Origin of the sequence: Amycolatopsis vancoresmycina (assembly GCF_000716785.1) — a bacterium.
Classification (GTDB): Bacteria; Actinomycetota; Actinomycetes; order Mycobacteriales; family Pseudonocardiaceae; genus Amycolatopsis; species Amycolatopsis vancoresmycina.
Map to the genome: position 1 here is coordinate 338,986 of NZ_JNYY01000008.1, position 57,076 is coordinate 396,061.

Annotated in this window: 49 protein-coding genes and 1 pseudogene (2 of these 50 running past the window's edge); 20 read left to right on the top strand and 30 right to left on the bottom strand. The window is 71.5% G+C overall.

The window, feature by feature from the left end; genetic code table 11:
- Window positions 1-532 carry the 3' portion of an acyl-CoA dehydrogenase family protein gene (locus OO60_RS21405; protein ID WP_003090763.1) on the top strand. The gene continues 497 nt to the left of window position 1, outside the view, so the window shows 532 of its 1,029 coding nt (coding positions 498-1,029); its start codon lies beyond the left edge, outside the window; it ends in the stop codon at window positions 530-532.
- 32 nt (window positions 533-564) lie between these two features.
- Here OO60_RS21405 and OO60_RS21410 read toward each other — a convergent pair whose 3' ends face one another.
- The 4 genes and pseudogenes from OO60_RS21410 to OO60_RS47190 all read right to left on the bottom strand — a co-directional run.
- A complete protein-coding gene (locus tag OO60_RS21410) occupies window positions 565-1,707 on the bottom strand; it encodes a serine hydrolase domain-containing protein (RefSeq protein ID WP_003090765.1) in 1,143 nt (380 codons plus the stop codon).
- A 78-nt stretch (window positions 1,708-1,785) separates the two neighbouring features.
- Complete coding sequence (locus tag OO60_RS21415) at window positions 1,786-4,467, bottom strand: bifunctional acetate--CoA ligase family protein/GNAT family N-acetyltransferase (protein WP_003090766.1); 2,682 nt, start codon at window positions 4,465-4,467, stop codon at window positions 1,786-1,788.
- 2 nt (window positions 4,468-4,469) lie between these two features.
- Window positions 4,470-5,639, bottom strand: a complete 1,170-nt coding sequence (locus tag OO60_RS47185; RefSeq protein WP_033262022.1) for an acetoin utilization protein AcuC — start codon at window positions 5,637-5,639, stop codon at window positions 4,470-4,472.
- A gap of 336 nt (window positions 5,640-5,975) precedes the next feature.
- Window positions 5,976-6,608: pseudogene (locus OO60_RS47190) on the bottom strand (sulfurtransferase); the annotation flags it as partial.
- A 193-nt stretch (window positions 6,609-6,801) separates the two neighbouring features.
- Between OO60_RS47190 and OO60_RS21425 the strand changes: the two are divergent.
- From OO60_RS21425 to galE, 3 genes are all read left to right on the top strand, one after another.
- Entirely contained in the window at window positions 6,802-7,518 is a 717-nt protein-coding gene (locus OO60_RS21425; protein ID WP_081911239.1) for an iron-dependent transcriptional repressor DtxR, read from the top strand.
- Window positions 7,515-8,699 carry a galactokinase gene (galK, locus tag OO60_RS21430; protein WP_004560489.1) on the top strand — a complete coding sequence of 395 codons (1,185 nt, stop codon included), beginning with the start codon at window positions 7,515-7,517 and terminating at the stop codon, window positions 8,697-8,699. Before OO60_RS21425 ends, galK begins: the two co-directional genes overlap by 4 nt.
- A gap of 99 nt (window positions 8,700-8,798) precedes the next feature.
- A complete protein-coding gene (galE, locus tag OO60_RS21435; protein WP_033261935.1) occupies window positions 8,799-9,779 on the top strand; it encodes a UDP-glucose 4-epimerase GalE in 981 nt (326 codons plus the stop codon).
- A 142-nt stretch (window positions 9,780-9,921) separates the two neighbouring features.
- Here galE and OO60_RS21440 read toward each other — a convergent pair whose 3' ends face one another.
- Together OO60_RS21440 and OO60_RS21445 are read right to left on the bottom strand one after the other, a co-directional pair.
- Complete coding sequence (locus OO60_RS21440) at window positions 9,922-10,971, bottom strand: DUF4192 domain-containing protein (RefSeq protein ID WP_033261936.1); 1,050 nt, start codon at window positions 10,969-10,971, stop codon at window positions 9,922-9,924.
- Window positions 10,972-11,309: 338 nt separating this feature from the next.
- On the bottom strand, window positions 11,310-12,164 hold the full coding sequence (locus OO60_RS21445; RefSeq protein ID WP_033261937.1) for a M23 family metallopeptidase: 855 nt from the start codon (window positions 12,162-12,164) through the stop codon (window positions 11,310-11,312).
- Between the two features lie 103 nt (window positions 12,165-12,267).
- Here OO60_RS21445 and OO60_RS21450 point away from each other — a divergent pair, with 103 nt between their 5' ends.
- Both OO60_RS21450 and OO60_RS21455 read left to right on the top strand, forming a co-directional pair.
- Window positions 12,268-13,365, top strand: coding sequence for a sensor histidine kinase (locus OO60_RS21450; protein ID WP_081911245.1), 1,098 nt, complete (start codon window positions 12,268-12,270; stop codon window positions 13,363-13,365).
- Complete coding sequence (locus OO60_RS21455) at window positions 13,362-14,003, top strand: response regulator (RefSeq protein ID WP_004560948.1); 642 nt, start codon at window positions 13,362-13,364, stop codon at window positions 14,001-14,003. Before OO60_RS21450 ends, OO60_RS21455 begins: the two co-directional genes overlap by 4 nt.
- Window position 14,004: 1 nt before the next feature.
- Here OO60_RS21455 and OO60_RS21460 read toward each other — a convergent pair whose 3' ends face one another.
- From OO60_RS21460 to OO60_RS21470, 3 genes are all read right to left on the bottom strand, one after another.
- Window positions 14,005-15,402 carry an FAD-binding oxidoreductase gene (locus OO60_RS21460; RefSeq protein WP_004560949.1) on the bottom strand — a complete coding sequence of 466 codons (1,398 nt, stop codon included), beginning with the start codon at window positions 15,400-15,402 and terminating at the stop codon, window positions 14,005-14,007.
- 63 nt (window positions 15,403-15,465) lie between these two features.
- Window positions 15,466-16,119, bottom strand: a complete 654-nt coding sequence (locus tag OO60_RS21465) for a YdcF family protein (RefSeq protein WP_004560950.1) — start codon at window positions 16,117-16,119, stop codon at window positions 15,466-15,468.
- Window positions 16,119-17,915: a Xaa-Pro dipeptidyl-peptidase gene (locus OO60_RS21470; RefSeq protein WP_004560951.1), complete on the bottom strand. Its 1,797-nt coding sequence runs from the start codon at window positions 17,913-17,915 to the stop codon at window positions 16,119-16,121. The genes OO60_RS21465 and OO60_RS21470 overlap by 1 nt, the downstream gene beginning before the upstream one ends.
- An 84-nt stretch (window positions 17,916-17,999) precedes the next feature.
- Between OO60_RS21470 and OO60_RS21475 the strand changes: the two genes are divergently transcribed.
- Together OO60_RS21475 and OO60_RS21480 are read left to right on the top strand one after the other, a co-directional pair.
- Window positions 18,000-19,562, top strand: a complete 1,563-nt coding sequence (locus tag OO60_RS21475; RefSeq protein WP_004560952.1) for a DUF4139 domain-containing protein — start codon at window positions 18,000-18,002, stop codon at window positions 19,560-19,562.
- A gap of 2 nt (window positions 19,563-19,564) precedes the next feature.
- Complete coding sequence (locus OO60_RS21480) at window positions 19,565-20,122, top strand: hypothetical protein (protein ID WP_004560953.1); 558 nt, start codon at window positions 19,565-19,567, stop codon at window positions 20,120-20,122.
- Here OO60_RS21480 and OO60_RS21485 read toward each other — a convergent pair.
- The 3 genes from OO60_RS21485 to pdxR all read right to left on the bottom strand — a co-directional run bounded on the left by OO60_RS21485 (window position 20,119) and on the right by pdxR (window position 22,505).
- Window positions 20,119-20,550 carry a CBS domain-containing protein gene (locus OO60_RS21485; protein ID WP_004560954.1) on the bottom strand — a complete coding sequence of 144 codons (432 nt, stop codon included), beginning with the start codon at window positions 20,548-20,550 and terminating at the stop codon, window positions 20,119-20,121. The genes OO60_RS21480 and OO60_RS21485 overlap by 4 nt on opposite strands.
- A gap of 102 nt (window positions 20,551-20,652) precedes the next feature.
- Window positions 20,653-21,099, bottom strand: coding sequence for a hypothetical protein (locus OO60_RS21490; protein WP_004560955.1), 447 nt, complete (start codon window positions 21,097-21,099; stop codon window positions 20,653-20,655).
- Window positions 21,096-22,505 (bottom strand): MocR-like pyridoxine biosynthesis transcription factor PdxR, encoded by a 1,410-nt coding sequence (gene pdxR, locus OO60_RS21495; protein WP_004560956.1) that lies wholly within the window; start codon window positions 22,503-22,505, stop codon window positions 21,096-21,098. Before pdxR ends, OO60_RS21490 begins: the two co-directional genes overlap by 4 nt.
- Window positions 22,506-22,588: 83 nt before the next feature.
- Between pdxR and OO60_RS21500 the strand changes: the two genes are divergently transcribed.
- A complete protein-coding gene (locus OO60_RS21500) occupies window positions 22,589-23,164 on the top strand; it encodes a TIGR03086 family metal-binding protein (RefSeq protein WP_004560957.1) in 576 nt (191 codons plus the stop codon).
- On the opposite strand, the gene OO60_RS21505 is transcribed toward OO60_RS21500, so the two are convergent.
- Window positions 23,157-24,134, bottom strand: coding sequence for a neutral zinc metallopeptidase (locus OO60_RS21505; RefSeq protein WP_004560958.1), 978 nt, complete (start codon window positions 24,132-24,134; stop codon window positions 23,157-23,159). The genes OO60_RS21500 and OO60_RS21505 overlap by 8 nt on opposite strands.
- Window positions 24,135-24,247: 113 nt before the next feature.
- Between OO60_RS21505 and OO60_RS21510 the strand changes: the two genes are divergently transcribed.
- Window positions 24,248-26,260, top strand: coding sequence for a prolyl oligopeptidase family serine peptidase (locus tag OO60_RS21510; protein WP_004560959.1), 2,013 nt, complete (start codon window positions 24,248-24,250; stop codon window positions 26,258-26,260).
- Here the strand turns inward: OO60_RS21510 and OO60_RS21515 are convergent.
- Both OO60_RS21515 and OO60_RS21520 read right to left on the bottom strand, forming a co-directional pair.
- The gene (locus OO60_RS21515; protein ID WP_004560960.1) at window positions 26,250-26,564 is read right to left on the bottom strand and encodes a DMT family transporter; all 315 of its coding nucleotides are present in this window, start codon (window positions 26,562-26,564) and stop codon (window positions 26,250-26,252) included. The two genes, OO60_RS21510 and OO60_RS21515, sit on opposite strands and share 11 nt — an antisense overlap.
- A complete protein-coding gene (locus tag OO60_RS21520) occupies window positions 26,564-27,175 on the bottom strand; it encodes an FMN-dependent NADH-azoreductase (protein ID WP_004560961.1) in 612 nt (203 codons plus the stop codon). Before OO60_RS21520 ends, OO60_RS21515 begins: the two co-directional genes overlap by 1 nt.
- A 77-nt stretch (window positions 27,176-27,252) precedes the next feature.
- On the opposite strand from OO60_RS21520, the gene OO60_RS21525 reads away from it, so the two are divergent.
- Window positions 27,253-27,804: a TetR/AcrR family transcriptional regulator gene (locus OO60_RS21525; RefSeq protein WP_004560962.1), complete on the top strand. Its 552-nt coding sequence runs from the start codon at window positions 27,253-27,255 to the stop codon at window positions 27,802-27,804.
- Between the two features lie 105 nt (window positions 27,805-27,909).
- Complete coding sequence (locus OO60_RS21530) at window positions 27,910-29,010, top strand: Shedu anti-phage system protein SduA domain-containing protein (RefSeq protein WP_156081313.1); 1,101 nt, start codon at window positions 27,910-27,912, stop codon at window positions 29,008-29,010.
- Here the strand turns inward: OO60_RS21530 and OO60_RS21535 are convergent.
- The 6 genes from OO60_RS21535 to OO60_RS21560 form a co-directional block, all read right to left on the bottom strand.
- Window positions 29,007-29,753, bottom strand: coding sequence for a ferritin-like domain-containing protein (locus tag OO60_RS21535; protein WP_004560964.1), 747 nt, complete (start codon window positions 29,751-29,753; stop codon window positions 29,007-29,009). The genes OO60_RS21530 and OO60_RS21535 overlap by 4 nt on opposite strands.
- Before the next feature lie 144 nt (window positions 29,754-29,897).
- Complete coding sequence (locus OO60_RS21540; RefSeq protein WP_033261939.1) at window positions 29,898-30,740, bottom strand: hypothetical protein; 843 nt, start codon at window positions 30,738-30,740, stop codon at window positions 29,898-29,900.
- Window positions 30,737-34,783: an ATP-binding protein gene (locus OO60_RS21545; protein ID WP_033261940.1), complete on the bottom strand. Its 4,047-nt coding sequence runs from the start codon at window positions 34,781-34,783 to the stop codon at window positions 30,737-30,739. Before OO60_RS21545 ends, OO60_RS21540 begins: the two co-directional genes overlap by 4 nt.
- A gap of 247 nt (window positions 34,784-35,030) precedes the next feature.
- Window positions 35,031-37,832, bottom strand: a complete 2,802-nt coding sequence (locus OO60_RS21550; protein WP_004560967.1) for a vitamin B12-dependent ribonucleotide reductase — start codon at window positions 37,830-37,832, stop codon at window positions 35,031-35,033.
- Window positions 37,833-37,862: 30 nt separating this feature from the next.
- Entirely contained in the window at window positions 37,863-38,357 is a 495-nt protein-coding gene (nrdR, locus tag OO60_RS21555; RefSeq protein WP_033261941.1) for a transcriptional regulator NrdR, read from the bottom strand.
- Between the two features lie 349 nt (window positions 38,358-38,706).
- Window positions 38,707-39,171 carry a LysM peptidoglycan-binding domain-containing protein gene (locus OO60_RS21560; protein ID WP_033261942.1) on the bottom strand — a complete coding sequence of 155 codons (465 nt, stop codon included), beginning with the start codon at window positions 39,169-39,171 and terminating at the stop codon, window positions 38,707-38,709.
- 360 nt (window positions 39,172-39,531) lie between these two features.
- Here OO60_RS21560 and lexA point away from each other — a divergent pair, with 360 nt between their 5' ends.
- A complete protein-coding gene (gene lexA / locus OO60_RS21565; RefSeq protein ID WP_051767737.1) occupies window positions 39,532-40,191 on the top strand; it encodes a transcriptional repressor LexA in 660 nt (219 codons plus the stop codon).
- Between the two features lie 77 nt (window positions 40,192-40,268).
- Here the strand turns inward: lexA and OO60_RS21570 are convergent, their stop codons facing one another.
- The 3 genes from OO60_RS21570 to OO60_RS21580 are packed head-to-tail and all read right to left on the bottom strand — an operon-like array spanning window position 40,269 to window position 43,344.
- Complete coding sequence (locus OO60_RS21570) at window positions 40,269-41,297, bottom strand: SdiA-regulated/phytase-like domain-containing protein (RefSeq protein WP_033261944.1); 1,029 nt, start codon at window positions 41,295-41,297, stop codon at window positions 40,269-40,271.
- 52 nt (window positions 41,298-41,349) lie between these two features.
- Entirely contained in the window at window positions 41,350-42,798 is a 1,449-nt protein-coding gene (hflX, locus tag OO60_RS21575; protein ID WP_033261945.1) for a GTPase HflX, read from the bottom strand.
- 42 nt (window positions 42,799-42,840) lie between these two features.
- Window positions 42,841-43,344, bottom strand: coding sequence for an ArsR/SmtB family transcription factor (locus tag OO60_RS21580; protein ID WP_033262026.1), 504 nt, complete (start codon window positions 43,342-43,344; stop codon window positions 42,841-42,843).
- Between the two features lie 63 nt (window positions 43,345-43,407).
- Here OO60_RS21580 and OO60_RS21585 point away from each other — a divergent pair, with 63 nt between their 5' ends.
- The 5 genes from OO60_RS21585 (at window position 43,408) to OO60_RS21605 (ending at window position 50,375) form a co-directional block, all read left to right on the top strand.
- On the top strand, window positions 43,408-44,661 hold the full coding sequence (locus OO60_RS21585; RefSeq protein ID WP_033261946.1) for an MFS transporter: 1,254 nt from the start codon (window positions 43,408-43,410) through the stop codon (window positions 44,659-44,661).
- 9 nt (window positions 44,662-44,670) lie between these two features.
- A complete protein-coding gene (gene valS, locus OO60_RS21590; RefSeq protein ID WP_033261947.1) occupies window positions 44,671-47,196 on the top strand; it encodes a valine--tRNA ligase in 2,526 nt (841 codons plus the stop codon).
- 132 nt (window positions 47,197-47,328) lie between these two features.
- The gene (locus tag OO60_RS21595) at window positions 47,329-48,678 is read left to right on the top strand and encodes a chymotrypsin family serine protease (protein ID WP_156081314.1); all 1,350 of its coding nucleotides are present in this window, start codon (window positions 47,329-47,331) and stop codon (window positions 48,676-48,678) included.
- An 18-nt stretch (window positions 48,679-48,696) separates the two neighbouring features.
- On the top strand, window positions 48,697-49,452 hold the full coding sequence (locus OO60_RS21600; RefSeq protein WP_033261948.1) for a hypothetical protein: 756 nt from the start codon (window positions 48,697-48,699) through the stop codon (window positions 49,450-49,452).
- On the top strand, window positions 49,449-50,375 hold the full coding sequence (locus OO60_RS21605; protein ID WP_003054388.1) for an ATP-grasp domain-containing protein: 927 nt from the start codon (window positions 49,449-49,451) through the stop codon (window positions 50,373-50,375). Before OO60_RS21600 ends, OO60_RS21605 begins: the two co-directional genes overlap by 4 nt.
- Here OO60_RS21605 and dapF read toward each other — a convergent pair.
- A complete protein-coding gene (gene dapF / locus OO60_RS21610; protein ID WP_003054391.1) occupies window positions 50,370-51,197 on the bottom strand; it encodes a diaminopimelate epimerase in 828 nt (275 codons plus the stop codon). The two genes, OO60_RS21605 and dapF, sit on opposite strands and share 6 nt — an antisense overlap.
- A 10-nt stretch (window positions 51,198-51,207) precedes the next feature.
- Window positions 51,208-52,119, bottom strand: a complete 912-nt coding sequence (miaA, locus tag OO60_RS21615; protein ID WP_003054393.1) for a tRNA (adenosine(37)-N6)-dimethylallyltransferase MiaA — start codon at window positions 52,117-52,119, stop codon at window positions 51,208-51,210.
- A 216-nt stretch (window positions 52,120-52,335) separates the two neighbouring features.
- Between miaA and OO60_RS21620 the strand changes: the two genes are divergently transcribed.
- Both OO60_RS21620 and OO60_RS21625 read left to right on the top strand, forming a co-directional pair.
- Entirely contained in the window at window positions 52,336-53,649 is a 1,314-nt protein-coding gene (locus OO60_RS21620; RefSeq protein ID WP_003054397.1) for a DUF349 domain-containing protein, read from the top strand.
- A gap of 160 nt (window positions 53,650-53,809) precedes the next feature.
- Entirely contained in the window at window positions 53,810-54,247 is a 438-nt protein-coding gene (locus OO60_RS21625) for a hypothetical protein (protein ID WP_003054400.1), read from the top strand.
- Between the two features lie 19 nt (window positions 54,248-54,266).
- On the opposite strand, the gene OO60_RS21630 is transcribed toward OO60_RS21625, so the two are convergent.
- The 4 genes in view from OO60_RS21630 to OO60_RS21645 are tightly spaced (at most 57 nt apart) and all read right to left on the bottom strand, a layout consistent with a single transcriptional unit that may run on beyond the window.
- Complete coding sequence (locus tag OO60_RS21630) at window positions 54,267-54,740, bottom strand: Rv2732c family membrane protein (protein ID WP_003054403.1); 474 nt, start codon at window positions 54,738-54,740, stop codon at window positions 54,267-54,269.
- Window positions 54,737-56,230, bottom strand: a complete 1,494-nt coding sequence (gene miaB, locus OO60_RS21635; RefSeq protein WP_003054405.1) for a tRNA (N6-isopentenyl adenosine(37)-C2)-methylthiotransferase MiaB — start codon at window positions 56,228-56,230, stop codon at window positions 54,737-54,739. The genes OO60_RS21630 and miaB overlap by 4 nt, the downstream gene beginning before the upstream one ends.
- A gap of 57 nt (window positions 56,231-56,287) precedes the next feature.
- Window positions 56,288-56,872, bottom strand: coding sequence for a hypothetical protein (locus OO60_RS21640; protein ID WP_003054407.1), 585 nt, complete (start codon window positions 56,870-56,872; stop codon window positions 56,288-56,290).
- A 29-nt stretch (window positions 56,873-56,901) separates the two neighbouring features.
- Window positions 56,902-57,076, bottom strand: the final stretch of a protein-coding gene (locus OO60_RS21645; protein WP_003054410.1) for a hypothetical protein. 248 nt of this gene lie beyond the right edge of the window; only the last 175 of its 423 coding nucleotides appear in the window; its start codon lies beyond the right edge, outside the window; the stop codon is at window positions 56,902-56,904.

Consider the following 57,076-nt stretch of genomic DNA (forward strand, 5'->3'; position numbering starts at 1 on the left):
GCAGCCGCAGCAGACGATCGACCACGCGGACGCCGGCCTGCTCACGCTGTCGGACGTGCCGGGCGTGCCGCTGGGCGACATCGGCGAGTGGCTGCGGCTGCGCGGGACGGCCGGGGTGTGCGCGCAGCAGCTGGGCGTGGTCGAACGGGCACTGGAGCTGACGGCGGCGTACGCGGCCGAGCGGAAGCAGTTCGACCACGTCATCGGCGGGTTCCAGGCGGTCCGCCAGCGGCTCGCGGACGCCTACCTCGACGTCGAAGCGGTCCGGCTGACGACGGTGCAGGCGGTCTGGCAGCTGACCTCGGACGTCCCGGCCGCCGAAGCGGTGGCGACGGCGAAGTTCTGGGCGGCGGAAGCGGGCCACCGGGTGGCCCACACGGCGGTGCACGTCCACGGCGGCGTCGGCATCGACGTCGACCACGTGGTGCACCGGTACTTCGCGGCGGCGAAACGCCTGGAGTTCGAGCTCGGCCCGGCCACCCCCCAGCTCCTCGCCCTGGGCGACCTCCTGGCCGGCCCAACCCCGTCGTGAGTGTTTAGGCGAGTTAGAACTCGCCTAAACACTCACGACCGGCCGGGGGTTGCGTAGGTCCAGAGCTCCTTCATCAGCGGTGTGGGCGCGGGGCTGGTCAGCTCGACCTGGGTCAGCAGCACCGAAATCGTGCCCGTCGCCGGAACCAGGTGCAGGGCCGTGCCCGCGCCGCCGACCCAGCCGTAGCGGCCCGGGACCTCCCAGGGTTCCGTCGGGTCGACGTCGACCGAACCGCCGAAGCCCCAGCCCTGGCCGTGTAGGAACAGCCGGGCGGCCTGCCGCTGGGCCAGCGTCAGGTGGTCGGTCGTCATCCGGTGCACCGACTCGCGAGCCAGCAGGCGGTGGCCGCCCACCGTGCCTTCGTCGCGCAGGAACCGCGCGAACGCCAGCAGGTCGTCGGCCGTCGAGACGAGCCCGCCTGCCCCGGACGGGAACGGCGGCGGCGCGCTCCACCGGCCTTCCGGCGAATCGATCAGCCGCAGCCCCTCCTCGCCGCGGCGGTAGGCGCTGGTGAACCGGCCCAGCGCCGCGGTCGGCACGGTGAACCCGGTGTCGGCCATGCCGAGCGGCTCGAACAACCGCTCGGCCAGGAACTCCGGCAGCGGGCGGCCGGACACCCGCGCGATCAGCACGCCCTGGATGTCGGAGGCGGTGTCGTAGAGCCACGCCGCGCCCGGCTGGTACAGCAGCGGCACCTGCGCCAGCGCCGCCAGCCACGCGTCCGGCGCCAGCGCGCGCGGCGACGCGGCCGGGTGGCCGAGGACCTGGAGCAGCAGGTCGACCGCGGGCAGCGTCATGTCGGCGGCGAGACCGTAGCCGCAGCGGAAGGTGAGCAGGTCGGCCACCGTGATCGGGCGGACGGCCGGCACGACGTCGTCGACCGGGCCCGCCGGCGTCCGGACGACCACCGGCGACGCCAGCTCCGGCAGCCACCGCGCGATCGGGGCGTCCAGGGCGAGTTCGCCGTCGTCGACGAGCAGCAGCACCGCGGCGGCGGTGATCGGCTTGGTCAGCGACGCGATGCGGAACAGCGAGTCCCGCGCCATCGGCACGGTGCCGCCGGCGTCGGCCGAACCGGCCGCCGCGGCTTCGACGTGGTCCCCGTGCGCCACGAGCGCCACCGCGCCCGGGAGGTCGCCGGTGTGCCGGGTCAGCAGCTCGGACAGTTCGGACATGCTCAAAACCTTATTCTGCCGTTCGCCTCGTGCGAGCGGGTTGCGTTCCGTGGCGCCGTCCTGACCGGACCACGGTTCTCAGTCCAGGGGGTTGATCGCGCGCAGCCGGCGCGGGCCGGTGTCGGGCCGCGACGGCGGCGGCCCCAGCACCAGGCGGGCGTTGGCGACGAAGGCCCCGTCCGGCGACGCCAGGATCGGGTCCAGCACCAGCGACCGCACCTCCGGGTTGTCCTCGGCCAGCGCCGCCACGCGCAGCACCATGTCCTGCAACGCGGCGAGGTCGGCGGGCTCGTCGCCGCGGTAGCCGGTGAGCAGCGGCGCCGTCCGCGGCTCGCGCAGCAGGGTCGCGGCGTCGACGTCGGTCAGCGGCACGGCCCGGTAGGCCCGGTCGCCCAGGAGCGTGCTGACCAAACCGGACAGCCCGAACGAGACGAGCGTGCCGAACGACGGGTCGTCCTGCAGCCCGATCACGCACGACAGGCCCTTGGGCGCCATCCGCTGGACGTACACGTCGTCGTCGCCGGAGATCTCGCGGAGCGTCTCGTAGGCGGTGCGGACCGCGTCTTCGGAAGCCAGGTCGAGCCGGACGCCCGCCAGGTCCGGCCGGCCGCGCAGCCGCTCGTCGACGGCCTTGAGCGTCACCGGGTAGCCCAGCTCGGCCGCCGCCGCGACCGCTTCGTCCACAGTGGACACTATGCGGAAGGGCACCACGCCGATGCCGTAGCAGTCCAGCAGCCGCACGACTTCGGCGTCGGAGAGCAGCGTCGTCTTGCCGCTGTCGGCTTCGAGGAGCTCGCGCACGATCACCTGCGCCTGCTCGGTGTGGATCCCCGCGGGCCGTACCAGCGCGCCTTGCGGACGCTGCCGCCACGCCGCGTACCGCACGACCCTGGCGAGGGCGTTCACCGCGCGTTCGGGGCTCGGGTACGACGGGATCGACCCGCGGGTCGGCACGCCGTCGCCGGACAGCACGGCCAATTCGTCCGGGACGCCTTCGGCGGCGAGGAACGTCGAGACGATCGGCTTGCGCTCCCCCAGTTCGACGACGGTCTCCCGCAGAGCCCGCGCGTAGGCGGTGCCGGGGATCGCCACCGGCGGCGCGAACACGACGACCAGCGCGTCGGTCTCCGGGGAGGTGAGGGCCTCGCGGACGGCCTTGGCGAACTCCTCCGGGCCGGCCTGCGGGCCGACGTCCACCGGGTCCGACGCCAGCCGCAGGCCCTGCATCCGCGCGGTGTCGGCGGCGAGCAGGCCGATCGCGCTGGAGTTGCCGACGATGGCCACCCGCGGCCCGGCGGGCAGCGGCTGGTGGGCGAACACGAGCGCGGTGTCGAACAGCTGCGCCAGCGACTCCACCCGCACCACACCGGCTTGCTCGAACAGCGTCTGGACGCTGGCCTCGTCGATCTCCGTCGACGTCGCCGCCAGCTGCGGCCGGACCGCGTGCCGCCCGGACTTGACCGCGACGATCGGCTTCGTCCTGGCGAGCCGCCGGGCCAGCCGCGCGAACTTGCGCGGGTTGCCGAAGGACTCGAGGTACAGCAGCACGAGGTCGGTGTCCGGGTCGGTCTCCCAGTACTGCAGCAGGTCGTTGCCCGAGACGTCGGCGCGGTTGCCCGCCGAGACGAACGTCGACAGGCCGAGGCCGCGGGACTCGGCGTCGGCGAGGATCGCGGTGCCCAGCGCGCCGGACTGGCAGAAGAAGCCGGTGCGCCCGCGGCCGGGCAGCCGCGGTGCGAGGGTGGCGTTCAGCCGGATCCCGGGCGCGGTGTTGAGGACGCCGAGCGCGTTCGGGCCGACCACGCGCATGCCGTGCGCCCGCGCCTCCCCGACCAGCCGCAGCTCGGCGTGCAGGCCGTGCGGGCCGGCTTCGGCGAACCCGCTGGACAGGATCAGCAGCGTCTTCACGCCCTTGGCCAGGCAAGCGTCCAAAACGGACTCGACGGCCTCGGCGGGCACCGCGACGACGGCCAGGTCGACCGGGTCCGGGATGTCCAGCACCGACGGGTACGCGCGGACACCGCGGATCGCGCGGTGCTCCGGGTTGACCGGGTAGACGGTGCCGGTGAAGGCGGCGGCCAGGAGGTTCACGAAGGCGACGTGGCCGACCTTGCCCGGCTCGGCGGAGGCGCCGATCACCGCGACCGAGGCGGGGTGCAGCAGGTTGTGCACGCTGCGTGCCTCGGCGGCCTGCTCGCGCGAGCGCGCGACGGCGAGGGACTCCTCGGTCGGGTCGATGTCGAACTCCAGGTGCAGCACGCCCTCCTCGATCTCGCGGCTGACCTGGTAGCCGGCGTCGCGGAAGACCCGCACCATGGCGGCGTTTTCGGCGAGCACCTCGGCGACGAACCGGCGCAGCCCGCATTCGGAGGCGGCCGCGGCGAGGTGTTCCAGGAGGATCGAGCCGAGCCCGCGCCCCTGGTGCGCGTCGCTGACGACGAAGGCGACCTCCGCCGACGGCCCGTGGTCGAGCCGTTCGTACCGCCCGACCGCGACGATGTCGTCACCGAGGAAGGCGGCGAACGCGACCCGGTCGTGGTGGTCGACCGTGGAGAAGCGCTTCAGGTCCTTCTCGGGGATCCGCGGGTAGGCGCCGAAGTAGCGGAAGTAGCGGGTGCGCTCGGAGAGTTTCGCGTGGAAGGCGACGAGGCCGTCGGCATCGGTGGGGACGATCGGGCGCAGGTGGACGGTGCCGCCGTCGGACAGGACGACGTCGGCCTCCCAGTCGCGGGGGTAGTCGAAGGGATCCCGGACGGCCATGGTCAGTCCCTGGGGTCGTCCGGGTCGAGGCCGTGCAGCGGGAGGACGGCCCGGCGGGTGTCCCGGACGGCGATGTCGACCGGGTCGTCCTCGCCGTCGCCCCACGGCTTGAATTCGGTGTCGCGGTCGTCGGACATGGTGCGCGGCAGCTCGGCGTGCGGCGCGGCCTTGGTGACGGTTTCCACCCAGCCGGGCGGCAGCGGCGTCGCCGGGTCGACGTCCCGGTCGAGGACGGTGGCGATCAGGTGCGTCCACGACCGGGGGACAACCCGGATCAGCTGGTAGCCCCCACCGCCGACGGCGATCCACTTGCCACCGGCGTAGGTCTCGGCGAGGTCGCGGAGGGTGGCGTAGATGGTGCGGTGGCCGTCGACGGACAGCGAGAGGTCGGCGAGGGGGTCTTCTTCGTGGGAGTCGACACCGCACTGGGTGAAGAGCAGCTGCGGTTCGAAGTCGGCGAGGAGCGAGGGGACGACGGCATTGAAGGCGCGCAGCCAGCCGGGGTCCTTGGTGCGCGGCGGCAGCGGGACGTTGACGGAGGTGCCGTCGGCCTTCCCCCGGCCGGTCTCGGCGGAGTAGCCGGTGCCGGGCCAGAGCGTGAAGGGATGCTGGTGCAGGGAGATGGTGAGGACGCGGGGGTCGTCGTAGAAGGCGGCCTGGACGCCGTCGCCGTGGTGGACGTCGGTGTCGAGGTAGGCGATGCGCTCGAAGCCGTGGTCGAGCAGCCACGAGATGGCGACGGCGCAGTCGTTGTAGACGCAGAACCCGGCGGCCTGGTCCCGCATGGCGTGGTGCAGCCCCCCGGCGATGTTGACGGCCCGCTTGGCCTCCCCTTCGGCGACCTTCCGAGCGGCGAGCAGGGTGGAGCCGACGACGAGCGCGGAGGCATCGTGCATGTCGGGGAAGACGGGATTGTCGGAGGTCCCGAGCCCATGCCCGACATCCCACCCGACCAGCGGAGCCTCCCGCACGGCGGCGAGGTATTCGGGGGCGTGGATCCGGAGGAGTTCTGCATCCCCGGCGGTGGTCGGAACGAGGAGTTCGACGTCGTCGAGCACGCCGAGTTCGGTGGCCAGCCGGACGGTGAGCTCCAGCCGGACGGGATTGAAGGGGTGCTCCCCACCGAGGTCATAACCCAGCAGAGCACGGTCCCAAACGACGGCCGGCGACATACCACCCGACTGTAGTGCGGATGGGGGCGATCCGTGGAGTGGAGGAGGCCGGGCTGGGTGGTTCGGGTCGGCGGAGCAAGCACCGCTCAGCGCCCGCGGCCCAGCTCGGCGAGGCAGGCGTGGCTCGGTGGGGCGGTGCTTGGTCGGCTCGGCGGCCCGATGCTTGCCCGGCTCAGCTCGGTGAGGCGGGGGGGGGGCGGCGGGGGGGGGGGGCCGGCCCACCCCCCCCCCCCCCCCCCCCCCCCCCGGGGCCCCCCCCCCCCCCCCCCCCCCCGGGCCCCGGCGGCCCCGGGCGCCCCCCGCCACGCGTTCGCCGTCCACACCGACCGCGTCACCACGCCAGCGGCCGTTGTCGTCCGTGTGGGCCGGGAACGGGGCGTTGACCGCGCCCGGGATGTGGCCGGGGCGGGGGTCCACCGGTTCCGTCTCGCCCGTGTAGCGCTGGGAGGCGCGGGCGTCGAGCAGCAGGCCGTCGCGGGCCAGGGCGGCCGCCTCGTCCGCGTCGAGGACCGGCATTGCTCCCGGGCGGACCGTGAGGTCGCCCGGCTCCGGGTTCGGCTCCTCCGTGCTCACCGGGCGGCCCTCGGCCGTCCACGCCGCGTAACCGCCGTCGAGGACCGCGACCTCGTCGTGGCCGGCCCAGCGCAGGAGCCACCACGCGCGGGCCGCCACCGAACCGTCCGCGTCGTCGTAGGCCACCACCGGTGCGCCCGCGCGGACGCCGGCCGCGCGCAGGTCGCGCTGCAGGTCCGCCGGGTCGGGCAGCGGGTGGCGGCCGCCCTCGCCCGGCTCGGCCGCGAGCATGCGGTCGAGGTCGGCGAACACCGCGCCGGGCACGTGCCCCTCGCGGTAGGAGTCGGCGCCGGGCGGGCCGGCGAGCCGCCAGCGGACGTCGAGGACCACGGGCCGGTCCCCGGCCGGGCCGGCCAGCGCGGCGGCGAGGTCGGTGGTGCTGATCAGCGGACGCATGCCTCCCATCTTCCAGCGGCCGCCCGCCCCGCCGCGCCGGGGTGCGGACATATCCCCCCACCGGCGGCTTGTGACCGATCCGGCCGCCCCCGCCCGGCAGGTGACCGTGGCTCGGCCGCGGCTGTGGCCGGATCGGCAAGCGCCGGCACCGTACCCCCGAGGCCCGCCGCCGCTGCCGGGGTCAACGACTACGATGAGCAACGCGGACGAAGGGGACAGCGTGAACGATCTCATCGACACCACCGAGATGTACTTGCGTACCATCTACGAGCTCGAAGAAGAGGGTGTCGTTCCGCTGCGCGCCCGGATCGCCGAGCGCCTGCAGCAGAGCGGCCCGACCGTGAGCCAGACCGTCGCCCGGATGGAGCGGGACGGGCTGGTCGTGGTGGCCGACGACCGGCACCTCCAGCTGACCGACCACGGCCGCGAACTCGCCATCGCGGTGATGCGCAAGCACCGCCTCGCCGAGCGCCTCCTCGTCGACGTGATCGGGCTCGAATGGGAGCACGTGCACAACGAGGCGTGCCGGTGGGAGCACGTGATGAGCGAGGCCGTCGAGCGCAAGCTGGTCAAGCTGCTCGACCACCCGACCACCTCCCCCTACGGCAACCCGATCCCGGGCCTGGACAAGCTGGGCGACGGCGACCCGGCACCGCCCGCGGAGGCCGACCTGGTCCGGCTCGACGAGTTCGCCCGCACCGGCGGCGGCCGCGTCGAGATCCGGCGCATCGCCGAACACGTCCAGCTGGACGAGTCGCTGATGACCGAGCTCAAGTCCGTCGGCATCGTGCCGGGCGGCACCGTCACCGTGGGCAAGGCCAGCGGCGGCACCATCGAGGTCACCGGCGGGGACACCACCGCCCAGGTCGCCAGCTCCGCGCTGCACGCCGTCCTGGCGCAGGCCCGATGAGCCCCGCTTCGGACGCCGTCGCGGCGTTCCGCACGGTCCACGGCACCGCGCCGGCCGGCGTCTGGTCGGCGCCCGGCCGGGTCAACCTGATCGGCGAGCACACCGACTACAACGACGGCTTCGTGCTGCCGTTCGCCCTGCCGCACCGGCTGGCCGCGGCGGCGTCGCCCCGCGAGGACGGCGTCCTGACCGTGGCCACCCTCGGCGACGACGGCCAGATCCAGCGCACCGGCGAGCTCAAGATCGCCGACCTGGCGCCGGGCACCGTCGACGGGTGGGCCGCGTACCCGGCCGGCGTCGCCTGGGTGCTGCGCGACCAGGGCTTCACGGCCGGGGCCGACCTGGTCGTCGCCGGGGACGTGCCGTCTGGGGCGGGCCTGTCCTCCTCCCACGCGCTCGAATGCGCGGTTTCGCTGGCTCTGCTCGGGCTGGCCGGCCTGGAACTGGACGGCACCGGCGACCGCGTCCCGACGCGGCCCCAGGTGGCGCGGTGGGTGCAGCGGTCGGAGAACGACTTCGTCGGCGCCCCGACCGGCCTGCTCGACCAGACGGCGTCCCTCTGCTGCACCGAGTCCCACGTCCTGTTCCTCGACGTGCGCTCGGGCGAGCAGGAGCAGGTGCCGTTCGGCCTGGCCGAGGCCGGGCTGCAAGTGCTGATCATGGACACCCGCACGAAGCACTCGCACGCCGAAGGCGGCTACGGCGAGCGCCGCCGCGGCACCGAACAGGCGGCCGAGCTGCTCGGGGTGAAGGCGCTGCGGGACGTCACCGTCGAGGGCCTCGACGACGCCCTCGGCCGGCTGCCCGCCGAGCTGGCGCCGCTCGTGCGGCACGTGGTCACCGAGAACCAGCGGGTGCTCGAGACGGTCGAGCTCCTGCGCGCCGGGCGGCTGGCCGAGATCGGGCCGTACCTGGACGCCTCGCACGTCAGCATGCGCGACGACTACCGGATCTCCACGGCCGAGCTGGACCTCGCGGTCGACGCGGCGCGGGCGGCCGGTGCGCTCGGCTCGCGGATGACCGGCGGCGGCTTCGGCGGCTCGGCGATCGCGCTGGTCCGCGACGCCGACCTGGACCGGGTCAAGACGGCCGTCGACGCGGCGTACGAGAAGGCCGGGTACCGGCGGCCGCGGATGTTCACGGCGGTGCCGTCCCGCGGCGCCGGCCGCGACGAGGCCTGAGGCCGCGCGGGTCCGGCCGGGGCAACCCCCGGCCGGACCCGCGCGCCGGCCAGGGGGAAGACTGTGGAGCACAGTCACCCTCGACAGGAAGGCCTGGACGTGTCGGAGCAGAGCAACGCCCTGAAGCTGGTCGTGACGGGCGGGGCCGGGTATGTCGGCAGCGTCTGCGCCGCCCGGCTGGTCGAGGCCGGGCACCGGGTCACCGTCGTCGACGACCTGTCCACCGGGCACGCCGACGCCGTCCACCCGGACGCGCGGTTCATCGAGGGCGACGCCGCCGAGGTGGCGGGCAGCCTGCTGGGCGAGGGCTTCGACGGCGTGCTGCACTTCGCGGCCAAGTCGCTGGTCGGCGAGTCGATGACGGATCCGGCGAAGTACTGGGAAGGCAACGTCGTCACGTCGCTGCGGCTGCTTGAGGCCATGCGCGAGCACGGCACGCCCCGGCTGGTGTTCTCCTCGACCGCGGCGACCTACGGCGAGCCGGAGCAGTCGCCGATCCCGGAGACGGCACCGACGCGGCCGACCAACACCTACGGCGCCACCAAGCTGGCCATCGACCACGCGATCACCAGCTTCGCCGGCGCGCACGGCCTGGCCGCGGTGAGCCTGCGCTACTTCAACGTCGCGGGCGCGTACGGCTCCTTCGGGGAGCGCCACACCACGGAGACCCATCTCATTCCTCTCGTTCTCCAGGTCGCCACGGGCGACCGCGAGCGCATCCAGATCTTCGGCGACGACTACCCGACGCCGGACCACACGGCGGTCCGCGACTACATCCACGTGGTGGACCTCGCGGACGCGCACCTGCTGGCGCTGAAGCACGCCACGGCGGGTGAGCACCGGATCTACAACCTGGGCAACGGCACGGGGTTCTCCGTTCTCGAGGTGATCGAGGCGTGCCGCGAGGTGACCGGCCACGCGGTGCCGGCCGCGGTGGCCCCGCGCCGCGCGGGCGACCCGTCGGTGCTCGTGGCGGCCAGTGACCGGGCTCGCGAAGAGCTCGGGTGGAAGCCGGAGCGGACCGACCTGGCGGGGATCGTGCGCGACGCCTGGGAGTTCACCCAGTCGCGGCGGGGCTGACCGCGCGACCGGCGGGCCGCGGGTCTCCGTGAGCCCGCCGGTTCACCCGGACCGGTGATTCCGACTGGTCCACAGTGGACACAATCGACCCGGCTCCCGAAGGCGCGGAGCCCGGCCCTGCGTGGCCGGGCAGCAAGCGCCGTCACCGGGCCTCCCCCGTGTCGAAATCCGCCGGCTCCAGGCCCAGCGCAGCCACCGGGTCGGCCGCCGCGGCCAGGCCGCGGATCACCTGGGGTGGGGTTCCCCGGTCCAGGACCGTCTTCAGCAGCCGCGCCAGCACGTGGCCCGGCGCCGCCGCCAGTGCGTTGTCCAGCGCCATGCCGGCGAAGGCGCCGTCGCCGCGCATGTACGCCGTGAAGCCCAGCAATACCGCCGGTTCCGCCCGTTCCGGTGCCGGGAGTTCCCGGACCAGCGTCAACCACACGCGCTCGGCCTCGTGCGCGACCGACGTCTCCGGGGGTATCGCCATGGCGAGGCACAGGTCGCGGATCTCGGGGAGCGCGAGGGCGCCGGCCACCGTCATCGCTTCCTCGTCCGTGGGCGGGCCCTCGCCGCGGCGGTGGCGTTCGAACTCCGCGCGGATCGCCGATGCCGCCTCGTTCACGTCCGGGCACGGCCACCGCGACAGCGCGGCCGACCTGCGGGCCAGCGCTTCCGGTGAGCGCGGGGACAGCAGCGCCTCGAGCTCGTCGCGGCTGTCGAACGCCACCGTGCCGCGCTCGGTGGCGGCGGCCGCCGTCACCGTGGTGCGGGGGTCCGGCAGCTTGCCGCCGCAGTCCTTCCGCGCGTAACACGCCCAGCGCGCGCCTTCCTTGATGTTCGCCGCCCACAGGGCGTGCAGCACCGGGAGATCGAGCACGGCCAGTTCGGCCGCCAGGACTTCGACGAAGCCCGCGTGCGGTGGCGGGCTGCCGGGTCTTCGCCGGCCGCCCACGATCACCAGCGTCACGCCGGTGTGCGGGCCCGCGGCGAACCGGGACGCCAGGGCCTGTGCCTGGTACGCCCGGTGTTCGCGGCGCGGGAGGTCGCCGCGCAGGATCAGGCCCATGTCCTGGCCCTCCGGGCCCTGGTGGCCGAGCAGGACGACGGACCGCGTGGGCCGGAAGCCGATCAGGTACGGGAGCGCGGCCAGCAGCTGCGCGGGATTCCGGGGGTCGGCCGGCGGCCGGCCGGCCGGGGTGGCAGTGGTCATGCCTCCACGGTGGGGCAGGACGGGGCCGGATGGGGCGGTGGCGGCAAATCTGTGGATCGGCGGGGCCGATGTGGACAGAACCCGCCCGGCGGCGGCCGGGCGGGGCGTTTCTGTCGGTGGGGCGGGCTATGCTGCCCGGCCCCCGCCGGCCGGACACCGATCGGCTTGCGGGATCCGGGTGGCGGGGGTGCGGGATGGGGCCAGGGTCCAGATGTGACAACCCTGCCGAGGCTCGGGTCCGCCACGCTTCCGGATCCCGGGGCCAAGCCCCGATGCCGCCTTGCGGAGGCGCGGGTCGCCACGCCTCCGCCCCCGCGGCGCAGCCCCGACACACCGGCTCAGCCGCAGTGCTCGAACCCGCTCTCGTAGGTGTTGCTGCCCACCGAACCGCCCCACTTCACGCAGGTGGCGTCAGCGGTCTTCTTCACCGGCCCGGCGTAGTACGTGAAGCTGCCGGAATCCGTCACCCGCGCCGCACCCTGAACCTCGAGGAACGCCGAAACCGCGCTGGCCGTGCCGAGCGACGTTGCCTTCAGCGTCGTCACGCAGTTCGCCTTGGTGGACGCGTTGTACAGCAGGTACGCCGTGCCCGACGAGTTCGCCAACGCCTGCTGGTCCACCACGGAGAAGCCGTCGCCGCAGACCTCTTCGGCCGAGTACGGGTTGCCGCCGCAGTTGTTCTTGCTCGTAAAGCTCGTGTGGGCGTGGTACGGCACCGCCGTGCCGTTCAGCTTCGCCTTCTGCACCACTCCGTTGAGGATCTCCTCGAAGTGCAGGTGCGGCCCGCTGACCCCACCGGTCGCGCCGGCCTTGCCGATCTCCCGGCCGCCGGCCACCGATGCGCCGACGGACACCTCCTGCACCGACAGGTGCGCGTAGCGGGTCTTCCAGCCGCCACCGTGGTCGACCTCGATCCACTTGCCGTAGCTGGTCGCGCCCTTGTCCTCCACCCGGGTGACGGTGCCGGACGCCGCGGCGAGGACCGGCATGCCGGTGATGCCGTCCTTCTGGAAGTCGACGGAGTACTGCGGGTTGTGGTCGCTGAACGTCGCCGCGGTCACCGTGACCCCGCACTTGAACGGCACCTGGAAGTTGGGCGCGGCCGAGGCCGTCGCCTGGCCGGCGAGGGTGAGGCCGAGCGCGGGCAGCGCCGCGGCGGCGGCGAGCAGGGCGAGCCGGCGCAACCTGGACATGGGGGAACCTCCTGACAAACGGGACATCTTGACGCCACCCAGCGAAGCCCGCGCCGGTACATTTTCCGTACAAGCACCCCCGCGGAGGGCTCCCGGAATGACCATGCGACGGCCTCAGGCGCAGGACTGGCTGCGCTGGGCGCTCGTCGCGGGCCCGATGTTCGCCGCGATGCCCCGCGCGAACTCCCTCGCCTGGGTCCTGATCGGACTCACCCTGGCCCTGTCGGTACCCCTCCTGTGGCTGCACGACGCCGGCGCGAACCGGTGGGCGCCGGCCGTGGCGGTCGCCGTGGTCGGCACCGCGGCCACGATGCTGGCGGTCGTGCCGAACAGCTGGGCGTCGGTGACGATGTTCGGCACCACCTTCTTCGTCGTGCTCCGGCAGCGGACCGGCCCGATCGTGCTGGCCGTCGCGATCGACCTGGCCGCGATCACCTGCTGGGCCGTCCTGCACGGGACGTGGCAGGGCGCCGTGCCCACGTACGCCGCCGTCGTCGTGATCGTGCTGATCGGGCTGAACCGGCGCGCCCGGCTGGCCCGCATGGAGCAGACCGAGCTGGCGCTGGCCCGCGCGCAGACCGCCAACGAGGAGCACGCCCGCGCGGCCGCGCTCGCCGAACGCGCCCGCATCGCCCGCGAGCTGCACGACGTCCTGGCGCATTCGCTGGCCGGGCTTTCGCTGAACCTGCAGGGCGCCCGGCTGATGCTGGTGCGCGACGGCGCGAGCCCGGACGCCGTCGCCCAGATCGAACGAGCCCAGAAACTGGCGTCGGACGGCCTGGCCGAGGCCCGGAAGGCGGTGGCCGCACTGCGCGAGGACGCCGTTCCGGTGGAACGCGCGATCGCCGACCTGCTCGCCGCGTACCGGCTCGACAGCGGCGCCCGGGCGGACCTGACGGTGCGGGGCGAGCCGCGCGAGCTCGACCCGGCGGTCGGCACCGCGCTCGTCCGCGCGGTGCAGGAAGCCCTGGCCAACACCCGCAAGCACGCGGCGCAGGCCGACGTCGACGTCACGCTGGACTACGCCGAGGCAGCGGTGCACCTGACCGTGGCCGACCGCCAGGGCAGGCGCCCGCCGGACGCGCCCGCGGCAGGCTACGGTTTGCGCGGGATGGGCGAACGGGTCGCGCTGCTCGACGGGCGGCTGGAGAGCGGGCCGGGGGAGGACGGATGGCGGATTCACCTGACGGTGCCGGCGTGACGCTGCGCGTCGTGCTGGCCGACGACCAGGCGGTCGTCCGGGAAGGCCTGGTCACGCTGCTCGGGCTGCTGCCGGGCATCGAGGTGGTCGGCGCCGCGGCCGACGGGCTCGCCGCGCTCGGGCTCGTCGCCGAACACCGGCCCGACGTCGTGCTGGTCGACCTGCGGATGCCGCGCTGCGACGGCGTCGAGACCACCGAGCGGATCCGCGCGGAGCACCCGGGCACCGAGGTCGTCGTCCTCACCACCTACGCCGACGACGAAGCCCTGCTGGCCGCGCTGCGGGCCGGCGCCCGCGGGTTCCTCACCAAGGACGCCGACGCCGAGGCCATCGCGCGGGCGCTGCGCTCGGCCGCCGCCGGCCAGTCCACTGTGGACGGCGAGCTGCAGCGGCGGCTCGTCGAGGCCGCCGCCCGCACCGCACCGCCGCGCGTCAAGGAGGTCGAGGGCCTGACCGCGCGCGAAATCGAGGTGCTGCGGCTGATCGCGGCCGGCCTGTCGAACACCGAGATCGCCCGGACCCTGGTGGTCAGCGAGGCGACCGTGAAGACCCACGTGAACCACCTGTTCGCCAAGGCCGGCCTGCGCGATCGCGCGCAGGCGGTGGCCTTCGCCTACCGGGCGGGCATCGCCGGCTGACTCACGGCGCCGGCGTGATGTTGGCGTTGTGGTGGAAGACGTTCCGGGGGTCGTACGCCGCCTTGATCCGGGCCAGCCGCTCGTACTTCGCGGGGCCGTACGACGTCCGGACCCGGTCGGCTTCGTACTCGGCCATGAAGTTCACGTAGCCGGCCGAGTTCGACGAATGCGGCACCAGCGCCTCCCAGAACTCGCGCACCCACGCGCGGTCCGTGGCGTACGGCCCGGGCTCGGCCGCGAGGGAGTCGATGTTGATCAGGATGCTCTCGCGCCGCGGGCCGCCGAACGCCGTCGCGTCGTCGGCGACGTCCGTGAAGGCCCCGCGCATGGCGAAGATCGGCATGATCGACAGCGGCGAGGTCTTGCGCGGCAGGAAGTCCGCGATCACCTCGATGACCTCGTCGGTGAAACCATCGGGGTAGGCGGCCTTCTCGTAGGCCAGGATGCCCCACGGCGCGGCGCCGTCGAGCATCCGCTGCAGCTCGACGTACGGGATCGGCGAGACGAAGTCGAACAGCGGGGCCGGCCCGGACCGTGCCGCCTCGACCGCTTCGGCGTGGTGGTCCTCTCCGTCGAAGCCGGCGATCAGCACGGCGTAGCCCGGCCGGAAGTGGTACGGCTCGGGGACGAACGGCGCGGGCGGCGCGTTCAGCCCGGCGACGAGCACACCCAGTTCGCCGGGCAGCGTCCGGAGCAGCTCGCGGGCGTGGCGCAACGCGGCCACGCCGTCGTCGAGGCCGTAGAAGAACAGTCCCAGGTGGACGATCGGGCCGACCGGGTGCAGCCGGAACTCGAACTCGGTGACGACGCCGAAGTTGCCACCGCCCCCGCGCAACGCCCAGAACAGGTCGGGGTGCTCCTCGGCGGACACGCGCAGGACCTCGCCGTCGGCGGTGACGAGCTCGGCCGACAGGAGGCTGTCGCAGGACAGGCCGTGCTTGCCGGTGAGCCAGCCGAAACCGCCGCCGAGGGTGAGGCCGCCGACGCCGGTGTGGCTGATCGTGCCGCCGGGGACCGCGAGCGCGTACTCCTGCGTGGCTGCGTCCAGCTGCGCCCACGTCGTCCCGCCGCCGCAGCGGGCGGTCCGGCCGTCCGGGTCGACGCTGATCGCGGCTAGCGAGCTCAGGTCGAGGCAGAGCCCGCCGTCGACCACCGCGGCGCCGCCGTAGTTGTGGCCGCCGCCGCGCACCGAGACGTCGAGGCCCGCTTCGCGGGCGTACGCGAGTGCCGCCGCCACGTCCGCGGGCCCGGCGGGCCGCACCACGACGGCGGGGCGGCGGTCGATCTCGCCGTTCCAGACCGACCGGGCGACGTCGTAGCCGGGTTCACCGTCGGTCAGCACGGCTCCGGACAGCTGGGTGCGCAGGCTCGCTACGGCGGGGTCGGCGGTCGAGGTCATGGCGGGTCCTCTCGCTGCGGATAGAACGCCGGTAAGTCGCCTGACCTGCGAAAATCGTTACATTCAGTGATCGTCGGCGCGGATCAGCCGCTGGGTGAACCCCGCCGCGGCCAGCCGGCCGGAGGCCCGCTCGACCTCGGCGGGGACGTCCTGCGGGATCGCGAACCCCTGTTCGGCGTACTCGGTGATCCGCTGCGTCTCGCCGACGAGCATGCCGACCACGCGCTCGACGTCTTCTTCGCCGCTGAGATGGTCTTCGAACGAGACCGCCTTCGACGCGCACACGACGTCGATCCCCGGCCAGAGCCGCTTGGCCGTCGCGTACGCGCGGCGTTGCGCGTACGGCCGCGTCACCAGCGTCACCGACCGGATCTCGCGCCCGGCCAGCAGCCGCCGGGTGAACGCGATGTTCTCGCCGGTGTTGCGGGCGTCGGGCTCGACCAGGATGACGTCGTCGGGCACGCCCAGCTCCAGCGCGATTTCCCGGTAGTGGACCGCCTCGCCGCGCGGGAAGCGGCCCACCGTCGTGGGCGCGTTGGCCCCGGTGAACACGACCAGCGGGAACCGGCCGGCGTGGAACAGCTCCGCCGTGTGGGCGGCCACGCCGGGGTCCCGGCTGCCGAGGCCGATCCCGACGTCCGAGCGCCGCGGCTCGTGCCGCAGGTCGTGGTACTCCCACAGCGTCCGCACGTCGGCGTGCAGGTGCTCGGGCAGCATCAGCCGAACGCGGCTCGCAGCGCGGGCTTGCCGCCGGTGACCGGGAGCGTCACCGCCGTCCTCGTCAGGTCGAGCGCCAGCCCCGCGCCCGGCTTGGGGCGCAGCGTGTAGTCGTGGTCGCTGGAGGCCAGCAGGAACTCCAGCCGGTGCCCGGCCGCGAGGATGTAGTCCTTCGGCATCAGCTCGACGCCGATCCGGTAGGTCTGCCCGGGCGTGATCGGCTCGGTGCGGGCCGGCGACGTGCGGTTCTGCGGGTCGGTCCAGCCGCGGCTGATGACGTGGGACGTGCCGTCGGGGGCGCGGTCGAGCAGGATCGCCGAGACGTTCGCCGCGGGCCGGTCGAACGCCAGCGCCAGGTCGGCTTTCGCGGTGCCCGAGAGACGGACAGCCTGCTTCGCCGCCGAAGTCGCGTACAGCAGGCGGTTGCCGGAGGAGGCGAGGCCGGCCAGCTGCTCGATCGTCTTCGAGGAGTCGTCGGCGAGGGTTTCGACGGCCGCGGTGCCCGGGACCGGGTTGCGGGTGTCGATCGTGCCCTTCGCCCGCCCGCCCGGCCACGGGTACACGCGGACGTCGGCGGTGCCCGGCGCGGGCCAGTCGGCCTCGTCGGTCCAGGACAGGTCCTCGCGCTGGATCGTCGCCTTCGGCTCGTTCTGGATGCCGTTGTCGATGCCGTAGAGGTAGTGCGACATCCACTTGTTCAGCGTCGCGAGCCAGACGTCGCGCCGCAGCGAGTACGGGTCGGCGTGGCCGGACTGGTGCAGCCAGATCTTGTGCTCGACACCGCGAGCCTTCAGCGCCTCGTACCACTCGGCGACCTGGTCGGTCTTGACGTTCCAGTCGTTGAGGCCGTGCACCGCGAGCACCGACGCGTGCACCTTGCCGACGTCGTTGCGGTAGTTGCGGACGTCCCAGAACGGCGTGTAGTCGCCGGTGACGCGGTCCTGGTCGCGGGTGAGGCCGTCGATGACCGGGCGGCAGACCTGCCGGTCGGCGCGGGTGTAGACGTACTCGGCGAGCACGTCGGCGTCCTCGCCCTGGTACCCGCCGGCCGCGACCACCGCGCCGTCGTTGCGGTAGTACTGGTACCAGCTGGAGATGGCCGCGATCGGCACGATCGTCTCGAGCCCCGCGACCCCCGTGCTCGCGACGGCGTTGGGCAGCGTCCCGTTGTAGGACACGCCCATCATGCCGGTCTTGCCCGTCGTCCAGTCCGCCTTCGCCGCGACGCCGTTCGCGTCCTTCGCCGGCGTCCGGCCGTTGAGCCAGTCGACGACCGAACGGGCGCCGATCGTCTCGTTGACGTCACCGGTGGTCGGGCAGCCGGTCGAGAGCCCGCTGCCCAGAGATTCGCCGTAGACGACGGCGAACCCGCGCGCGGTGAAGTAGTCCTGGTAGCGCCAGGTGATCGGGGTGGCCGGGCCGACGCCGTGCGCGGCGACGCGCGGGCCTTCCGGGCCGCGGGCGTACCCGGGCGCGTACAGCTCGACGTCGACGTCGTGGTTGGCGACGTCGTTGCCGCCGGCGTAGTACGGGCTGGCCTGGTAGACGACGGGCACCTTCAGGCCCTGCTGGGTCGCGCGCGGGCGCACGACCTGGGCGTGCACGAGGTCGTCCTTGCCGTCGTGGTCACTGTCGACCGGCGCGGTGACCCAGACGTCTTCGCGGATGACGTCGGCCGGGTCGAACACCGGTTGCGCCTGGCCGCCGGTGAACACCGGGGCCGGTGGCGCGGCTTCGGCGACGCCGGCGGTCAGCGGCAGCGCGAGGACGGCGGCGAGCAGGACTGCGGCTTTCACTCAAACCCCCAAGCCGGGCGAAGCGGACGCCTGAAGACACTTCCGGTCCGCCCTCGGGAGTGTCAAGAGACTAACGTCGGAGGCATGCCGACCGTGGAAGCGCCGATCGCCGCCGTCACCGTCTACCCGCAGCAGGCCCGGATCACCCGCCGGGGCAAGGCTCCGCTCGACGGCGGCCCGCGCCTCACGTTCGCCGGGCTCCCACCGGCCCTCGACCCGGCTTCGGTGCGCGTCACCGGCACCGGACCGGCCCTGATCACCGGCGTCGACGTGCGCACCGAATGGCACGCCGCCCCGGCCGACGCGGCCCTGGAGACGCTCGTCGAGCAACGGCGTGCCGACCAGGCCACGCTCGACGGCGTCCTGGACGACGAAGCGGCCGAAACGATGAAGGTGGATCTGCTGACTTCGCTCGCGAAGCGCAGTGGCGGCAGCTTCGCGAAGGCCCTCGCCGCGGGCACCGCGGAGCCTTCGCGCGTCGCCGAAGTCACCGACGCGCTGAGCGAGCGGCTGGCCTCCGCGTTGAAGGCGCGACGGGTGCTGAGCGAGCGGATCGCGCGGCTGCGCGAGGACCTCGCCGCGCTCGACCGGCGGATCGAGGCGCAGGGCGCGCAGTCCGGGCGGGACAGCACGTCGGTCGTCGTGGAGCTGGAGATCGCGGAGCCGTCGGGGGAAGCCGAGCTGGAACTGTCCTATGTGGTCCCCGGCGCGAGCTGGGAGCCGGGCTACGACGTCCGGGTGCGCGGCACCGACGTCACGGTGGTGTCGTACGGGCTGGTGAGCCAGTACACGGGCGAGGACTGGCCGGAGTGCGAACTGGCGCTGTCGACGGCCCGGCCCGCGGTGTCGGTGGTGGTCCCGGAGCTGCAGCCGTGGTACCTCGACCGCGTCCACCCGGTGCCGGTGGCCCCCGCGGCGCCGGCCATGGCGTACGGCGGAGCAGGCGGCGGGATCCCGGAAGGGCTCCGAAGGGACTACGCGGCCTCGTCGGCGTCTTTGGCGCCGAAGCTGGCCTCGGTGGAGCAGGGCACGACGGCGGTGACGTACCGGCCTTCGCGGCCGGTGGCGGTGCCCTCCGGCGCGCAGGGGCACCGGACGACGTTGGCGCAGCTGGATCTCACGGCTTCGCTGGGGTATGTCACGGCGCCGGTTCTGGCGGAGGAGGCTTACCTGCGGGCCACCGTCGTCAACACATCGGAGCAGGCGTTGCGGCCGGGCCGGGCTTCGGTGTTCCACGACGCGGAGTTCGTCGGGACGACGATGCTGGAGCCGTGGGCGCCCGGAGAGGAACTGGAGCTGGCTCTCGGTGCCGACGACCGGATCCGCGTCGAGCGGGAACTGGTCCGCCGCACGGCTTCAAAGGCGACGCTGTCCGGGCAGAAGCGGCGCGAGGCCGAGTACCGGATTTCGGTCGGGAACCACGGGCCGCGTTCCGCTGTGGTGACGGTGCTGGACCAGGCCCCGGTTTCGCGGGACGACACGATCACGGTACGGGACGTGAAGACGTCGCCGGAGCCCGTGGAGACGTCGGCTCTGGGTGAGTTCACGTGGAAGCTGACGTTGGCACCCGGGGAGACCGGCGTGGTGACGCTTTCGTATCGGGTGGATGTGGCGAAGGGCGTGGAATTGTCCGGCTGGCGGGAGTAGCGGTGACCACTCAGTTTTCCGACGAGGTGCGGGTCGGCAACGCCCGGTTCGCGATCACCGCGGCGGACGGCGCCGGGCTGTTCGACCCCGCCGCCCACGGTCTCACCCCGAAATCGATGAACACCGCCTGCTGGCGCGGGCACATCGCGGGCTACTCCGTGGCCCGGGGGCGGCTGGTGTTGCGGGATCTCAAACTCGGGTCGGCGGACACCCCGCCACCGCTCGGCGGAGCCCGGCCGCGGTGGCACGACGGCTACGACGCCTGGCACTACCGCAAGCTCGACATCGCCACGGAATTCACCGGACGCCTGCTCCTCGGTCGCGGCGAACACGAAGATCGCCCCTACCTCAACATGGGCTTCCGGCCGGCCTGGGTGTTCACCGAAGTCCGCGAACTCGTCTTCCGCGACGGCACGCTGCTCTCCGCCGAGGACCTTTCCTCCGAACTGGACGCCGTCCGGGCGGTCGCGCCGGCTCGCCCGGAAGCGGACGAGCCGGTCGGCGACTGGGTCGATCTGACGTTTTCCCTCGGCTACGCCTACAGCTGGCCCCCGCACTAACCCTGCGAAATGTAGGCCTGCAGCTGTTCCTGGCTCTGCTCCAGCTGTTCCATCCGGTTCTTCACGACGTCCCCGATGGACACGATCCCCGCGAGGCGCCCGTTCTCCAGCACCGGGACGTGGCGGATGCGGCGCTCGGTCATCAGGACCGACAGCTGGTCCACCGAATCGTCCGGGGTGCAGCTGGCCACCAGTTTCGTCATGATCTCCGACACCGGGCCGTCGAGGAGGCCGGGGCCGTGGTCGTTCAGGCGCCGCACCACGTCGCGCTCCGAGACTATTCCTGCGATCGATCCGTCCGGGGCGACCACCACCATCGCGCCGACGTTGTGTTCGGCCAGGCCGGCCAGCAGTGTGGTCACCGTCGTCTCGGGGGTGACCGTTGCGACCGCCGTCCCCTTCTTGCGCAGCAGATCCGCAATCCGCATGGCGATCCTTCCCGTCGGTGAGCTGGATCACCACAGGTTAGGGCCCGGCGGCGCCCCGCGAAAGTCCGGCAAACGGGGCGTCTTCGTGGTATTGGAACCGATTCAGCCGAGCCGTTCGGCCAGGCCGGCCAGCGCCAGGCGGATCCCGGCCGCGTAGTCGTCGTCGGCGAGGGCGTCCAGGCGCGCGCGGGCCAGTGCCAGCTGTTCGCGCGCCGCGGCCAGGTCGCCGAGCTTGCGGTAGTCCTCGCCGAGGTTGAGGTGCAGCGACGGGTAGAACCCGCGCACCGCCAGGGACGAGTGGTACTCCTGGGCCCGCGAGTCGGTCAGCGAGTCGGCCGCCGCCAGGGCCCGCAGGTCCCACTCGAGTTCCTCGGCCGGGTCGTCGCAGACGTCGGCCATGTGGTGCGCCAGCGCGACGCGGTGCAGCGGATCGCCGTCTTCGCCGATCGACGACCACAGTTCGGCGAAGGTTGCGTACGCGCCGGCGCGGTCGCCGCCGATGTGCTGCCGCAGACCGGCGTCGATCGCCACCATCACGTCGTCGGTCATGCCGCTCCCCCGTCCGCCAGCGCCCGCAGCCGGGCCAGTCCCGGCTCGATCCGCTCGGCCGCGACCGCACCGTAACCGAAGACGAGCCCGTGCCGCCGCTCCCCCACCCCGAAGTCCCCCAGCGAGTACAGCCGGACGCCACGACGGCGTGCCGCCCGGACCAGCGGACCGCAGTCAGCCGCCGCGACCGCGCTGAGGTGCAGGCCGGCCGAGGACGGCAACGGCGTGAGGAAGTCGAACGCGGCCAAAGCCCGGGTCAGCAGTTCGTGCCGCGCGCGGTAGACCTTCCGCATCCGCCGGACGTGCCGGGCGAAGCCGCCTTCGGCCATGAACGCCGCCAGCGCCGCCTGCTCGACGTTCGGCGCGTGCCAGTCGGTGAGGTAACGGGCCTTGACCAACGCGGGCACCAGCGACGGCGGCGCGACGAGGAACCCGAGCCGCAGGGCAGGCGAAAGCACCTTCGAGAACGAACCGACGTACACGACGCGGCCCCGGGAATCCAGGCTGTGCAACGGTTCCAGGGGCCGGCCGGTGTAGCGGAACTCGCTGTCGTAGTCGTCCTCGACGAGCACCGCGTCGGTGCGCTCGGCCCAGTCCAGCAGTTCGAGCCGGCGGTCCAGCGACATCGACAGCCCGAGCGGGTACTGGTGCGACGGCGTCACGTACACCAGCCGCGTCCCCGCCGGGATGGCGTCGACGACGATCCCGGCGGCGTCCACCGGCACCGGGGCGACGCGGATGCCGCGCGCGCCGAGCACCAGCCGCGGCGGCGGGTAGCCGGGGTCTTCGACGGCGGCGAGGTCGCCGGGCCGCAGCAGCACCCGCGCGACGAGATCGGTCGTCTGCTGGGCGCCGGCGGTCACGACGACCTGCGCCGCGCTCGCACGGACGTCCCGCGACACGCCCACGTGCCGGGCGATTTCGGCGCGCAGGCCGGCGTGGCCCTGCGGGTCGCCGTAGGTCATCAGGTCGGCCTGGCCGGCGCGCAGCCGCTGCGTGATCAGCCGCCGCCAGGTGTCGAACGGGAACAGCGAAAGGTCCGGGACGCCCGGCCGGAAGTCGAACTCCGGTGCCGGGGCGAAGGGCGCGGGCGGCGGCGGGACGGCATCCCACTCCGGGAGCGGCTGCACGCCCGGAGCGTCCAGGACCGGCGAAGGACGCTCGACCGGCGAAGCGGTGACGAACGTGCCCGCGCCGACGCGCCCGGCGAGGAACCCCTCGGCGGTGAGCCGGTCGTAGGCCGCGCTGACGGTCGTGCGGGACACCGCCAGCCGCTGCGCGAGCTCGCGGGTCGGCGGCAGTGCCTCGCCGGGCCGGATCCGGCCGGCCAGGATGGCCGCGCGGAGCTGCCGGTAGATCGCGTCGCGGTGGCCGCGCGTCCCGGTCAGGTCGATGTGGATCTCCACCGGCCCGAGTCTAGATTGGCCCACGAAGGTTGCGGCGGATTTGGCACTGTTCGTGGTCCGCTCGGCGGCTTAGCGTGCGAAGCATGGATCTCCGCGAACTCGACCGCCACACCCTGCTCGTCCTCGACAAGCTCGTCGCCGCCGTGACCCCGGCCGACCTCACCCGCCCGACGCCGTGCAGCGGCTGGACCCTGGCCGACCTGCTCCGCCACCAGGTCAGCGAAAACCACGCCTTCGCGACGGCGGCCCGCGAAGGCTCGGCGCCGGACTGGGACGCCGGTGTCCTCGGCGACGACCCCTACGCCGCGTACCGGGCGTCCGTCGACGACTTCCTCGCCGCCTTCGCCGGCGACGCCGTGCTCGAGCGGCAGCTCACCATCAACCACTTCGGCACGTTCCCGGGCTCGATCGCCGCGCACATGCACCTGGTCGACACGGTCGCGCACGGCTGGGACCTGGCCCGCGCGCTCGGCCTGCCCTACGAGCCGGACGCCGAAGCCGTGTACATCGCCACCAAACTGGCCGAGCGGATCCCGGACGAGGGCCGCGAGAAGAACGGCTCGTTCGCCCACAGCGTCGCGGTGCCCGCGGACGCGAGCGCCCTCGACCGGTTCCTCGCCCTGCTCGGCCGCGACCCCGCCTGGACCGCCGTCAGCTGACTTCGGAGACCGGCGCGCTCCACGTGTCGCACGCCTTCGTGGTCTTGCCGTCGTAGCCGGCCTTCGCCCAGGACAGCTGGTGCTCGCGCGAACCGTGGGTGTCGCTGTTGTCGGCCCGCCCGTAGTCGGCTACGGCCGCGTTCGCCAGCGACCGGCTGATCGAGCCCGACCCGGCGACGGCCGCCAGGAACAGCGCGCCGAAGCAGTTGGCCTGCAGCTCGATCCGGCGGACGACCTCCTTGTCGGCCGTGCTGTTCTCGTCCGGCGAGGTCATCTTGTCCGCCGCCGCGGACAGGATGCCGCTCTCGCGCTGCACGTGGTGGCCGTATTCGTGGGCGATGGTCGCGATGTGCCGGGCCTTGTTGAGGCCGGCGTCGGAGAGCATCCAGTCGGTCGGGGCGTAGATCGTCGTGTCGCCACCGCAGTAGTACGCGACGGCCTCGTTCTCCGTCGGCGCCGCGCCGCACGCGCTGTGCTCGGGCAGCGTCACCGACACGGTGGCCGGCAGCGTCGGCTCGTTCACCTTCGCCAGCGCCGGGCGCCACGACTGCTCCAGGCAGTCGACGAGCGTTCGGTAGTACGTCTTGAGCTGCTCGGGCGCCCGGCCGAGCTCGGGCAGGGTGCAGGTGGCGGGCCCGGGGCTGATGCCGGCGCCGAGCAGCGGGTTGCGCGCGGTCTCCGGCACCGGCTTCGGTGTCTTGCCGGTGCCGCTGTAGGCGTGGCCGGTGTCGGCACCCTGCGCGGCGAGGGCCTGCCCGTCGACCCGGCGCGGGATGGTCACGGCGATCAGCGAGAAGGCCAGCACGGCGATCATCACCCCGCCGACCGCACCCCAGAGCCTGCTGCGCGGCGGGGCGATCGGGACGGGTGGCGCGGCGGCCCAGTTGGGCGCCCACGGGCTGGGCTCCGGCACCCACGCGGGTTCCGGCGGCCGGGCCGTCCCCGGCCACGGCGGTTCGGCGTCGTTCACGGTCTCCCCCTGCTGTGTGGGACCAGCATACGGACCACCCGGGAGGCGGGGATCACGAAAGGAAAACGCCACGGGGTGGCCGCCGGGCCCGGTGCCGGGCGAGACTGATCCCCATGAGTGTCGAGGATCCTTACCTGTGGCTGGAAGACGTGACCGGCGAAGACGCGCTGGACTGGGTGCGCGCCCGCAACGACGAGACGCTGGACGAGCTGACGACGGCCGCGCGTTTCGCCGAGCTGCGTGACGAGCTGCGCGAGGTGCTCGACGCCGACGACCGGATCCCGTACGTCCGCCGCCGCGGGGCGTTCTACTACAACTTCTGGCAGGACGCGAGCCACCCGCGGGGCCTGTGGCGGCGGACGACGCCGGAGTCCTACCGGCAGGCCGAGCCCGAGTGGGAGCTGCTGCTCGACGTCGACGCGCTGGCCGAGGCCGAGGGCGAGAACTGGGTCTGGCAGGGCGCCACCGTGCTGCGCCCGGACTACCGGCGCGGCCTGGTCGAGCTGTCCCGCGGCGGCGCGGACGCCACGGTCGTGCGCGAGTTCGACCTCGACGCGCACGAGTTCGTCGCCGACGGCTTCACCGTGCCGGAGGCGAAGACGCGGATCGGCTGGATCGACGAAGACCGCGTCTACATCGGAACGGACTTCGGCCCCGGCTCGCTGACCAGCTCGGGGTACCCGCGGCTGGCCAAGGAGTGGCGCCGCGGCACGCCGCTCGCCGAGGCGGTCACGGTGTTCGAGGGCAAGCCCGACGACGTCTCGATCGGCGCGTCCCACGACCCGACCGAAGGCTTCGAGCGCGACTTCGTCAGCCGCGCGATCGACTTCTACCGTTCGGAACTGCACCTGAAGACGGCGGACGGGCTGGTCAAGATCGACGTCCCGGACGACGCGAGCGCGTCGGTGCACCGCGAATGGCTGCTGGTGCGGCCGCGGACCGCGTGGAGCACCGGCGGCACCGAGCACCCGGCCGGCTCGCTGATCGCCATCGGCTTCGACGCCTTCCTGGCCGGCGACCGCGACTTCACGACGCTGTTCACGCCCGACGAGCACACGTCACTCGGCTACTGGGCCTGGACGCGCCACCACCTGCTGCTCGGCACGCTGCGGGACGTCCGCACCGAGCTGCGCACGCTGACCCCGGGCCCGGACGGCTGGCAGGAGGCGCCGCTGGCCGGCGGGCCGGAGTTCGGCAGCGCGGACATCTTCGACACCGACCCCGACGTCAGCGACGAGTACCTGATCGACTCCAGCGGCTTCCTCCAGCCCTCGACGCTGAGCTACGGCCAGGTCGGCGAAGAGGTCGAGATCCTGAAGCAGGCTCCGGCGTTCTTCGACGCTTCGGGCATGAGCGTCGCGCAGTACTTCGCGACGTCGGAGGACGGCACGAAGATCCCGTACTTCGTCGTCCGGCCGTCCGGCGCCGAAGGCGGCCCGACGCTGCTGACCGGCTACGGCGGCTTCGAGATCTCGCTGACGCCGTCCTACAGCGGGATGATCGGCCGCGGGTGGCTGGCCCGCGGCGGCACGTACGTCGTCGCGAACATCCGCGGTGGCGGCGAGTACGGGCCTGGCTGGCACACGCAGGCGATCAAGGCCGAGCGCCACCGCGTGTACGAGGACTTCGCCGCGGTGGCGTCGGACCTGGTTTCGCGGGGCATCACCACGCCGGCGAAGCTGGGCATCCAGGGCGGCAGCAACGGCGGGCTGCTGATGGGCGTCATGCTGACGCGCTACCCGGAGCGGTTCGGCGCGATCGTCAGCCAGGTGCCCCTGCTGGACATGCGCCGCTACCACCTGCTGCTGGCCGGGGCGTCCTGGATGGCCGAGTACGGCGACCCCGACGACGCCGCGGAATGGGCGTACATCTCGCAGTACTCGCCGTACCAGAACGTCCACAGTGGACGCGACTATCCGCCGTCGCTGTTCGTGACGTCGACGCGCGACGACCGCGTGCACCCCGCCCACGCCCGCAAGATGGTGGCGCGGATGAGCGAGCAGGGGCACGACGTCCGCTACCACGAGAACATCGAAGGCGGCCACGGTGCCGCCGCGGACAACGAGCAGCTGGCGTTCAAGTGGGCGCTGGTGTTCGAGTTCCTGTGGGAGCAGCTCACGAAGTGACCCGCGCGAGCACGACGCCGCCGACGATCAGGGCCAGCGCGGCCACCCGGCCGAGGCTCAGCGGGTCCTTGTTGACGACGACGCCGAGCACGATCGCGCCGACGGCACCGATCCCGGTGAACACCGCGTAGGCGGTGCCCACCGGGACGGTGTCCATCGCGCGCGACAGCAGGTACACCGCGGCGGCGCCGAGCGCGAAGCACAGCAGCGTCGGCCAGGGCCGCGTGAAGTTCTCCGTCGGTTTGATGCTCTGCGACCAGGCGATCTCGACGAACCCGGCGAGGACGAGCGTCACCCAGCCCATCAGAACGCCGCCCGGGCCGCTTCGAGCGACGTTTTCCGCTCGCCGTCGCGAGCGGCGAGGTGCGGGTCGACCAGGGCGTTGGTCAGCTCGGCGTGCACGAACCGGACGTCGTCGACGTCGTAGTGCCCGGCGATGAAGTCCCGCAGGTAGCGCTCGTGGTGGTCGAAGGGCGCTCGCGGTGTTCCGGCCGCGTACGTCCCGCCTCTGGCGCCGGCGATGACGAACTTCTTGCCGCGCAGGGACATCTTCGGAAACGTCACCTGGTCGATCCACGCCTTCAGGGCGGCCGGGATCGAGAAGTTGTACATCGGCGCGCCGATCAGGACGACGTCGGCTTCGAGCAGCTCGGCCAGGAGCGGCTCGACGACCGCCCAGGCCTTCTGCTGCTCCGGCGTCTCGACGACGTCGGCGTAGTGCGCGGGATCGGTGATCTTCGCGGCGAGCAGGGCGTCGCAGATCTCGGTCCACGCTTCCCCGATCACCGGAACCGGATCGGCGGCCAGGTCGCGGTAGGTGCGGGTGCCCGTCCAGCCGGCGGCGTACCGGGCGGAAAGCTCACGGGAGAACGACGAGCGGCGGGCGCTGGAGTCGAGGTGCAGCAGGTGGGGCACGATTCCTCCTCAAGTGGACGCGGTGTCCACTTGGGCTAACTGGACGTCTCGTCCGGATATTCCCTAGGCTGGCGCCCATGCCCGAACGCGCCGACGCGGCCCGCAACCGCGCGAAGATCCTCGCGGCGGCCGAGGAGCTCTTCACCACCCGCGGCGCGGCCGAGGTGACGATGGAGGACATCGCCCGGGCGGCCGGCGTCGGCCGCGGAACGCTGTACCGCCGCTACCCGGACCGCGCGACGATCGCCGTGGCGCTGCTGGACGAGCACGAACGCCAGCTCCAGGAGGCGCTGCTGCGCGGCGACCCACCGCTGGGCCCGGGTGCGCCGCCGTCCGAACGGTTGGCGGCGTTCTACGAGGCGATGGTGGTGCTGCTGGAGCGGCACGCGCCCCTGGTGCTGGGCGCCGAGGTGGGCCATTCCCGGTTCACGACGGGCGCGTACGGGTTCTGGCGCACGCACGTCCGGGTGCTGGCGGAGGCGGCGGGCGCACCGGACCCCGACGTCCTGGCGGACGTGTTGCTGGCCCCGCTGGCGCCGGAGCTGTTCCTGCACCAGACGTCGCGGGGAGTGCCAGTGGAGCGGATCACCGCGACGCTGAGGCAGCTGGCCTTTCGATCACTTCCCTGACGAGCGCTCTCATTGGAGAATCCAATGCCCCACACTGACGGATCGCGCAGGAACGTCCGTTCGGACCAAGTCACGAGGCTGCTCCTCGATTGCATCGAGGAGCACGTGGCCGACCCGGACGTCCGCGCCGGGGTCGCCGACCTGCGGGAGCACCTGACCAGGTCCCGGAATCGCGGCGGGAAGCGGATGCTGGAGCTGGCCGGGTTCGCCCACCGCGAGGCACTGGCAGCCGGTGACACGGCAACGGCCGATCGACTGGACGATCTGATCGGGCACGCGACCGGCCGGCTTCTCACCAACGACGTGACCCGCAAGTACCAGCTCTACGATGCGCGGGAGACCAATCTCCACGCGGTGGACCTCATGGCGTCCAACGCGCATGCGCTGGGCGCCTACCAAGCCAAGAAGTACCTGGCCGACCACCCGGAGGCCACGGCCGCCGAGCTCGTGGACCACCTCGAGGGACTCAGTGAGCTGTCGACCAAGGTGGTCGAAGACCGCGAACGTGGCCACTACCGGATCCTCCGCCTCGACACCGAGAGACAGGTATGGCTGGCCGAAGTCCTGACCCGAAGGGTGCATCCGGACCTCGACAACGAAGTCGGAGTCTTCGACCTGTCGGAGGTCGAATTGACCAGCCTGGTCGAGGCAGCTCAGTTGCAGCTCCGCCGGGAGCGGCTGTCCGTGATCCGGGACGTCGTCGAAAATCCGAACAGCACCGAAGCCCACCTTCAGCAAGCGCTTCGCGGCTCCTACTGGCTCTTCGGGGGAAGCTACGTCGGGGAAGCGTACCGGCGCCGGTTCACCACCGGAACCGAGGTCGACATTCCGCTGTTGCGTCCCGACGGCTCCCTCCACGTCGTAGAGCTCAAACGGGCGAATGTGCCGCTAGTCCGGACCTACCGCAGCTTCGGCCTGATCGTCGACCGACGAGTCCACGAAGCAATGAGCCAAGTCTCGAATTACCTCACTGCTTTCGACGAAGATCGCCATGCGATACGCCACGAGCACGGCGTCGAGTCCCGGCGGGCGACCGGCACCGTCGTGATCGGGCATCCCGCATTCCAATCGCAGTTCGACGAGCAGAAAATCACGGAGACGCTTCGCACATACAACGCTGAGCATGCTCGGATCACCGTGATCACCTACAAGGAACTACTGGACAATGCCGAACGCTCACTCGCCATCGAGAGCGAGAAGGGCTAGAAGAGCCCGCGCGGCCGGGCGCGCTTCGGGAGATACCGCGGCTTCGGCCTCGCCTCTTCCCCGCGGATCCGCGCGAGGGCGGCCTCGAACTCGGTGAGCACCTCGGCGACGAAGACGACCCGCCCGACGCCGAGCCTGTGCAGTGCCGGCCCGTGGTCCGCGGCGACCGTGACCGCGACCCCGAGCAGGAGGATCCGCCACGCGCCTAACACCGCCGCCCGGGCGGGCTTGCGGAGGGCGCGGAAGCCGATCTCGAGCCGGTGGCAGTGGAACGGCACGTGCCGCTCCTCGTCGGCGAGGATGCGGGCCGCGACCTGGCACACCAAGGGATCGGTCGTGCCGTCGCGCAGGGCGCGGTAGTACCGCAGGGCGACGACTTCGGCGATGAGCAGCACCATGAGCTCCAGCCGCAGCCCGAGCGCCCGCCGCAGCTTGACGAACACGGTGTCCGACCAGTGCCCCGGGATGGTGGACACGTTCGCGGCGGCCAGCAGTCCGGCGAGCATCCGGGCGTGGTTCTGCTCCTCGGCGACGAAGAGCTTCACGGCGGCGAGGTAGGTGTCGTCCCCGGCGGCTTTCGCGATGAGGTTGGCGCCGTCCCCGGCTTCGCCGACCTGGAACCGTTGGATGCTCTTGGCGACGTCGGGATGCAGGCGCGCGCCCCGTTCCCACGGCGGGTCTTCGCGCTGCCGGCGGCGTTCGGCCTCGGTTTCGAAATCCTGGAGCCAGTGTGCGTACGTCATCGGTTCGATGATGCCGCGTGTTTGTGGACCGGATGGGCAGGGTTTCGTGGAGATTCGGTGATGATTCGTACGTCAACCGATCACCGAGGTGCAGCCCAGTGCTTACTGGTGACCTCGCAGCGATTAGTCGCATGCCGAATCTGCTCAGTCATGCGGTGCTGCGATAGTCAGCGCGGTGCGGTCATGCGCCAGATAGGCACCCAGGGTATGGAAGTCCAGCATACCGATGGCACATTGCTCGTGCCGGTCGACCGGAAACCGGTCGCCGAGCCGTTTCGGCACCGCTACCAAGTCACCGGGGTCGGCCAAATCGACCCACTTCCCCACACCCACCGGCCGGGTACCTCGACCCTCGGCCGGCTCCGGCTCCAACGCGTCGAAGATCGCAAACGGCAGGCCGAGTGGTGATCCGACGGTGACGAACAGATCGACCTTCAGCTGAGGGTATGCGTGCAACGCCTCGTAGGCGACCACTGAACCAAGTGAGTGGGCGACGAGAACTCTGGGGTGGTGCTGCTCGATGGCCGCCGCGACGATCTCGCGGGCGGCACGCCGGCGTCCGGGTTTGGTGAGGTAAGAGTTGGCGTCGCGTGCCAACGCGACCGCGATCCGCGCCAACACGTCGAAGGAGCGCCCCCGCCTGCGTGCCAGCCAGTCAAAAGCTTGACGAAGGGGAGCGGTGAGCCATCCCTGCGCCTCTTCGGGTTCAGGCGCCCCGGCGGCCAGCAGCCAAGCCCGGACCACGGCCCGTTCCCCCGGTGTCAGACTGCCGAGTTCGCTCCCGTGAACCGCCTGCACATCGACGTCAGCCAGCAAATGAGCGTAGTAGGCGACGGCGAGGCGCGGCGCGCCGACGTCGAGTCCGGCAGCCCGGTAGCCGGCGTCGAGACGTGGTTGCCAGTCCTCGGCCAGCTCTGCCGCGGCTCGGTCCGGCTCTACGGAACGACGGAGGTTGCCGATTCCGTGTACCGCCAGCACAGGGGTCATCGGGTGACTCGCGGCCGCTGCTGCGTCACCACGACGAACGCGGGGACACTCCGGTCTTGCACTTGGTCGCCATCGAATGAAATCACCAACGATGTCGCTTCGAGTTCGATGACGTCCCGCCCTTGACTGTCGAGGACCGTCGCGATGCAGCGGAGCATCACATCGGGCTCCACGTCGACCGGAGCTGCCAGACTACCTTCCGGGTCCCGAACGGCTTTACCAGATTCCCAACTGTCGAGTGCGTAGAGATCCCATCGGTCGACCGCCTCGCGTTCGACACTGAACTCAGCTGGAACCCAGACCGCGATATGAGTGCCAGCCGGAAAGGGAACGGCAACCCGGCCGCCGAGCCCGCCTCGATCGCCCAATGCCCACTCCAGCATGGCGATCTCACCGTCATAGCAGATCGCCACTCCGCGCTCGTTCATCGCAATCGCAGCGCGGTACACCTGGTGCACCGGGAGGCGCAAAGGGCCACCCAGATACTCGCCAGTCGTAGCTTCCCGAACCATAACCGCCCCATTCCGCTCCACGCTGACAAGCAATTCACCACGACCTTCCAGTGCACCACCAGCCCAGGCGACACAGGTATCCACGTTCGGCGGCGGCGTTCGAGACCTGGTCGTGGATTCTTCCAATGCGCCAATGCCATCGACAAATATTTCCTCGCCAGTGTCCATCTCCCACGCCCTCACCCGACGTTCTCGCAAGACGGATTGAAACCTTCGCTCCACATCGTTCCAGCAAGGAAGCTCTTGAGCTGCACAGTCGGCGACGACCAAACCGCCAGGTCGCCGGTTCAAAATAGAAATCGACACATCCTCGTTGTGACCGAGGCCGACAATGGCCCGATACGAGACATCCCACACTCGGATTTGGTTGTCAGCAAGCACCCCGACCACAATAGGGATACCACGCGCACGCCCTAAGGCCACTGCCACCACTTCTTCGGTACGCAGGCCGACCGTATGAACGGTCGATATGTGGCCATTTTCCCTGGGCCAGCGAGAAAGCCGAATTACCGCCGACACCCCTTCGTATGAGTGCAGACAGCACAGAAAGTCATCGCCCTCACTTCGCCACAATTCTATACGGCTGTCCCGAAGTCCGACAACCTCGACTGGCTGCCCCTCGAATTCACTAAGAGCCAAGGCAGCTACTCCGGCCTCCGGCTCATAGTCGTCGGCACACCTTGTTCTGACCATCAACTCATCACCACGGGCAACGACCTGGACCGCAAGGATATCGGCCGGCAAACCGGACTGGAGAGCGCGAACTTCCCCATCGTCCAGGTAGATGAACATCAAATCACCCGCGCTGGTGATCACACAGGCGACGGGCGCCCCCGAGTCCTCGTCGATGAAAGCGCCTAGTGCCACCAAGCCGAGATCAGGATCCTCGTATTCGGCGAACAGAAATCCGTCGTTGAGGCTCGAAACTCGTATCCGGCTCGCGCTGCCGACAACCGCGATCGAAAGGTCGCCGCGGTCGAGGGTCTCGATCGCCAGGATCGGCTCATCGTGACAGTCGAGGGAGAACAGCGCCGATCCGTCAAGGGCATCGTGCACGTCCACCGTTCCCCCGCGACCACCGACCACCACTACCGGACCGGTACCACCGCGTCCGACGGCGAGAGCGGTCACAGCTTCGGCCGTGGCAGGTTCGAAGACCAGAAGCAGGTTTTGTGCCGCCGCCCCGGTCACCCATCGAGGCTCGAGCGGAGGCGGTTCCGATTCGGTGACCACATCCCGAAGCCAGCTTACGAGATCCCGGTGATCTTGCCGAGCCGCCGAGAAGGCAAGCAACTGCTTACGTCGGGCAGGATTGGCTTCGCGGATGCCCAGCCACTCGCCGGCGTAGACGGATCCGTGCCGCTGAGCCATGACCGACGTCGCTCGATCCAGATTCCTTACCACGCCGGCAGGATCTGCGTGGACCAAGAAAGCCGGATCAGTCAGCAGGCGATTCACGATGGTAGCGCTGCCGGACGCGGCATGGTCGAGGACATGACGGAGGACGTAAGGAAACGCGGAATGCCAGGCAGGCACCGGATTTCCGGGTATGACCGTCGACAGCAGCCGGTCCGTCATGACTGCTTCGCCTGCCTCGTCGTGGAAGTGATCGATCAGACTCTGGTGGAAGAGCCGATAGAGGAGGCGGCCGTCAACGTCGGTATCGGTACGCAGGTAAAACACCGCCTCCGTGACCGCCTGACGAACATCATCGATCGTTGCCTCTTCAGCGCCGTCCGGAAGGCAGTGGTGGATCAATTCGAGCGGAATGCCCTGCCCCTTCGCGTTGGCTACGACGGTCAACACCGGCCGTAGCCACGGCACCGGAGAAGACTCCATATGCAGGCGGAACATGCCCGGCAGATCTGCGGGCAGGACCGCGATCGCCTGGTCGATCGACAGACCGGGGTGGCGGTCCAGATAGCGGGCGAACAGGGATGCGAGCAAGAAACGGCCCGCCGACCGCGCGAGTCGTCGGCCGACGGCCATGACGACGGCCCGGTCGTACCCTGGCCCGGCCGCCAGGATGTCTTCAAGATACGTGGCAAGGTCGGTCGCGAGCTCTTCGGCCGGCGTCGAGGAATCGAGATCTATCACCACACCACGGGAAGCCGCGTACCGCAACCCTTCCAGCTGGTCCCACCAAGGCCGGACGCCGACCATGATGCGGCAAAGGGGCCGATCGGAGGCCCTTTTTCGAAGTAGCGGAGCGATGAAGTCATCGACCAGCGTCCGACTGTCCAGCGACTCGTCGACGGCATCGATCACCAGCACCGGAGGCTGCGGGAGGGTTGCGAGCTGATTGGCGAAGAAGTCCACGATCCGTTCGGCGTCGGCCGGCGGTGCGGCGAGACCGAGCTGAGCCGCGAACGACGTGACCACGTCCGACACGTCGCGGGCCCGCGCATGGACCGCAGCGAAAGGCGAAGGCCACTCGATGTGCCGCACCGACGCCGACAAACGAGCTCGGATCGGGGGGCTGAGCCGGCGCAACTGTGGGTGACACAAACAGGTGACAACCCCGAGCAAAGCCGATTTTCCCGCCCCCGGGCTGCCGGTAATCATCAGCAAAGAGCCGTCGCCGGCCAGCCATTCACCGACGGTCCGGAGTTCCCCAACCCGTCCCGTGAAAAAACATGCACCAAAAGCCGTTGACCAGGACGCTGTACCGATTGCCCTGGTCACGAAGTGCTCCGGATCGAGACCGGCGATCACGACATCGGTGAGCTCCCGCAGTGCGGTATCGATGGTCTGGCGCAGCTGCTGGTACGGATCCTCCGTGTGACCGGGGTTGACGAAGAACGGCTGTTCACGTCCTGAGGCGACGAAAGACGGAGTGCGGAACACAGTCTGCGGAAGTTCAGCCGGTCTGGACCGGCGGGCGAGTTCCCGGTCGACCTCGCTTGCGATGGTCTCCAATGGCGCGTATCGCAGTGACGGAGCGATATGGAGCCGACCTTCGCGAAGCCGATCCAGTACGGTCGCGAGTGCCGCCGTGAACCGGGCCCCGAACGCCTTTTCATCCGGAGCACAGGAAGCGATCAACCATGCCTTTCGATCCGTGTCACCGACTCGCTGGGAGATCTGGTGCCATACCGCCGAGCCGGCGTGGCACACATCGAACAAGAACAAGGTGGGCACCGCGCTGTCGGTGTGTTCGATGGTGTCCAGCCACTGGCTGACGTTGATCGAGGTGTCCGGTAGCCGTGCCGGATCGGTGTCACTTACCGGCAGGTAGAGCGTCTGGCCGTGAGCGACGCCGTGGCCGGTGAAACAGACGACCAATGGACCATTGTTCCGCTGACGCACCTCCTGCCACCACGTCTGCACAGTCCGATGGTCCGGATCCACGAGCGGTGCGCCGTCGATCAGTTCTACGTTTTCCAGCCGGGAGAACGCGCGAGCCAGCCCCCGCACCGCGGGCAGGACAGCCGGCAGTGACGTGTACCCACCGGGCACAGCCGGATTCCACTCGCCGGCTGGGACGTCCGCCTCAAAGGTGGCGGCCCCGACAACCAAGACCCGGATCATTGCCTGGATGATACGCACTCGGGCAGGAGCGCACTCGAAAACATACGCAGCCGCACGGGCAGGCCTGACCGCTCTCGGATTCCGAAACGACGCGGGCGCATTCCACCCGGATTATCGCCAAGACGGGCCTGCAGAGGTTACCCACGGGCCGGTTCGGGTTCGTCGCCGGGCCGCCGCCCGGTTCCGGAACGGCAGCGGCTCCTCGGCTGAGCCGGTCGGGTTTCCGACCGGCTCAGCCGAAGGAAATTCAGCTACAGCCCGAAGTCGCGCCGCAGCCTTCGCAGGCGTAGCACGAGCCTGCCGGGCGCATCTTCGTGCCGCACGTCATGCACAGTGGGGCGTCCGCCGCCTTGCCGAGGCGGAGCTCCATCAGCTCCGTCGTCGTCTGGGCTTCGCGGTGCGGGTGCTCTTCCACGTGTGGCTCCGGCGAGGCATCCACTGTGGACTGGAGGGCCTCGAGGTCGACCTTCGGGGCGCCGTAGCTCGCCTCCACCTCGGCCGAGCGCTCGTCCGCCGAGAGGATGCCCAGCTGGGAGCGCTTCTCGTACGGCAGGTAGTCCAGGGCCAGGCGGCGGAACAGGTAGTCCATCACGCTCGTCGCGATCCGGATGTCCGGGTCGTCGGTCATGCCCGCCGGCTCGAAGCGCAGGTTGCTGAACTTCGAAACGTAGAACTCGAGCGGGATGCCGTGCTGGAGGCCGACCGAAATCGACATCGAGAACGCGTCCATCACACCCGCCAGGGTCGAGCCCTGCTTGCCGAGCTTGACGAAGATCTCGCCGAGGCCGTCGTCCGGGTACGAACCGGCCGTCAGGTAGCCCTCCGCGCCGCCGACGGTGAACGACACCGTCTGGCTCGGGCGCTTCTTCGGCAGGCGCTTGCGCACCGGGCGGTACTCGACCACCTTCTCCGGCTCCGCCGCGGCCTTCTCCTTCTTCGCCGTCGACAGCGGCTGGCCGACCTTGCAGTTGTCGCGGTAGATGGCGAGCGCCTTCAGGCCGAGCTTCCAGCCCTGGAAGTAGATCTCCTCGACCTCTTCGACCGTCGCCGACTCCGGCATGTTGACCGTCTTGGAAATGGCGCCGGACAGGAACGGCTGCACCGCGGCCATCATCCGGACGTGCCCCATCGGCGCGATCGAGCGCTCGCCGACCGCGCAGTCGAACACCTCGTAGTGCTCCGGCCGCAGCCCCGGCGCGTCGACGACGTGGCCGTGCTGCGCCACGTACTCGACGATCGCCTCGACCTGCTCGTCCAGGTAGCCCAGCGCGGTCAGCGCGCGCGGCACCGTCTGGTTGACGATCTGCATCGACCCGCCGCCGACCAGCTTCTTGAACTTGACCAGCGAGAAGTCCGGCTCGATGCCGGTCGTGTCGCAGTCCATCATGAAGCCGATGGTGCCGGTGGGCGCGAGCACGGACGCCTGCGCGTTGCGCCAGCCGTGCTTCGTGCCGAGGTCGATGCCCTTCTTCCACTCCTCGGTCGCCAGCGCGCGCACGGCGGCGTCGTTCGAGTGGTAGGTGCGGACGAGCTCGTTCGCCGCCGCGTGCTTGCGCATCACGCGCTGGTGCGCCTCGGCGTTGCGGGCGTAACCCTCGTACGCGCCGACGGCCCGGGCCAGCTCGGCCGAACGCCGGTAGGAGACGCCCGTCATCAGCGAGGTGATCGCCGCCGCGAGCGCGCGGCCGCCGTCGGAGTCGTACGCGTGGCCCAGCGCCATCAGCAGGGCGCCGAGATTGGCGTACCCGATGCCGAGCTGGCGGAACTTCCGCGTGGTGTCGGCGATCGGCTCGGTCGGGAAGTCCGCGAAGCAGATCGAGACGTCCATCGCCGTGATGACGAACTCGACGGCGCGGGCGAACAGCGGCGCGTCGAACGTGCCCTCAGGGGTGACGAACTTGAGCAGGTTCAGCGACGCCAGGTTGCAGCTGGAGTTGTCGAGGTGCATGTACTCGCTGCACGGGTTCGACGCGGTGATCCGGCCCGACTCGGGGCAGGTGTGCCAGTCGTTGATCGTGCCGTCGTACTGGATGCCGGGGTCGGCGCACTCCCACGCGGCCTGGGCGACGCTGCGGAACAGCTTCTTCGCATCGGTGCGGTCGATGACCTCGCCGGTGAGCCGGGCGCGCAGGCCGAAGTCGGTGCCGTTCTCGACCGCCTGCATGAACTCGTCCGAGACGCGGACCGAGTTGTTCGCGTTCTGGTACTGCACCGAGGAGATGTCCGCGCCGGAGAGGTCCATGTCGAACCCGGCGTCGCGGAGGACCTTGATCTTCTCCTCTTCGCGCGCCTTCGTCTGGACGAACTCCTCGATGTCCGGGTGGTCGATGTCGAGCACGACCATCTTCGCCGCGCGCCGGGTGGCGCCGCCGGACTTGATGGTGCCCGCGGACGCGTCGGCGCCGCGCATGAACGAGACCGGGCCGGACGCGGTGCCGCCGGAGGTCAGCAGTTCCTTCGAGGAGCGGATGCGGGAGAGGTTGAGACCGGCGCCGGAGCCGCCCTTGAAGATCAGGCCCTCTTCGCGGTACCAGTTGAGGATCGACTCCATCGTGTCGTCGACCGCGAGGATGAAACACGCGCTGACCTGCTGCTTCGACGGCGTGCCGACGTTGAACCAGACCGGGGAGTTGAAGCTGAAGACCTGGTGCAGCAGCATCCAGGTGAGCTCGTGCTCGAAGATTTCGAGGTCCTGCGGGGTGGCGAAGTAGCCGTGGTCGCCCGCGGCCTTGACGTAGGTCCGCACGACCCGGTCGATGAGCTGCTTGAGGCTGCGCTCGCGCTGCGGGCTGCCGACGGCGCCGCGGAAGTACTTGCTGGTGACGATGTTGGTGGCGTTGACCGACCAGAAGTCGGGGAACTCCACGCCGCGCTGCTCGAAGTTGATCGAGCCGTCGCGCCAGTTCGTCATGACGACGTCCCGCTGCTCCCAGGTGACCTGGTCGTACGGGTGCTGCCCCTCGGTCGTGAAGACGCGCTGCACGCTCAGCCCGGCCTTGCTCTTCTTGCCGGCGGCCGCGCGGGCCCCCGTTCCCACGGTTTCCGTCATCGGTTGAACCCTCTCCCGCAGCGGGACGGCTCAGTCGCCGTCTTCGCGCTGATCGCTGTCCTTCTCGGCAGCAGCACCCGCCATGGCCTCACGGAGGTCGGCGATCTCCTTCTCGAAGTCCTCGACCGACGAGAACGAGCGGTAGACACTGGCGAACCGGAGGTAGGCGACCCCGTCGAGTTCACGCAGCGGGCCCAGGATGGCCAGGCCGACCTCGTGACTCGGGATCTCCGCCAGCCCGGCGGAGCGGATCGACTCCTCCACGCGCTGCGCGAGCTGCTGCAGCGCGTCGTCGTCGACCGGCCTGCCCTGGCAGGCGCGGCGGACGCCGCTCACCACCTTGTCCCGGCTGAACTGTTCGGTGACCCCGGACCGCTTGACGACGGCGAGCACCATCGTCTCCGAAGTCGTGAACCGCCGTCCGCACGACGCGCACGAGCGCCGCCTGCGGATCGCCTGGCCTTCATCCACCTCTCGGGAGTCGACGACCCGAGAGTCCGCATGCCGGCAGAACGGGCACCTCATCCGCCGATCACCTTCCCCTCCGCGCCGGCCGCCCCGGTCGACGTCCCGCAACCACCACGCACCCCTGCACCTGGTGATCGTTTTGTGGACATCCGGTGGGTAAACGCCGACCAGCTGTGGACAACTGCTGCCCAGTCTACCCCAACCTGTGGACCAACTACAGCGGTGTAACTACTACATATAGCGGGCGAGCGTAGAACTCGGCGGAGGAGTGCGCAAGCTGCGGCGGCGTGTCGGCCACGCCCGGGTGAGAAGTGCACGAGCCTGGCCGCGACGACCTGGCGTTCACCGGTCCGGCCCAACGCGAGGTTCACCGAAGCGGGTGATCTTCACCCGGCGCTCCACGGGGTCAGGGCGCCGGGACGGTACCGGCGACCGGCACCGTCAGCGGCAGGCCGGGCACCAGCACGGCGCCGTCCAGGCGGTTGAGGTCCTCGATCCGGGCGACGACGGCGGCCGGGTCGCTGTCCGGCGCGAACCGGGCGGCCAGCGACGACAGCGTGTCGCCCTGGCCGACCGACACCGTCGCCGTCCGCTCCGGCACCGGCGCGGCGGACGGCCCGCCGAGGAGCCCCAGCCCGATCACCACCAGGCAGCTCGCCACCGCGAGCACCGCCAGCCACGGCCAGCGCACCGGGATCCGCCGGGGCGCCGCGCACGGCGAGCCCGCCGGGCGGCGGCCCGCGACGACCCGGGCGCGCGTCGGCGGGCGCCGGACCTCGCCGCGAAGCCCGCGCAGCACGCGCACGGGACGAAGCGGCGCCGGGACCGGGGTCGCCGGGCGGGCGTGCCCGCGTTCGGCCAGAATGGACATCCGAACCTCCTCGAAACCCTGGTGTCCGCCCGATTCCCGGACCGGGAGCGGCCCGTGGATCAAGGTCGAACAGGCGTTCTATCGAACGCCCGTGCGAAGGTCTACCACCTGCCACCGACAAAATCGAGCGGACACGGCGTGTCGATCGAACAGATGTTTGAAATCGTCGTGCCCGGGGGCTAACGTCGGTGACCAGGGCATCTGCCGGGCAGATGCCGCCGGCGAGCGTGCCCGCACCCCGCGGGCGGCGGCCGGCGCGCAGATACGTGCAGCGAACGTCTGGGAGGCGACGCAGTGGCGAAGGAGAACAAGGCGGGCAGGACCAGCGGGTCCCCCGGCGACTCGGGCAAGGTGCACGCCATGCCCGAGGTGTACGACGTGGACGAGACCCTCACCGTCCGCCAGCAGCAGGTGCTCGACGTGATCCGCACGTGGGTGAGCCGCTACGGCTACCCGCCGAGCGTCCGCGAAATCGGTGAGGCGGTCGGGCTGACGTCGACGTCGTCGGTCTCGCACCAGCTGCGCGCTCTCCAGCGCAAGGGCTACCTGCGGCGCGACGCGAACCGGCCGCGCGCGGTCGGCGTGCTGTCGGCGACCGACGACAACCCCATGGGCATCGAGATGGACCAGCCGCCGTCGATGCCGAAGGCGGCGTACGTGCCGCTGGTCGGCCGGATCGCCGCCGGTGGCCCGGTGCTGGCCGAGCAGGCCATCGAGGACGTCTTCCCGCTGCCGCGGGAGATCGTCGGCGAGGGCGAGCTGTTCCTGCTGAAGGTCACGGGTGACTCGATGGTCGACGCGGCCATCACCGACGGCGACTGGGTGGTGGTTCGGCAGCAGCCGGACGCGGACAACGGCGAGATCGTCGCGGCGATGATCGACGGCGAAGCGACGGTCAAGACGTTCAAGCGCAAGGGCGGCCACATCTGGCTGATGCCGCACAACGAGGCGTACGAGCCGATCCCCGGCGACGACGCCACGGTGCTCGGCAAGGTCGTGGCGGTGCTGCGGCGGCTTTAGCCGAGGTGCTTCCGGGCTTTCGCACGGCCCGGGAGGTTCACCGGATCGGATGATCTTCGGCCGTGGGGAGCCGGAGGTCAGCGGCGGGTGCGGCGGCGCAGCTTGCTGAAGCCGAACCAGCCGAGACCGACCACCGCGAGCGTGATCCCGGCCGCGGGCAGGACGGGGAGCCCGGCCCCGTCCCCCGCCGAGCCGGACGAAGCGTTCGTGCCGGTCGAAGCCGTCCCCTCCGCCGGTGCGCCGGACTGCGCGGCCAACGCCGCCGCGCCCCGCACCGTGCGGAGGGGCTGGCCCACTCCTTCGCTCCCCGACAGCAACGTCCCGTCGGGGTCGAACGCGATCGCCTCGCCCTGCTTCTCCCCCGGCAACGGGATCCGGACCGGCTGGCGCTGCAACGCCGCCAATACATCGCCGTCCGGGGCCGCGTACACATACGCGTCCGTGTACGTCCGCAGCGCCACCACCGTGCCGTCGGCCGACGATGCGCCGCCCGTTACCAGGACCGAGCCGATCGAGCCCACCGGGCCGCCCTGGGTGTCCGTTTCCGGGATCTTGACCGTGCCCACCTTCTCCAGGCTGGTCGGTCCCGGGCTCGCCAGGGGGCCCGACGGCCGGTACACCCGGGCCTCGCCCAGGATGTCCTTGGTGATCAGGTACGGCGTGCCCGCCTTGTCCATGATCAGTGCTTCGGTGTCGTGCTGGCCGTCCGGGTACGTCAGCCGGTGGAGCGTGACCTTGCCCTGCGGGTTCAGCTCCAGCAGTGCGACCGTCAGCCGGCCCTTCTTGTTGTCGCCCGTGTCCGACAGCCACAGCGTTCCGTCCGGCGTGCGGGCCAGGTCCTCGACGTCGAACGGGTCCGTCTTCTCCGTGAGGACCTTCTGCACCTTGCAGTCGCGGCCCAGCACGAACACCTCGACCTTGCTGCCGCCGTCATTGATCGCGTACAGCTGCGAGCCGTCCGAGACCAGGCCCGACAGCTCGCCGATGCGGCTGTCCTTCACCGTGCACAGCGTCTCCGGCGAAGGCACCGACGGGGCCGAGGCCGCGAAAGCCGGCCCGCCGGACACGGCCAGCGAAACTGCCGCAAGAGCGACGACCCAGCGCACGCAGCCACCTCCGTAGTGTGCGACCTCTGCAGCCGCACACTACGGAGACGTCTCAGGCCCCGGTCGAGTTGGTCTCGTACTCGCGCAAAGCCGCCGCGAGGTCCGGGCGGACCCGCACCAGCAGGCGCGTGCCTTCCTCGGCGTGCTCCTCCTCGAGGACCTCGCCGTCCGCGTGCGCCCGCGCGACCAGCTCGCCGCGCGAGTACGGCACCAGCACGTCGACCGTGACCTCCGGGCGCGGCAGGCGCTCGGCGATCACCTCGACGAGCTCCGCGATGCCCGCCCCGGTCCGGGCCGAGACCTGGACCGAACCGGCCAGCGCGTGCCGCAGGCGGGCCAGGCTGACCTCGTCGGACGCGTCGGTCTTGTTGATCACCAGCAGCTCCGGCGGGAGCGGCTCCTTGCGCTTGCGCGTGATCTCGCCGAGCACCTCGCGCACCGCGCTGACCTGCTCCTCCGGTGCCGGGTCGGACCCGTCCACCACGTGCAGCAGCAGGTCCGCGTCGGCGGCCTCCTCCAGCGTCGAGCGGAAGGCGTCCACCAGCTGGTGCGGCAGGTGCCGCACGAACCCGACGGTGTCGGTCAGCGTGAAGCCGCGGCCGTCCGGCGTCTGCGCGCGCCGGGTGGTCGGGTCGAGGGTGGCGAACAGCGCGTCCTCCACCAGCACCCCGGCCCCGGTCAGCGCGTTGAGCAGGCTCGACTTGCCGGCGTTGGTGTAGCCGACGATCGCCACGCTGGGCACCTCGTTGGCCAGCCGCCGCCCGCGCTTGGTCTCGCGGATGGTGTCCATGGCCGCGATCTCCCGGCGCAGCTTCGCCACGCGCTTGTTGATCCGCCGCCGGTCGGTCTCGAGCTTGGTCTCACCGGGACCGCGCAGGCCCACGCCGCCGTTCGCGCCGCCGGCGCGGCCACCGGCCTGCCGGGACAGCGACGCACCCCACCCGCGCAGGCGCGGGATCAGGTACTGCAGCTGGGCCAGCTCGACCTGCGCCTTGCCCTCTTTCGACCGGGCGTGCTGGGCGAAGATGTCGAGGATCAGCGCGGTCCGGTCGATGACCTTGACCTTGACCTTCTCCTCGAGCTGCCGCAGCTGGCCGGGCGAGAGCTCGCCGTCGCAGATCACGGTGTCGGCGCCGGTGGAGCCGACGATGTCCCGCAGCTCCCGCACCTTGCCCGAGCCGATGTAGGTGGCCGGGTCCGGCTTGGTCCGCCGCTGGATGAGGCCTTCGAGGACCTCCGAGCCCGCCGTCTCGGCCAGGCGCGCCAGCTCGGCCAGCGACGCCTCGGACTGCAGGGCCGTGCCCTCGGTCCACACGCCGACCAGCACGACGCGTTCCAGCCGCAGTTGCCGGTACTCGACCTCGGTGACGTCGTCCAGCTCCGTGGACAGTCCCCGGACCCGGCGCAGCGACGCCCGGTCTTCGAGCTCCATTTCGCCTGTCGACGGGTCGCCGTCGTACAGGTCGTCGTCGTGGTCTTCGGTGTGTGTCAGTTCTGTCATCGTGCCTCCATGGTCCCACGATTCGCCGCGGGAACCGAACTATTACGTGCTGGGATAGGTGGCGAGGTAGATCGCGGTGCGCTCCGCGCCGGGACGGCGGGGACGCGCGCGGAACTCCTCGAGCAGGGCGTTGAGCCGCGTTTCCAGCTCCGCCCGCTCCTCGGGGGCCACCTGGACGACGAGGCGTGTCTGGTGCACGCCGTCGAAACCGGTCTCGGCGATCTCGGCGAGGTACGCCTCGAGCATCGCCTGGTCCAAGTCCTGGTCACCGCATGAGTCGAGTGTCCACGAAAGCCCGGTCGAAAGATACGGGATTTCGCGTGCGCCCCTGGCCCCGCGGCGCGGCGGCTGGGCGGCGAGGAAACCGGTTTCGACCAGCTTGCGCACGTGGTGCAGGGTCGTCGCCGGGTCGCGGCCGAGCCGCTGCGCGAGTTCCTTGTTCGTCAGCGCCTCCGAGAAGGTCAACCGGATGATGCGCAGCCGTATTCCGGAGGCCAGCGCGGCGGCCTCGGCTTCGGTCGCGGCGCGTCGTTGCTCAGAAGACACGCGCACAGCCTAGAGCGAACAGTGATTGACACTTTCCAATCACTCAGGCCACACTCGGGACCCATGCACCGGGGGTCACTCTTCCGCCACGCGGACTTCAGACGGTTGTGGGCCGGCGACACGGCCAGCCAGTTCGGCACGTTCGTCGGCAACACCGCCGTGCCGCTGCTCGCGGCGGTGACACTGGCCGCGACGCCGGTCCAGATGGGCCTGCTCACCGCGGCCGAGACGGCCGCGTTCCTGCTGATCGGGCTGCCCGCCGGGGTCTGGGTCGACCGGCTCAGCCGCCGCCGGGTCATGCTCACCGCCGACTTCACCCGCTTCGCGCTGCTGCTGACCGTCCCGCTCGCCTGGTGGACCGGTGTGCTGACGTTCGTGCAGCTGCTGGTGGTCGTGCTGCTCGTGGGCATGGCGACGGTGTTCTTCGACATCGCCTACCAGTCGTACCTGCCGTCGCTCGTCGGCCGGGAACACCTCCTGGAGGGCAACACGAAGCTGCAGGCCGTCCAGTCGACCGCGCAGATCGCCGGGCCGAGCGCCGCCGGTGTGCTGGTCCAGCTGGTGACGGCGGCCAACACCGTGCTCGTCACCAGCCTCGGCTTCCTCACCTCGGCGCTGTGCCTGCTGCGCATCCGGACGCGGGAACCCGAACCGGAGCGCGGCGACCAGCCCCGGCTGCTGCTGCAGATCGCCGAAGGACTGCGCTTCGTCTTCGCCGATGGCCCCTTGCGTGCCATCGTGGGAACGACGGCGACGGCGAACTTCTTCAACGCGGCGCTGATGGCCGTGGAGGTGCTGTTCCTGACGCGGGTCGCCGGTCTCCCGCCGGCCGCGGTCGGGGTGCTGCTGGCCGCCGGGGGCGCCGGCGGGATCCTCGGCGCGCTCTGCTCCGGTGCGCTGACCCGGCGGCTCGGCCAGGCGCGGGCGATCTGGCTGGTGCCGCTGTTCACCCTGCCCGGGCACCTGCTGCTCCCGCTCACCGCCCTCGACTGGCGGTTCGGCCTCGCCCTGCTGGGCGAAGCGGCCGCCGGCTTCGGGATCATCGTCTACAACGTCGCGCAGGTGTCCTACCGGCAGGCGATCTGCCCCGACCGGCTGCTCGGCCGGATGAACGCGAGCGTGCGGTGCGTCGTCTGGGGCACGATGCCGCTCGGCGGCCTGCTGGGCGGCGGCCTCGGCGAGTGGCTCGGCCTCACCGGCGCGATCTGGGTCGCGGTCGCCGGCGAAAGTGCCGCGGTGGTGTGGGTGCTGTGGTCGCCGTTGCGGCGCATGCGCGACTTGCCGACCGAGGCGAAAAGCGGTTCCGCGGCCGCCTAGAGTTGGTCCATGAGTACCCCATACGAACGCCCGCGAGTCCCGGACAAGGTCGGTGTCGACGGTCTGGAGGCCAAGTGGGTACCTGTGTGGGAATCCACCGGCGCCTACCGCTTCGACCGGACCAAGACCCGGGACGAGATCTACTCGATCGACACCCCGCCGCCGACGGTCAGCGGGTCGCTGCACATCGGGCACGTGTTCTCCTACACCCACACCGACGTCCTGGCCCGCTTCAAGCGGATGCGCGGGCTCGAGGTGTTCTACCCGATGGGGTGGGACGACAACGGCCTGCCGACCGAACGCCGGGTGCAGAACCACTTCGGCGTCCGCTGCGACCCCTCCCTGCCCTACGACGCGGACTTCCGCGCCCCGGAGAAGCCGGGCAAGGACGTGGTCTCGATCTCGCGGCGCAACTTCGTCGAGCTGTGCGAATCGCTGACCGAAACCGACGAGAAGGTCTTCGAAGAGCTGTGGCGGCGGCTCGGGCTGTCGGTCGACTGGACGATGACCTACCAGACGATCGGGCACGATTCGCGGCTGATTTCGCAACGCGCGTTCCTGCGCAACCTCGAGCGCGGCGAGGCGTACCAGGCCGAAGCGCCGACGCTCTGGGACGTCACCTTCCGCACCGCCGTCGCCCAGGCCGAACTGGAGGACCGCGAACGCCCGGGTGCCTTCCACGACCTGGCGTTCACCGGGCCGGACGGCGAAGACGTGGTGATCGCGACGACCCGGCCGGAGCTGCTGCCCGCGTGTGTCGCCCTGGTCGCGCACCCGGATGACGAGCGGTTCCAGGCGCTGTTCGGGAAGACCGTGCGGACGCCGGTGTTCGGCGTCGAGGTGCCCGTGGTGGCGCACCACCTGGCGGATCCGGAGAAGGGCCGCGGCATCGCAATGGTGTGCACCTTCGGCGACACCACCGACGTCACGTGGTGGCGCGAGCTGCGGCTCGCCACGCGGGTGGTGCTGGGCCGCGACGGGCGGTTCCTGCCCGACGCGCCGCACGGCGTGCCCGCGGCGGCGTACGCGCCGCTGGTGGGCAAGACCGTCCACACCGGACGCGAGATCGTCGTCCGCCTGCTGCGCGAAGCCGGTGCCCTGCGCGGCGAGCCGCGGCCGATCACGCACACGGTGAAGTTCTACGAAAAGGGCGACAAGCCACTGGAAATCGTCGCCAGCCGGCAGTGGTACCTCCGCAACGGCGGCACCGACCCGGCGTTCCGGGAAAAGATGCTCGCCCGCGGTGACGAGCTCACCTGGGTGCCGAAGCACATGAAGGTGCGCTACTCGTCGTGGGTCGAGAACCTCGCCGGCGACTGGCTGGTGAGCCGGCAGCGGTTCTTCGGCGTGCCGATCCCGCTGTGGTACCGGCTCGACGACCAGGGCGAGCCCGAGTACGACACCCCGCTGCTGCCCGACGCCCTGCCGGTCGACCCGAGCAGCGACGTCCCGCCCGGGTTCACCGAAGACCAGCGCGGCGTGCCCGGCGGGTTCGCGGCCGATCCGGACGTGATGGACACCTGGGCGACGTCGTCGCTGACGCCGCAGATCGTCGGCCGGTGGAGCCTCGACGACGACCTCTTCGCCCGCGTCTTCCCGATGGACCTGCGGCCGCAAGCGCACGAGATCATCCGCACCTGGCTGTTCTCGACGGCGGTGCGCGCGGAGCTGGAGCACGGCGTGCTGCCGTGGCGGGCGGCGTCGATCGCGGGCTGGGTGCTCGACCCCGACCGCAAGAAGATGTCGAAGTCCAAGGGCAACGTGACGACCCCGGTGGACATGCTGGAGCGCTTCGGCTCGGACGCGGTGCGGTACTGGGCGGCGAGCGCGCGGCCCGGCGTCGACACCGCGGTGGACGAGGGCCAGATGAAGGTCGGCCGCCGGCTGGCGACGAAGCTGCTCAACGCGAGCCGGTTCGTGCTCGGCCTCGGCGTGCCGATGCCGGGCGCGGCCGCCGCCGAGCCGCTGGACCGGGCGCTGCTGGCGTCGCTGGCCGTCGTCGTCGAGCAGGCGACGGCGGCCCTGGAGGACCTCGACTACGCGCGGGCCCTGCAGGTCACCGAGACGTTCTTCTGGACGTTCTGCGACGACTACGTGGAGCTGGTGAAGGGCCGGGCCTACGGCGACCAGGGCGCCGACGCGGCCGAGTCCGCGCGGGCGGCACTCGTGACGGCGTTGTCGGCGTTGCTGCGGCTGTTCGCGCCCTTCCTGCCGTTCGCGACCGAAGAGGTCTGGTCGTGGTGGCAGGAGGGATCGGTGCACCGGGCGGCGTGGCCCGTCCCGGAGACCGGCGACGGCGAGCGGGAACTGCTGCCGCTGGCGAGCCAGGTGATCGCGGCGGTGCGGCGGGCGAAGACGGACGCGAAGGTGTCGATGCGCTCGGCGGTGGAGGCGCTGACGGTGACCGGTCCACCCGAGCTGCTGGCGCGGTTCGCGCGGATCGAGCCGGACATCCGCAGTGCGGGGGCCATTGTGGACGTCACGACCGGCGAAGGCGATTTCTCGGTCGAAGCAAAGGTCGGCGAGCCGTCCTAGTATCGCCGGGAAAACAATCGGGAAGAAATTCATTCACGGCCTCAAAACAATCTTGGCCGTGAATGTATCAGCGCCGGTCCGCCGGGCGTCTCTACCTTCGATCGTCGCGCGACGATCGATCGGAGGTGCAGCATGGCCACAGTGGACGAGCTCGTCGCCATCAAGGAGCGAGTCGAACAGGAACTGCTCGGCCGGCCCGGCGTGACCGGCGTCGACGTCGGCTACAAGGAGGTCGGCGGGCAGCGGACCGACCAGGTCGCCATCCGGGTGCACGTCGCCCGGAAAACCGACGACATCCCGCACGAGGAACGCATTCCGGAACAGATCGAAGGCGCCGTCACCGACGTCGTCGAGCGCCGGTACGAACTGCACGTCGCCAGCGTGGAACTCGACGTTTCCGCGCAGGCGGACACCACGCACTACGGCACCCTCCAGGGCGGCGTCAGCATGGGCCCGAGCCGCGTCATCGGCAACCACATCTTCGCCGGCACGCTGGGCGCGATCGTCATCGACAACGCGACCCGGGCTCACGCCGCGCTGACCAACTTCCACGTCGCGGCGGTCGATTCCGGCTGGCACGCCGGGGACCGGATGGTGCAGCCGAGCCGGATCGACACCGGTGTCGTGCCCGGCGACGAGTTCGGCGCCATCCTGCGGGCCACGCTGTCCGGCAACGTCGACGGGGCCGTGATCTCCATCGACGCGGGCAAGGCCACCTCGTGCTCGGTCGCCGAAATCGGCGACGTCCGGGGCAGCAAGGCCGCCACCCTGGGCATGGCGGTCCGCAAGCGCGGCCGCACCACCGGCCTGTCCTACGGCACCGTCGACGGGATCGCCGCCACCGTCAGCGTCGACTACGGCGACGGGCTCGGCGTGCACACGCTGACCAACCAGGTCAGCATCGCCGCCGACACCGCGCACAACGCGATCTTCTCCGACCACGGCGACTCCGGCTCGGTGATCGTCGACTCCGGCGGGTACGTCGTCGGCCTGCTCTTCGCGGGCGCCGGCGCCAGCACGGTCGCCAACCCGATCAGCGCGGTGCTGTCCGAACTGGACGTCTCCCTCTGCATCGGCAAGTCGATCATCAAGGACATCAAGGACGGCCGGAAGGACTTCATCAAGGAGAAGGAATTCCGCAAGGAGCTGCGCAAGGAGCTCCAGAAGGAACTGGTGCTCGACAAGCGGCTCAAGGACGTCCGGGACATCTTCAAGGACCGGGAGCACGGCCCCGGCCCGGGCCCCGACCCCGGCCCGCTCGGCCCCGGCGGCGGCCTCGAAGAGCGGCTGCGCGCGGTCGAGGAGCAGCTGAGCAGGCTCGGCGGGTTCGTCGGCCCGGAACTGCGTCCCGACCTGGTCACGCCGCTCACCGGCCAGGAGCCGCTGACCGACGCCGAAACCGGGCAGCTGCGGGCGGAGCTGGAGCAGCAGGTCGCCGAGGCCGTCGCCGCGAAGACGGAATTCGACACGCCGCCGGCGTGACGACCAGGAGGCGCCACGGTGCTGCTCGTCCTCTGTTCGCTCGACGACACCGACAGCCAGTGGTTCGCCCGCCGGGCCACCCGGGCCGGCCGGGCGTGCGTCACGGTGACGGCCGAACACCTGTCGTTCGCCCGCCGGCACGACCACCGGATCGGCCCGGCGGGCGACGTCCGCACCACCATCGAGCTCGCGGACGGCGTCGTGCTCGACGGCGCGGCGCTGACCGGGGTGCTGAACCGCGTCCGCGAGCCGCCCGCGCTCGCCTGGTCGCGGGCCGAGCCCGCCGAGCGTGACTACGCCTCGGCCGAGCTGTTCGCCTACACCCTCAGCTGGCTCGCCGGCCTGGGCTGCCCGGTACGCAACACGCCGACCCCGCAGTGCCTGGCCGGTCCGGCCCCGGACCCGGTGCTCGCGTGGGCGGCCGCGCACACCGCCGGCCTGCGCTGCGCCCCGCTCCGGCTGGGCACCGGCACGCCGTGGCCGCCGGGGGACGCCGCGCTCGCCGGCGCCCGGGCCGCCGCGGCGGGACCGGTCCGGCCGCGGCAGGTGCTCTGCCTCGACCAGGAGGTGCTCGACCGGGACGTGCCGCCCGCCACGGCGACCGGCGTGCGCCGGCTGACGAAGCTGCTCGGCGCCGAAACGGCGTTGCTCGGCCTCGACTTCCTGGTCGGCGGCGAGGACTGGTGGTTCGCCGGCCTCACCGCGGTGCCCGCCCTCCGGCCCGGCGGCGACCTGCTGGTCAACCGGCTGCTCCACGCCCTGGAGACACCATGACGGTGCTGCTGTGGGGGCTCCCCGACGAGCCCCCGGTCCACCTGGTCGCCGCCGAGCTGCGGGCCAGGGACGCCGACGTCGTCCTCGTCGACTCCCGCGCTGCGGCCCGCGACACGATCGACCTCCGGCTGGACCCGGGGGCCGACGCCGGCGGCGTGCTGCGCACCCGCGACCGGACGGTCGAGCTCGCCGGGGTCACCGGGGTGTACGCGCGGCCGGTCGAGCCCGAGCTCTTCCCCGGCCTCGAACCGGCGGACCTCGACCACGCCCGGCGCTTCTGCGACGCGCTGACCGCATTCACCGAGCTGACCGGGAGCTCGGGGCAGTGCCGGGTCGCCAACCGCCTCCTCGCGATGGGCTCCAACGTCTCCAAGCCCTACCAGGCGCAGCTGATCACCCGGCACGGCTTCGGCACGCCGTCGACCCTGGTGTCCAGCGACCCGGCGGAGGTGCTCGCGTTCGCGGGGGACCACGGCCCGCTCGTGTACAAGTCGATCAGCGGCGTCCGCTCGATCGTCACCGCGTTCGACCCCGCCGCCGACGCCGAGCGGCTGGCCCGGCTGCGCTGGTGCCCGGTCCAGTTCCAGGAGCACCTCGACGGCCCCGACGTCCGCGTGCACGTCGTCGGCGGCCGGGTGTTCGCGACCGAGATCACCACGACGGCCGTCGACTACCGCTACGCGAGCCGGGCCGGGGCGACGGCCACGCTGCGCGCCCACGACCTCGACCCGGACGTCGCGGACCGGTGCGTCCGGCTGGCCGCGGCGCTCCAGCTGCCGTTCGCCGGGATCGACCTGAAGCTGGTCCCGGACGGCCGGGTCGTCTGCTTCGAGGTGAACCCGTCCCCCGGGTTCACCTACTTCGAGCACGGGACGGGGCAGCCGATCGCCGCCGCGCTGGCGGCGTGGCTCACCGGATCATGACCCGGCGGCGGCCCACCAGGCTTCGTCGAGCTCGCCGCGCGCCACGATCTCCGCCGGGCCCGACAGCGTCGACGCGCCGCGGGACACCGTCACCTCGACCCGGCCCCCGGGGACGTCCACCGTGGACGCCCCGGTGTCCGTGCCGGCCAGGTGGAAGGCCGCCGCCACCGCGGCGACCGTGCCGGTGCCGCACGCCCGCGTCTCCCCCACCCCGCGTTCGTGCACGCGCATCCGCAGCGCGCCCTCGCCGAGGCGGTTGACGAACTCGAGGTTCACCCCGTGCGGGAAGACGTCGTGGTCGAAGTCCGGCTGGTCGCGCAGGTCGAGGTCCGCGACGTCGTCGTCGAGCAGGGACACCAGGTGCGGGTTGCCGACGTCGACCGCCACGCCGGAGAACGGGCGGCCCGCCACCACCGTGACCGAGGTGCCGGTGATCGTGGCCGGTCCCATGTGGACGGTCACCGAGCGGTCCGGGTGCACCACCACCGGGCGGTCGCCCGCCCGGGTGCCGACGACGAACTCGCCCTCGGCGGCCAGGCCGGCGTCGACCAGGTACCGGGCGAACACGCGCACGCCGTTGCCGCACATCTCCGCGATCGACCCGTCGGCGTTGCGGTAGTCCATGAACCACTCGCCCGCGGACGGCTCGTCGAGCGCGGCGGCGCGCACGACGCGCAGCACGCCGTCGGCCCCGAGGCCGCGGCGGCGGTCGCACAGCGCGGCGACCCTCGCCTCGGTCAGCTCGAGGCGGCCCGCCGGATCGGGGAGCAGCACGAAATCGTTCTGCGTGCCGTGCCCCTTGAGGAACTCGATTCCGCCCATGGGGGCAAGATTACCGGCCCAGGGTATCCAGGACGCGCGCGGCCAGCACGGGATCGGCGCCGTCGAACCAGTGGATCCGCTGGTCGCGCCGGAACCAGGACCGTTGCCGCCGGACGAAGCGGCGCGTCGCCTGCGCGGTCGCCGCGGCGGCCGCTTCGAAGTCCCCTTCGCCGTCCAGTTCGGCGAGCACCTGCTGGTAGCCGAGCGCCCGCGCCGCCGTCTTCCCCTCGCGCAGGCCGCGCTGCTCCAGCTCGCGGACTTCGTCGACGAGCCCGGCGGCGAACATCCGCCGGACGCGCTCGTCGACGCGCTCGTCGAGCTCCGCCGGCTCGCGGTCGACCCCGATCAGGACCGTGCCGTAGCGGGCGGCCCCCGGGGTGGGCAGGTTCGCCGAGAACGGCTCGCCGGTGATCTCGATGACCTCGAGGGCGCGCACGATCCGCCGGGTGTTGGTGGGCAGGATCGCCGCCGCGGCCACCGGATCGCGGTCACCCAGGCGGGTGTACAACGCGGCCGTGCCGAGCTCCGCCGCCTCCGCGTCCAGCCGGGCCCGCACCGCCGGGTCGGTACCCGGGAACCGCAGGTCGTCGAGCACGGCCTGGACGTACAGGCCGGACCCGCCGGCCAGCACCGGCACCCGGCCGGCGGCCAGCAGCCGCTCGATCTCGGCCCGCGCGTCGCGCTGGTAGACGGCGACGGACGCGGTCTCGGTCACGTCCAGCACGTCGAGCAGGTGGTGCGGGACGCCGCGGCGCTCGGCCTCGGTGGCCTTGGCGGTGCCGATGTCCATGCCCCGGTAGAGCTGCATCGCGTCGGCGTTGACGACTTCGCCGCCGAGCTCGCGGGCCAGGTCCACGGCCAGCGCGGTCTTGCCGGTGGCCGTCGGGCCGACCACCGCGACGGCGGCGACGGGGCTGTTCACGGCGGCTGACGATACCTGCGGGCCGACACGGAGCGTCCACCGGAAGTAGGATCACGAGCTTCGGGTGGCTCATCCAGTACCACGGTGCGCGCTGAGCTGCTTGAATGCCGCGTGGGGGCCGTAGCATCCGAGCACGGCCCGTGACGACCGCATTACCCGGCCCCGCTCCGGCGGGGCGCCCGCGCGAGCGGGCGTACAGGCGATAAGGAGCCTGCGATGGCCCAGGAGAACACTTCCACCGGTACCCCGGCCCCGCACCCGGTGCCGCACGCGCTGCACCCCGGGCACGCCGCCCCGCCCGTGCCGCCCGCCGAACCCACCCCCGCGATCTGGGGCCGGATCGACGACGAAGGCACCGTCTACGTCCTCACCGCCGAGGGAGAGCGCGCCGTCGGCGTCTGGCAGGCCGGCAGCCCCGACGAGGGCCTGGTGCACTACGCCCGCCGCTTCGACGACGTGCGCACCGAGGTCGAGCTGCTGGAGACCCGCCTGGTCTCCGGGGCGGGCGACCCGAAGCACGCCCTGTCGAGCGCCACCCAGATCCGCGACGGGCTGGCCGAGGCGGCCCTGGTCGGCGACCTGGCCGCCCTCGCCGCGCGGCTGGAGTACGTCATCGCGCACGCCGAGAAGGCCCTGGCCAGCGCGAAGGCGGAGCGCGAAGAGGCGCGCGCGGCGGCGGTCGCCCGCAAGCAGGCGCTGGCCGAGGAGGCGGAGAAGATCGCCGCCGACTCCACCCAGTGGAAGGCGGCCGGCGACCGGCTGCGCACGATCCTGGACGAGTGGAAGACGGTCAAGGGCGTCGACCGCAAGACCGACGACGAGCTGTGGAAGCGGTTCTCCAAGGCCCGCGAGGCGTTCAACCGCCGCCGCGGGTCGCACTTCGCCGAGCTGGACAAGCAGCGCGCGTCGGCCAAGCAGCGCAAGGAAGAGCTGATCGCCGAGGCCGAGGCCATCAGCGAGTCCGAGGACTGGGGCGAGACGGCGGGTCGCTACAAGGACCTGATGACCGAGTGGAAGGCGGCCGGACGCGCGCCGAAGGACAGCGACGAGGCGCTGTGGCAGCGGTTCCGCGCGGCGCAGGACAAGTTCTTCGCCCGCCGCTCGGCGGTGTTCTCCGAGCGCGACGCGGAGTTCGGCGCGAACGCGGCGCGCAAAGAAGAGCTGCTGGTCGAGGCGGAGAAGATCGACGCGGCGGCCAACCTGGACGCGGCGAAGAGCGCCCTGCGGCGCATCCAGGAGCAGTGGGACGAGATCGGCAAGGTCCCCCGCGAGCGCATCCGCGAGCTGGACGGCCGGCTGAAGGCGGTCCAGGACGCGGTCAAGTCGGCGGAGGACTCCCGCTGGCGCCGGACCGACCCGGAGGCCCAGGCGCGCGCGGCGCAGTTCCGGGAGCGCGTGGAGCAGTTCGAGTCGCAGGCCGCGAAGGCGCGTGCGGCGGGCGACGAGCGTCGCGCCAAGAAGGCGGACGAGCAGGCCGCGCAGTGGCGCGAGTGGCTGCAGGCCGCCGAAGCCGCGGTCGCCGACCGCTGAGCACCCTGCCGCCGTTGTCGTGAGTGGTAAGACGAGTTAGAACGCGCCTTACCACTCACGACCGGCCGGGTGGGTTTCTCGTCACCCGAAGCGGGGTTGGGCGCGCCCCGACCGGGGGTTTCCGCGCGCCTCGTGCTGGTCCCGGTGCTCCACTCTGCTCATGATCAGGACACCGCGCAGGATCCTCACCGCTCTGGCCGTCACCGTCGCCGTCGCCGGGCTCGCCCCGGCGCTCGCCGCCCCGGCCGGGGCCGCTCCCCTCACCTCGGCCGTCGAAGCCGGGAAGGGCAAGGTGAAGGTCGAGGGCAAGCTCGCCAAGAACCACGTCAAGGTCAACGAGAAGGTCGACCTCAAGGGCGACCTCCAGGTGCTCGAAGCGCCCCGCTCCGAGGCGAGCGTCGAGACCGTCATCGTGCAGCAGCTGCAGGCCGGCGCCTGGGTGAACATCGCCGACACGACCTGCCGGCCGAACGGCGGGTTCTCGCTGAGCCTCAGCTTCAGCCTGAGCGCCACCGTCTCGCTGCGGCTCTTCCACCCCGAGACCACGCTCTACGCCGCCGCCTACTCGGCGAGCACCCTCACCCTGCGCGTCGGCTGACCCCGGTCCCCACCGGTCCTCAGGACCGCGAGAACGCCGTACGCATCCACTGCACCGCCAGGCAGATCATCGCGATCCAGGCGATGATCAGGCCGATCCCGGGGCCGCCGCCCGCGGAGCCGGGGGCGTGGGACGACTGCTGCGACCAGATCGCCAGCAGCCCGTCCACCGAGGCGAACCAGCCGCCCGCCGCGCAGACCCAGGCCAGCCACCAGCGCCGCGTCACCAGGGCCAGCGCCGAGGCCAGGATGCCGACGCCGGTCGACGTCGCCGCGAACAGCTGCGGGATGCCGCCGCCTTCGCCGGCCAGGACCCGCCAGCCCGCGTGGTCGCCGACCCACGGCAGGATCTGGCAGATCAGCAGCACGAAGGTGAACACCGCGATGGTGAACCCGCGGCGGCCCAGCTCCACCGTCCGGGAGGCGCGTGCGCCCGCTTCGTCGATCTCGGCGGCCAGCTCGGCCAGCTCGCCGTTGCCCCGCGGCTCGGTCACAGCGCACACCCACTCACCGGTTCGGGCCGGGCGGCCGGAGCACCGAAGCCCGGCAGGCCCAGCGTCACACCGCTCGTCTTCGGCCGCAGCCCGGCCTCCGCGTTGTCGCCGGCGCGGGTGCGCCGGTGGGACAGCAGGTCGCCGTCGGCCACCAGGTGGTGCGGCGCGCCGTAGGTGACGACCGTCTCGACGACGTCACCCGGGCGGACCGCGCGGTCCACGTGCGCGCCGGCCGGCGTGAAGTGGACCAGGCGCCCGTCGCGGGCGCGGCCGCTCATCCGGTGCGTCTCGGCGTCCTTGCGGCCCTCGCCCTCGGCGACGAGCAGCTCGACGCGGCGTCCGACGATCTTCTTGTTCTCGTCCCAGGAGATCGCGTTCTGCAGCTCGACCAGGCGTTCGTACCGCTCCTGCACGACTTCCTTCGGCAGCTGGCCGTCCATCGTCGCGGCCGGCGTGCCGGGGCGCTTCGAGTACTGGAAGGTGAACGCGCTGGAGAACCGGGCCTGCTCGACGACGTCGAGGGTGGCCTGGAAGTCCTCCTCGGTTTCGCCGGGGAAGCCGACGATGATGTCGGTGGTGATCGCGGCGTCCGGCATGACCGCGCGGACCTCGTCGAGGATCTTCAGGAAGCGCGCCGAGCGGTAGGACCGCTTCATCGCGCGCAGCACCCGGTCGGACCCGGACTGCAGCGGCATGTGCAGCTGGTGGCACACGTTCGGCGTCGCGGCCATGGCGTCGATGACGTCGGAGGTGAAGGCGGCCGGGTGCGGCGAGGTGAACCGGACGCGCTCGAGGCCGTCGATCGTGCCGCAGGCGCGCAGCAGCTTGCCGAACGCCAGCCGGTCGCCGAACTCGACGCCGTAGGAGTTCACGTTCTGCCCGAGCAGCGTGACTTCGAGCACGCCCTCGGCGACGAGCGCCTCGACCTCGGCGAGGATCTCGCCGGGCCGCCGGTCGCGCTCCTTGCCCCGCAGGGCGGGGACGATGCAGAAGGTGCAGGTGTTGTTGCACCCGACGGAGACGGACACCCAGCTCGCGTAGGACGACTCCCGGCGCGCGGGCAGCGTGGAGGGGAAGGTTTCGAGCGACTCGAGGATTTCGACCTCGGCCTCGGCGTTGTGCCGGGCGCGCTCCAGCAGCGTGGGCAGCGACCCGATGTTGTGCGTCCCGAAGACGACGTCGACCCACGGCGCCCGCTTGACGATCTCCCCACGGTCCTTCTGCGCGAGACACCCGCCGACGGCGATCTGCAGGTCCGGGTTCGCGACCTTGTCGGGACGCAGGTGCCCAAGGGTGCCGTACAGCTTGTTGTCGGCGTTCTCCCGCACGGCGCAGGTGTTGAACACGATGAGGTCGGGCTTGCTCCCGGCGCGCACCGGGACGTACCCGGCGTCCTCGAGCTGCCCGGCGAGCCGCTCGGAGTCGTGCACGTTCATCTGGCAGCCGAAGGTGCGGATCTGGTACGCCCTGGGTGCCTGGTTCTCGGTCATCGCTCCTCAGGGTAACCCTCGCCTGCGCAGGTCAGGCTCCCGACCACCGCACGAGGCTCAGGCGCCGGCGACGGGCAGGCCCCGGCCGGCCTTGGAAACGTTCCAGATCCGCCGGAGCTCTTCCACCCGGATGCGGCGGGACGCGCGCACGGTCCGGCCGTCCTTCAACGTCACCCGCAGCTCCAGCTGCGACTTCCGGTCGCCGTCGACCATGTTCCAGCCGGCGCAGATGTGCTCGAGTTCCGCCGTGTCGAGGTACCAGTTCTCGCTGTCACCGGACTTGAGCAGACAGGGCAGGGCCGGCCAGCTCGCCGTCGCGGGCGGGAAGTGGGTGTCGGACCGGGACCGGCCCGCGACGAACACCGCGGACACGTAGAGGTCCGACCGGCCCACGTTCTGCACGGTCACGCCCAGCACGGGAGTCGAAGGGCCACGCCCGGCGAGGCGCGAAAGCCGGTCGAGCGGATCGTCGCGGCGCTTGACCGACTGGAGGATCAGCTCGGCTCCGGCCCCTCGCCAGCCGACGGACGTCAGGATCCGGATCTTCCGGCCCGAGAGCGAGAAGCTGAGCACCTGCCAGCAGAAGGACAGCACCGACACGACCAGGGCCAGGATCGCGATGCACAGGGTGGCGACCTGCATGATGGGTTTCCTCCCGCCGGATCCGCCGGTCAGAAGTTGATATTGCCGTGGACGTCGCGCATCTGGATCACCCGGCCGCTGACATTCCCGGTGATGGTGTTCGACACGGTCCCGGGCTGCGCGTCCATGGCCGACGGCCGGCCGATGGCCATTTCCTGGAGGCGTTTCAGGATCTGCGCCAGTTCGGCGCCGAAGGCGGGTTCG

What these genes read in the sequence shown, in the direction of transcription:
- OO60_RS21410 (WP_003090765.1), bottom strand. Translation starts at nt 1,707, where the DNA reads ATGTCCGAACTGTCCGAGCTGCTGACCCGGCACACCGGCGACCTCCCG.
- OO60_RS21415 (WP_003090766.1), bottom strand. Translation starts at nt 4,467, where the DNA reads ATGGCCGTCCGGGATCCCTTCGACTACCCCCGCGACTGGGAGGCCGAC.
- OO60_RS47185 (WP_033262022.1), bottom strand. Translation starts at nt 5,639, where the DNA reads ATGTCGCCGGCCGTCGTTTGGGACCGTGCTCTGCTGGGTTATGACCTC.
- OO60_RS21425 (WP_081911239.1), top strand. Translation starts at nt 6,802, where the DNA reads ATGAGCAACGCGGACGAAGGGGACAGCGTGAACGATCTCATCGACACC.
- galK (WP_004560489.1), top strand. Translation starts at nt 7,515, where the DNA reads ATGAGCCCCGCTTCGGACGCCGTCGCGGCGTTCCGCACGGTCCACGGC.
- OO60_RS21440 (WP_033261936.1), bottom strand. Translation starts at nt 10,971, where the DNA reads ATGACCACTGCCACCCCGGCCGGCCGGCCGCCGGCCGACCCCCGGAAT.
- OO60_RS21445 (WP_033261937.1), bottom strand. Translation starts at nt 12,164, where the DNA reads ATGTCCAGGTTGCGCCGGCTCGCCCTGCTCGCCGCCGCCGCGGCGCTG.
- OO60_RS21450 (WP_081911245.1), top strand. Translation starts at nt 12,268, where the DNA reads ATGCGACGGCCTCAGGCGCAGGACTGGCTGCGCTGGGCGCTCGTCGCG.
- OO60_RS21460 (WP_004560949.1), bottom strand. Translation starts at nt 15,402, where the DNA reads ATGACCTCGACCGCCGACCCCGCCGTAGCGAGCCTGCGCACCCAGCTG.
- OO60_RS21465 (WP_004560950.1), bottom strand. Translation starts at nt 16,119, where the DNA reads ATGCTGCCCGAGCACCTGCACGCCGACGTGCGGACGCTGTGGGAGTAC.
- OO60_RS21475 (WP_004560952.1), top strand. Translation starts at nt 18,000, where the DNA reads ATGCCGACCGTGGAAGCGCCGATCGCCGCCGTCACCGTCTACCCGCAG.
- OO60_RS21485 (WP_004560954.1), bottom strand. Translation starts at nt 20,550, where the DNA reads ATGCGGATTGCGGATCTGCTGCGCAAGAAGGGGACGGCGGTCGCAACG.
- OO60_RS21490 (WP_004560955.1), bottom strand. Translation starts at nt 21,099, where the DNA reads ATGACCGACGACGTGATGGTGGCGATCGACGCCGGTCTGCGGCAGCAC.
- OO60_RS21500 (WP_004560957.1), top strand. Translation starts at nt 22,589, where the DNA reads ATGGATCTCCGCGAACTCGACCGCCACACCCTGCTCGTCCTCGACAAG.
- OO60_RS21510 (WP_004560959.1), top strand. Translation starts at nt 24,248, where the DNA reads ATGAGTGTCGAGGATCCTTACCTGTGGCTGGAAGACGTGACCGGCGAA.
- OO60_RS21515 (WP_004560960.1), bottom strand. Translation starts at nt 26,564, where the DNA reads ATGGGCTGGGTGACGCTCGTCCTCGCCGGGTTCGTCGAGATCGCCTGG.
- OO60_RS21525 (WP_004560962.1), top strand. Translation starts at nt 27,253, where the DNA reads ATGCCCGAACGCGCCGACGCGGCCCGCAACCGCGCGAAGATCCTCGCG.
- OO60_RS21535 (WP_004560964.1), bottom strand. Translation starts at nt 29,753, where the DNA reads ATGACGTACGCACACTGGCTCCAGGATTTCGAAACCGAGGCCGAACGC.
- OO60_RS21540 (WP_033261939.1), bottom strand. Translation starts at nt 30,740, where the DNA reads ATGACCCCTGTGCTGGCGGTACACGGAATCGGCAACCTCCGTCGTTCC.
- OO60_RS21545 (WP_033261940.1), bottom strand. Translation starts at nt 34,783, where the DNA reads ATGATCCGGGTCTTGGTTGTCGGGGCCGCCACCTTTGAGGCGGACGTC.
- OO60_RS21550 (WP_004560967.1), bottom strand. Translation starts at nt 37,832, where the DNA reads ATGACGGAAACCGTGGGAACGGGGGCCCGCGCGGCCGCCGGCAAGAAG.
- nrdR (WP_033261941.1), bottom strand. Translation starts at nt 38,357, where the DNA reads ATGAGGTGCCCGTTCTGCCGGCATGCGGACTCTCGGGTCGTCGACTCC.
- OO60_RS21560 (WP_033261942.1), bottom strand. Translation starts at nt 39,171, where the DNA reads ATGTCCATTCTGGCCGAACGCGGGCACGCCCGCCCGGCGACCCCGGTC.
- lexA (WP_051767737.1), top strand. Translation starts at nt 39,532, where the DNA reads ATGCCCGAGGTGTACGACGTGGACGAGACCCTCACCGTCCGCCAGCAG.
- hflX (WP_033261945.1), bottom strand. Translation starts at nt 42,798, where the DNA reads ATGACAGAACTGACACACACCGAAGACCACGACGACGACCTGTACGAC.
- OO60_RS21585 (WP_033261946.1), top strand. Translation starts at nt 43,408, where the DNA reads ATGCACCGGGGGTCACTCTTCCGCCACGCGGACTTCAGACGGTTGTGG.
- valS (WP_033261947.1), top strand. Translation starts at nt 44,671, where the DNA reads ATGAGTACCCCATACGAACGCCCGCGAGTCCCGGACAAGGTCGGTGTC.
- OO60_RS21595 (WP_156081314.1), top strand. Translation starts at nt 47,329, where the DNA reads ATGGCCACAGTGGACGAGCTCGTCGCCATCAAGGAGCGAGTCGAACAG.
- OO60_RS21605 (WP_003054388.1), top strand. Translation starts at nt 49,449, where the DNA reads ATGACGGTGCTGCTGTGGGGGCTCCCCGACGAGCCCCCGGTCCACCTG.
- dapF (WP_003054391.1), bottom strand. Translation starts at nt 51,197, where the DNA reads ATGGGCGGAATCGAGTTCCTCAAGGGGCACGGCACGCAGAACGATTTC.
- OO60_RS21620 (WP_003054397.1), top strand. Translation starts at nt 52,336, where the DNA reads ATGGCCCAGGAGAACACTTCCACCGGTACCCCGGCCCCGCACCCGGTG.
- OO60_RS21625 (WP_003054400.1), top strand. Translation starts at nt 53,810, where the DNA reads ATGATCAGGACACCGCGCAGGATCCTCACCGCTCTGGCCGTCACCGTC.
- miaB (WP_003054405.1), bottom strand. Translation starts at nt 56,230, where the DNA reads ATGACCGAGAACCAGGCACCCAGGGCGTACCAGATCCGCACCTTCGGC.
- OO60_RS21640 (WP_003054407.1), bottom strand. Translation starts at nt 56,872, where the DNA reads ATGCAGGTCGCCACCCTGTGCATCGCGATCCTGGCCCTGGTCGTGTCG.